Annotated in this window: 54 protein-coding genes and 1 pseudogene (1 of these 55 running past the window's edge); 22 read left to right on the top strand and 33 right to left on the bottom strand. The window is 72.8% G+C overall.

Annotation, left to right across the window (positions count from 1 at the left end; all coding sequences use genetic code 11):
* From ADK65_RS24655 to ADK65_RS24700, 10 genes and pseudogenes are all read right to left on the bottom strand, one after another.
* Window positions 1-201, bottom strand: a pseudogene (locus tag ADK65_RS24655) (lyase family protein); the annotation flags it as partial.
* Between the two features lie 122 nt (window positions 202-323).
* Window positions 324-1,340, bottom strand: a complete 1,017-nt coding sequence (locus ADK65_RS24660) for an asparaginase (protein WP_053672774.1) — start codon at window positions 1,338-1,340, stop codon at window positions 324-326.
* Between the two features lie 32 nt (window positions 1,341-1,372).
* Window positions 1,373-2,815 (bottom strand): amino acid permease, encoded by a 1,443-nt coding sequence (locus ADK65_RS24665; RefSeq protein WP_053672671.1) that lies wholly within the window; start codon window positions 2,813-2,815, stop codon window positions 1,373-1,375.
* Window positions 2,812-3,489 carry a FadR/GntR family transcriptional regulator gene (locus tag ADK65_RS24670; protein ID WP_053672673.1) on the bottom strand — a complete coding sequence of 226 codons (678 nt, stop codon included), beginning with the start codon at window positions 3,487-3,489 and terminating at the stop codon, window positions 2,812-2,814. Before ADK65_RS24670 ends, ADK65_RS24665 begins: the two co-directional genes overlap by 4 nt.
* A gap of 175 nt (window positions 3,490-3,664) precedes the next feature.
* A complete protein-coding gene (locus tag ADK65_RS24675) occupies window positions 3,665-4,501 on the bottom strand; it encodes an undecaprenyl-diphosphate phosphatase (RefSeq protein WP_053672675.1) in 837 nt (278 codons plus the stop codon).
* A gap of 81 nt (window positions 4,502-4,582) precedes the next feature.
* On the bottom strand, window positions 4,583-4,930 hold the full coding sequence (gene crcB / locus ADK65_RS24680) for a fluoride efflux transporter CrcB (RefSeq protein WP_053672677.1): 348 nt from the start codon (window positions 4,928-4,930) through the stop codon (window positions 4,583-4,585).
* Complete coding sequence (locus ADK65_RS24685) at window positions 4,927-5,307, bottom strand: DUF190 domain-containing protein (RefSeq protein WP_053672679.1); 381 nt, start codon at window positions 5,305-5,307, stop codon at window positions 4,927-4,929. The genes crcB (ADK65_RS24680) and ADK65_RS24685 overlap by 4 nt, the downstream gene beginning before the upstream one ends.
* Window positions 5,304-5,759, bottom strand: a complete 456-nt coding sequence (crcB, locus tag ADK65_RS24690) for a fluoride efflux transporter CrcB (protein ID WP_053672681.1) — start codon at window positions 5,757-5,759, stop codon at window positions 5,304-5,306. The genes ADK65_RS24685 and crcB (ADK65_RS24690) overlap by 4 nt, the downstream gene beginning before the upstream one ends.
* 430 nt (window positions 5,760-6,189) lie before the next feature.
* Complete coding sequence (locus ADK65_RS24695) at window positions 6,190-7,149, bottom strand: SMP-30/gluconolactonase/LRE family protein (protein WP_053672683.1); 960 nt, start codon at window positions 7,147-7,149, stop codon at window positions 6,190-6,192.
* Window positions 7,150-7,197: 48 nt separating this feature from the next.
* Window positions 7,198-7,455 carry an ArsR/SmtB family transcription factor gene (locus tag ADK65_RS24700; protein WP_053672685.1) on the bottom strand — a complete coding sequence of 86 codons (258 nt, stop codon included), beginning with the start codon at window positions 7,453-7,455 and terminating at the stop codon, window positions 7,198-7,200.
* Between the two features lie 169 nt (window positions 7,456-7,624).
* On the opposite strand from ADK65_RS24700, the gene ADK65_RS24705 reads away from it, so the two are divergent.
* Together ADK65_RS24705 and ADK65_RS24710 are read left to right on the top strand one after the other, a co-directional pair.
* Window positions 7,625-8,656, top strand: a complete 1,032-nt coding sequence (locus ADK65_RS24705) for a LacI family DNA-binding transcriptional regulator (RefSeq protein WP_053672688.1) — start codon at window positions 7,625-7,627, stop codon at window positions 8,654-8,656.
* A gap of 55 nt (window positions 8,657-8,711) precedes the next feature.
* On the top strand, window positions 8,712-9,101 hold the full coding sequence (locus tag ADK65_RS24710; protein WP_053672689.1) for a MarR family winged helix-turn-helix transcriptional regulator: 390 nt from the start codon (window positions 8,712-8,714) through the stop codon (window positions 9,099-9,101).
* A 319-nt stretch (window positions 9,102-9,420) separates the two neighbouring features.
* On the opposite strand, the gene ADK65_RS24715 is transcribed toward ADK65_RS24710, so the two are convergent.
* Window positions 9,421-9,819 (bottom strand): SseB family protein, encoded by a 399-nt coding sequence (locus ADK65_RS24715; RefSeq protein ID WP_053672692.1) that lies wholly within the window; start codon window positions 9,817-9,819, stop codon window positions 9,421-9,423.
* Between the two features lie 277 nt (window positions 9,820-10,096).
* Here ADK65_RS24715 and ADK65_RS24720 point away from each other — a divergent pair, with 277 nt between their 5' ends.
* The 3 genes from ADK65_RS24720 (at window position 10,097) to ADK65_RS24730 (ending at window position 14,325) form a co-directional block, all read left to right on the top strand.
* Window positions 10,097-11,278 (top strand): MFS transporter, encoded by a 1,182-nt coding sequence (locus tag ADK65_RS24720; protein WP_234352936.1) that lies wholly within the window; start codon window positions 10,097-10,099, stop codon window positions 11,276-11,278.
* 91 nt (window positions 11,279-11,369) lie between these two features.
* Entirely contained in the window at window positions 11,370-13,136 is a 1,767-nt protein-coding gene (locus ADK65_RS24725; protein WP_053672694.1) for a glycoside hydrolase family 35 protein, read from the top strand.
* Between the two features lie 118 nt (window positions 13,137-13,254).
* Complete coding sequence (locus tag ADK65_RS24730) at window positions 13,255-14,325, top strand: LacI family DNA-binding transcriptional regulator (protein WP_053672696.1); 1,071 nt, start codon at window positions 13,255-13,257, stop codon at window positions 14,323-14,325.
* Between the two features lie 10 nt (window positions 14,326-14,335).
* Here the strand turns inward: ADK65_RS24730 and ADK65_RS24735 are convergent, their stop codons facing one another.
* From ADK65_RS24735 to ADK65_RS24750, 4 genes are all read right to left on the bottom strand, one after another.
* Entirely contained in the window at window positions 14,336-16,303 is a 1,968-nt protein-coding gene (locus ADK65_RS24735; protein ID WP_053672698.1) for a heavy metal translocating P-type ATPase, read from the bottom strand.
* A gap of 126 nt (window positions 16,304-16,429) precedes the next feature.
* Window positions 16,430-16,840: a response regulator gene (locus ADK65_RS24740; protein WP_053672699.1), complete on the bottom strand. Its 411-nt coding sequence runs from the start codon at window positions 16,838-16,840 to the stop codon at window positions 16,430-16,432.
* Between the two features lie 66 nt (window positions 16,841-16,906).
* Entirely contained in the window at window positions 16,907-17,602 is a 696-nt protein-coding gene (locus tag ADK65_RS24745) for a LuxR C-terminal-related transcriptional regulator (protein ID WP_053672701.1), read from the bottom strand.
* The gene (locus ADK65_RS24750; protein WP_053672702.1) at window positions 17,599-19,356 is read right to left on the bottom strand and encodes a sensor histidine kinase; all 1,758 of its coding nucleotides are present in this window, start codon (window positions 19,354-19,356) and stop codon (window positions 17,599-17,601) included. The genes ADK65_RS24745 and ADK65_RS24750 overlap by 4 nt, the downstream gene beginning before the upstream one ends.
* Before the next feature lie 195 nt (window positions 19,357-19,551).
* On the opposite strand from ADK65_RS24750, the gene ADK65_RS24755 reads away from it, so the two are divergent.
* From ADK65_RS24755 to ADK65_RS38610, 7 genes are all read left to right on the top strand, one after another.
* The gene (locus tag ADK65_RS24755) at window positions 19,552-20,565 is read left to right on the top strand and encodes a hypothetical protein (protein WP_053672705.1); all 1,014 of its coding nucleotides are present in this window, start codon (window positions 19,552-19,554) and stop codon (window positions 20,563-20,565) included.
* 719 nt (window positions 20,566-21,284) lie between these two features.
* Window positions 21,285-21,497, top strand: a complete 213-nt coding sequence (locus ADK65_RS38600; RefSeq protein ID WP_053672707.1) for a hypothetical protein — start codon at window positions 21,285-21,287, stop codon at window positions 21,495-21,497.
* The gene (locus ADK65_RS38605) at window positions 21,494-22,075 is read left to right on the top strand and encodes a hypothetical protein (protein ID WP_053672709.1); all 582 of its coding nucleotides are present in this window, start codon (window positions 21,494-21,496) and stop codon (window positions 22,073-22,075) included. The genes ADK65_RS38600 and ADK65_RS38605 overlap by 4 nt, the downstream gene beginning before the upstream one ends.
* Complete coding sequence (locus tag ADK65_RS24770) at window positions 22,072-23,838, top strand: ThiF family adenylyltransferase (RefSeq protein ID WP_053672711.1); 1,767 nt, start codon at window positions 22,072-22,074, stop codon at window positions 23,836-23,838. Before ADK65_RS38605 ends, ADK65_RS24770 begins: the two co-directional genes overlap by 4 nt.
* Window positions 23,835-26,036: an ATP-binding protein gene (locus ADK65_RS24775; protein ID WP_053672713.1), complete on the top strand. Its 2,202-nt coding sequence runs from the start codon at window positions 23,835-23,837 to the stop codon at window positions 26,034-26,036. The genes ADK65_RS24770 and ADK65_RS24775 overlap by 4 nt, the downstream gene beginning before the upstream one ends.
* Window positions 26,033-26,212 carry a hypothetical protein gene (locus ADK65_RS24780; protein WP_053672715.1) on the top strand — a complete coding sequence of 60 codons (180 nt, stop codon included), beginning with the start codon at window positions 26,033-26,035 and terminating at the stop codon, window positions 26,210-26,212. Before ADK65_RS24775 ends, ADK65_RS24780 begins: the two co-directional genes overlap by 4 nt.
* 4 nt (window positions 26,213-26,216) lie before the next feature.
* Entirely contained in the window at window positions 26,217-26,897 is a 681-nt protein-coding gene (locus tag ADK65_RS38610) for a hypothetical protein (protein ID WP_053672717.1), read from the top strand.
* A gap of 1 nt (window position 26,898) precedes the next feature.
* On the opposite strand, the gene ADK65_RS24790 is transcribed toward ADK65_RS38610, so the two are convergent.
* The 3 genes from ADK65_RS24790 to ADK65_RS24800 are packed head-to-tail and all read right to left on the bottom strand — an operon-like array spanning window position 26,899 to window position 32,467.
* A complete protein-coding gene (locus ADK65_RS24790) occupies window positions 26,899-28,338 on the bottom strand; it encodes an NAD-dependent succinate-semialdehyde dehydrogenase (RefSeq protein WP_053672719.1) in 1,440 nt (479 codons plus the stop codon).
* Entirely contained in the window at window positions 28,335-31,202 is a 2,868-nt protein-coding gene (locus ADK65_RS24795) for an FAD-binding and (Fe-S)-binding domain-containing protein (protein WP_053672721.1), read from the bottom strand. Before ADK65_RS24795 ends, ADK65_RS24790 begins: the two co-directional genes overlap by 4 nt.
* Complete coding sequence (locus tag ADK65_RS24800) at window positions 31,199-32,467, bottom strand: aspartate aminotransferase family protein (protein WP_053672723.1); 1,269 nt, start codon at window positions 32,465-32,467, stop codon at window positions 31,199-31,201. The genes ADK65_RS24795 and ADK65_RS24800 overlap by 4 nt, the downstream gene beginning before the upstream one ends.
* 212 nt (window positions 32,468-32,679) lie before the next feature.
* Here ADK65_RS24800 and ADK65_RS24805 point away from each other — a divergent pair, with 212 nt between their 5' ends.
* A complete protein-coding gene (locus ADK65_RS24805) occupies window positions 32,680-34,344 on the top strand; it encodes a PucR family transcriptional regulator (RefSeq protein WP_053672725.1) in 1,665 nt (554 codons plus the stop codon).
* 69 nt (window positions 34,345-34,413) lie between these two features.
* Here the strand turns inward: ADK65_RS24805 and paaE are convergent, their stop codons facing one another.
* Genes paaE through paaA form a run of 5 tightly spaced genes read right to left on the bottom strand, consistent with a single transcriptional unit; the run spans window position 34,414 to window position 38,152 of the window.
* Entirely contained in the window at window positions 34,414-35,529 is a 1,116-nt protein-coding gene (gene paaE, locus ADK65_RS24810; protein ID WP_420709072.1) for a 1,2-phenylacetyl-CoA epoxidase subunit PaaE, read from the bottom strand.
* On the bottom strand, window positions 35,529-36,044 hold the full coding sequence (paaD, locus tag ADK65_RS24815; protein WP_053672727.1) for a 1,2-phenylacetyl-CoA epoxidase subunit PaaD: 516 nt from the start codon (window positions 36,042-36,044) through the stop codon (window positions 35,529-35,531). Before paaD ends, paaE begins: the two co-directional genes overlap by 1 nt.
* Entirely contained in the window at window positions 36,038-36,865 is an 828-nt protein-coding gene (gene paaC / locus ADK65_RS24820; RefSeq protein ID WP_053672729.1) for a 1,2-phenylacetyl-CoA epoxidase subunit PaaC, read from the bottom strand. The genes paaD and paaC overlap by 7 nt, the downstream gene beginning before the upstream one ends.
* Before the next feature lie 10 nt (window positions 36,866-36,875).
* Window positions 36,876-37,169 (bottom strand): 1,2-phenylacetyl-CoA epoxidase subunit PaaB, encoded by a 294-nt coding sequence (paaB, locus tag ADK65_RS24825; protein ID WP_053672731.1) that lies wholly within the window; start codon window positions 37,167-37,169, stop codon window positions 36,876-36,878.
* Window positions 37,166-38,152 carry a 1,2-phenylacetyl-CoA epoxidase subunit PaaA gene (gene paaA / locus ADK65_RS24830; protein WP_053672734.1) on the bottom strand — a complete coding sequence of 329 codons (987 nt, stop codon included), beginning with the start codon at window positions 38,150-38,152 and terminating at the stop codon, window positions 37,166-37,168. Before paaA ends, paaB begins: the two co-directional genes overlap by 4 nt.
* Before the next feature lie 210 nt (window positions 38,153-38,362).
* Here paaA and paaI point away from each other — a divergent pair, with 210 nt between their 5' ends.
* On the top strand, window positions 38,363-38,749 hold the full coding sequence (gene paaI / locus ADK65_RS24835; RefSeq protein ID WP_107092381.1) for a hydroxyphenylacetyl-CoA thioesterase PaaI: 387 nt from the start codon (window positions 38,363-38,365) through the stop codon (window positions 38,747-38,749).
* Window positions 38,749-40,104, top strand: a complete 1,356-nt coding sequence (gene paaK / locus ADK65_RS24840; protein WP_053672739.1) for a phenylacetate--CoA ligase PaaK — start codon at window positions 38,749-38,751, stop codon at window positions 40,102-40,104. Before paaI ends, paaK begins: the two co-directional genes overlap by 1 nt.
* A gap of 133 nt (window positions 40,105-40,237) precedes the next feature.
* Here paaK and ADK65_RS24845 read toward each other — a convergent pair whose 3' ends face one another.
* From ADK65_RS24845 to ADK65_RS24855, 3 genes are all read right to left on the bottom strand, one after another.
* Window positions 40,238-41,461: a PP2C family protein-serine/threonine phosphatase gene (locus ADK65_RS24845; protein WP_053672741.1), complete on the bottom strand. Its 1,224-nt coding sequence runs from the start codon at window positions 41,459-41,461 to the stop codon at window positions 40,238-40,240.
* A 101-nt stretch (window positions 41,462-41,562) separates the two neighbouring features.
* Window positions 41,563-42,321 (bottom strand): IclR family transcriptional regulator, encoded by a 759-nt coding sequence (locus ADK65_RS24850; protein WP_053672743.1) that lies wholly within the window; start codon window positions 42,319-42,321, stop codon window positions 41,563-41,565.
* 14 nt (window positions 42,322-42,335) lie between these two features.
* Complete coding sequence (locus tag ADK65_RS24855; protein ID WP_078956120.1) at window positions 42,336-43,421, bottom strand: LacI family DNA-binding transcriptional regulator; 1,086 nt, start codon at window positions 43,419-43,421, stop codon at window positions 42,336-42,338.
* Window positions 43,422-43,690: 269 nt separating this feature from the next.
* On the opposite strand from ADK65_RS24855, the gene ADK65_RS24860 reads away from it, so the two are divergent.
* The 7 genes from ADK65_RS24860 to hypE are packed head-to-tail and all read left to right on the top strand — an operon-like array spanning window position 43,691 to window position 51,641.
* Window positions 43,691-45,436 carry an enoyl-CoA hydratase-related protein gene (locus tag ADK65_RS24860; protein WP_053672744.1) on the top strand — a complete coding sequence of 582 codons (1,746 nt, stop codon included), beginning with the start codon at window positions 43,691-43,693 and terminating at the stop codon, window positions 45,434-45,436.
* Window positions 45,433-46,020, top strand: a complete 588-nt coding sequence (locus ADK65_RS24865) for a hydrogenase maturation protease (RefSeq protein WP_053672746.1) — start codon at window positions 45,433-45,435, stop codon at window positions 46,018-46,020. The genes ADK65_RS24860 and ADK65_RS24865 overlap by 4 nt, the downstream gene beginning before the upstream one ends.
* A gap of 39 nt (window positions 46,021-46,059) precedes the next feature.
* Complete coding sequence (hypB, locus tag ADK65_RS24870) at window positions 46,060-46,803, top strand: hydrogenase nickel incorporation protein HypB (RefSeq protein ID WP_053672748.1); 744 nt, start codon at window positions 46,060-46,062, stop codon at window positions 46,801-46,803.
* The gene (gene hypF, locus ADK65_RS24875; RefSeq protein WP_053672751.1) at window positions 46,800-49,112 is read left to right on the top strand and encodes a carbamoyltransferase HypF; all 2,313 of its coding nucleotides are present in this window, start codon (window positions 46,800-46,802) and stop codon (window positions 49,110-49,112) included. The genes hypB and hypF overlap by 4 nt, the downstream gene beginning before the upstream one ends.
* A gap of 3 nt (window positions 49,113-49,115) precedes the next feature.
* Window positions 49,116-49,436, top strand: a complete 321-nt coding sequence (locus ADK65_RS24880; RefSeq protein ID WP_053672752.1) for a HypC/HybG/HupF family hydrogenase formation chaperone — start codon at window positions 49,116-49,118, stop codon at window positions 49,434-49,436.
* Window positions 49,433-50,578 (top strand): hydrogenase formation protein HypD, encoded by a 1,146-nt coding sequence (gene hypD, locus ADK65_RS24885; RefSeq protein ID WP_053672754.1) that lies wholly within the window; start codon window positions 49,433-49,435, stop codon window positions 50,576-50,578. The genes ADK65_RS24880 and hypD overlap by 4 nt, the downstream gene beginning before the upstream one ends.
* On the top strand, window positions 50,571-51,641 hold the full coding sequence (hypE, locus tag ADK65_RS24890; RefSeq protein WP_053672756.1) for a hydrogenase expression/formation protein HypE: 1,071 nt from the start codon (window positions 50,571-50,573) through the stop codon (window positions 51,639-51,641). Before hypD ends, hypE begins: the two co-directional genes overlap by 8 nt.
* Before the next feature lie 54 nt (window positions 51,642-51,695).
* On the opposite strand, the gene hypA is transcribed toward hypE, so the two are convergent.
* From hypA to ADK65_RS24920, 7 genes are all read right to left on the bottom strand, one after another.
* The gene (hypA, locus tag ADK65_RS24895) at window positions 51,696-52,049 is read right to left on the bottom strand and encodes a hydrogenase maturation nickel metallochaperone HypA (protein ID WP_053672758.1); all 354 of its coding nucleotides are present in this window, start codon (window positions 52,047-52,049) and stop codon (window positions 51,696-51,698) included.
* A gap of 7 nt (window positions 52,050-52,056) precedes the next feature.
* A complete protein-coding gene (locus ADK65_RS38615) occupies window positions 52,057-52,248 on the bottom strand; it encodes a hypothetical protein (protein WP_159038813.1) in 192 nt (63 codons plus the stop codon).
* Between the two features lie 35 nt (window positions 52,249-52,283).
* Entirely contained in the window at window positions 52,284-52,490 is a 207-nt protein-coding gene (locus ADK65_RS24900) for a hypothetical protein (RefSeq protein WP_053672759.1), read from the bottom strand.
* A 42-nt stretch (window positions 52,491-52,532) separates the two neighbouring features.
* Window positions 52,533-53,129: a DUF5947 family protein gene (locus ADK65_RS24905; RefSeq protein ID WP_053672761.1), complete on the bottom strand. Its 597-nt coding sequence runs from the start codon at window positions 53,127-53,129 to the stop codon at window positions 52,533-52,535.
* Window positions 53,126-53,671 carry a NifU family protein gene (locus tag ADK65_RS24910; protein WP_053672764.1) on the bottom strand — a complete coding sequence of 182 codons (546 nt, stop codon included), beginning with the start codon at window positions 53,669-53,671 and terminating at the stop codon, window positions 53,126-53,128. The genes ADK65_RS24905 and ADK65_RS24910 overlap by 4 nt, the downstream gene beginning before the upstream one ends.
* The gene (locus tag ADK65_RS24915; RefSeq protein WP_053672766.1) at window positions 53,664-55,457 is read right to left on the bottom strand and encodes a nickel-dependent hydrogenase large subunit; all 1,794 of its coding nucleotides are present in this window, start codon (window positions 55,455-55,457) and stop codon (window positions 53,664-53,666) included. Before ADK65_RS24915 ends, ADK65_RS24910 begins: the two co-directional genes overlap by 8 nt.
* A 64-nt stretch (window positions 55,458-55,521) precedes the next feature.
* A protein-coding gene (locus tag ADK65_RS24920) for a hydrogenase expression protein HypE (protein WP_053672768.1) crosses the window boundary here: on the bottom strand, window positions 55,522-55,946 show its final stretch. 664 nt of this gene lie beyond the right edge of the window; the window shows 425 of its 1,089 coding nt (coding positions 665-1,089); its start codon lies off the right edge, out of view — the gene reads right to left on this strand; its stop codon occupies window positions 55,522-55,524.

Here is a 55,946-nt window from a genome sequence, read left to right on the forward strand (position 1 = left end):
CAGGCCGAGTTCCTCATTGGCCAGGGCAGCGGCCTCCTTCACCGCGGCAAGGGCATCGATCAGATGCGGGTAGGCGGAGATCGGCATGCCCGTGATGGGGAAGTTCTCCGTGGCCCGCAGGGTGTGCACACCCCAGTAGGCATCGGCGGGAACGTCACGGTCACCGAGCAGATCGTGCTCGGAGCGGGTGGCGGCGGTCATGAGGGTGAGGATCCTCTTTCTCAGGGAAGTGAGGGTGGGTGTGCGCCCCTTCAGGGGCGCGGGAACTGCGCGATCAGCCACAGGGGCGCCGCAGCCGCCGGACGGAAGAACCCGGCACGCGTTCAGGCGCGGGCCGCACCGGCGACCGGCTGCAGCGAACGAACGGGCCGCACACGCCCGACCTCCCGCCCACCACCGAGCAGCGGCTCACCCGCGAACTCGGTGAGCAGCTCCGGGTCGACGCCCGCCCGGGCCAGTGCGGCGGCGGTCACCGGCACGCGCGCCCGGTTCGCGCCGTCCGCGATCTTCACCGCGACGGCTCGCCCGTCGGCCAGAGCGGCGACCTGCACGCCCTCGAAGCCGTCCTTGGTGAGCAGTCCCGGCACGGCCCGCATCAACGCGGCGACGTCCCGGCCGGAGCCGGAGGCCATCTCGGCGTGCTCGCGCATCGCGTCGGCGACCCGGGCCTCGGGCGTGCCCGGCGCGGCGGTGGTGATCCGGGCGGCGGCCCGGGCCAGTCCGTGCAGGGAAAGGGAGAACAAGGGCGCCCCGCAGCCGTCGACGGTGACGCCGGCGATGCGCTGCCCGGTGAGGTCCTCGACAATCTCGGCGATGGCCTGCTGGAGCGGGTGGCCGGGGTCGAGGTAGTCCTCCAGGGGCCAGCCGTTGAGGGCGCAGGTGTAGAGCATGGCCGCGTGCTTTCCGGAACAGTTCTGGGCGAGCCGTGAGGGCAGTCGGCCCTCACGCACCCAGGAATCCCGGACGACCGGGTCGAACGGCAGATCAGGCACGTTGCGCAGGTGGTCCTCGGTGAGCCCGGCGAGTTCGAGGATGCGCCGGGCCCCGGCGAGGTGGCGTTCCTCGCCGGAGTGGCTGGCGGCCGTCAGTGACAGCAGCTCGCCGTCGAGCGGCAGCCCGGCCCGGGCCATGGCCACGGCCTGCACGGGCTTGATCGCGGAGCGGGGGTAGAAGGCGGCCTCGATGTCTCCGATCCGGAGCCGGACCTCTCCGTCGGCGTCGAGGACGACGACGGAGCCGTAGTGGATGCCTTCGACGATTCCGCCGCGTACGAGGTGGGCGACGGGGGCGTGGAGGGGTTCGCGGACAAGGGGTGCGTCCGCGAGAGAACTGCTGAACATCACTGCCTGCTTCTCAGGGAGCGACGCGTTGCTCACGCGTCGGCTCCGGTGGTGGACTTGCTTGCGGTACGGCCGCGGATGGCGAACCATCCGGCGACCAGGGCCCCGACGATCAGCGGCAGGCACAGCACGGTGGTGCGGCCCGCGCCGCCGTCGGCGTACATGAGGACCAGGACGGAGGCGAGGAACGCCAGCGTCACGATCTCGGTCCAGGGGGAGCCCGGGAGCCGGTAGCCCGGGCGGGTCAGCTCACCCCGCTGCGTCTTCTGCCAGAAGAGCAGGTGACAGATCATGATCATGCCCCAGGTGGCGAGGATGCCGATGGCCGCGAAGTTGAGCACGATCTCGAAGGCGTCGGCGGGCACCACGAAGTTGAGTCCGACGCCCAGCACGCAGATGCCGCTGGTGAGCAGGATGCCGCCGTAGGGCACCTGGCTGCGGCTCATCACGGAGGTGAACTTGGGCGCGGACCCGGACATGGCCATGGAGCGCAGGATGCGGCCGGTGGAGTACAAGCCGGAGTTGAGCGAGGACATGGCCGCGGTCAGGACGACCAGGTTCATCACGCCGCCCGCGGCGGGGATGCCGATGTTGGACAGGACGGTGACGAAGGGGCTCTCGCCGGCGGTGTACTTGTTCCAGGGCAGCAGCATCGACAGCAGGACGACCGAGCCGACGTAGAAGAGGCCCACCCGCCACATGATCGAGTTGATCGCCTTCGGCATGATCTTCTCGGGGTTCTCGGTCTCACCCGCGGCGACACCGACCAGCTCGACGGAGGCGTAGGCGAAGACGACGCCCTGGATGATCAGCAGCATGGGCAGCAGGCCGTGCGGGAAGACGCCGCCGTTGTCGCTGATGAGGGACGGGCCCGGGCTGTGGCCGTCGACGGGGTGCTGGGTGACCAGCAGGAAGATGCCGATGCACATGAAGACGACCAGGGCGCTGACCTTGACGATCGCGAACCAGAACTCCAGCTCGCCGAAGATCTTCACCGAGATCAGGTTCACGGTGAGCACCACGGCCAGCGCGATCAGTGCGATGACCCACTGCGGGATGTCGGAGAACATGCCCCAGTAGTGGGTGTAGGTGGCGACGGCGGTGATGTCGGCGATGCCGGTGGTCGCCCAGTTGAGGAAGTACATCCAGCCCGCCGTGTAGGCGCCCTTCTCCCCCATGAACTCACGGGCGTAGGAGACGAAGGCGCCCGAGGAGGGCCGGTACAGCACCAGTTCGCCGAGGGCGCGCACCACGAGGAAGGCGAAGAGGCCGCAGACCGCGTAGGCGACGAAGAGGGACGGGCCGGCGTCGGCGAGACGGCCGCCCGCGCCGAGGAACAGGCCGGTGCCGATGGCACCGCCGATGGCGATCATGTTGACGTGCCGGGACTTCAAGGACTTGCTGTAGCCCGCGTCTCCGGCATCGACATGGATGGAACGTTTCTGCACATCGTCGTGCAGGGACTGCTCGCTCACGCCTCGGTTCCGCCTTCCGTGGGGATGTCCGTGCGCGAGGAGCGCACGATGTCGGTGAGGGTGGTCTCGACGCGGTCGAGGTGGTGGGCCATGGCCTCCACCGCGTCGTTCTCGGAACCGTCGGTCAGCGCCTCGACGATCGCCCGGTGCTCGCGGTTGGACTGCTCGCGCCGGCCGCCCAGCTCGTTGAGGAAGGCGGACTGGCGGGCCAGCGCGTCCCGGATCTCCTCGATGACCCGGCGGAAGACCGGGTTCTGAGCGGCCTCGGCCACGGCGAGATGGAACAGCGTGTCCATGGCGACCCACGCGGTGGTGTCCGTCTCCCGCTCCATCCGGTCCAGGAGGTGGGCCAGGTGGTCGAGGTTCTCCGGGGTGCGGCGCCGGGCCGCGTACCCGGCGACCGGGATCTCGACGTGGCGGCGCACCTCCAGCAGGTCGCTCGCGGAGTAGTCGCCGAAGGTGGGGTCCTCGACGGTACTGGCGACGACGAAGGTGCCCTTTCCGGTCCGGGACACGGTCAGGCCCATGGTCTGCAGCGCCCGCAGCGCCTCGCGCAGCACGGGCCGCGAGACCTCCAGGGTGCGGCACAGCTCCGCCTCGGAGGGGAGCTTGTCGCCGATGGCGTACTCGCCCCGCTCGATGGCGCCGCGCAGGTACGCCAGCACCGCTTCCATGGCACTGACACGACGCACAGGCTGTCCGGCTGTCCGGCTGTCTGACAGGTTCACGGGAGAGATACTCCGGGCCGACGGCTCAAGCTGTCAAGGGGTGTCCCAAAGGGGCGCGGGGAACCGCGCGACCAGCCACGACGGCGCCGCAGGCACACGACGGCGCCCCCCGGCACACGACTCAGCTGTGCAGCACACCCGCCCCCAGCAGCCCGAACAGCAGCACTCCCACCACGATCCGGTAGATCACGAAGGCGTTGAAGGAGTGCTTGGCGACGAACTTCAGCAACCAGGCGATGGAGGCGTAGGCCACGACAAAGGAGACGACCGTGCCGACGGCCAGCGGCGCCGCGCCCACCCCTGCGCCCAGGGCGTCCTTGAGCTCGTACAGGCCGGCACCGGTGAGCGCGGGGATGCCGAGGAAGAAGGAGAGCCGGGTGGCGGCGACGCGGTCCAGATCGAGGATCAGCGCGGTGGACATGGTGGCCCCGGAGCGGGAGAAGCCGGGGAAGAGCAGGGCGAGGATCTGGGAGCTGCCCACCAGCATCGCGTCCTTGAAGGAGGTGTCGTCCTCCCCACGCTTGTGCCGGCCCATCTGGTCCGCCGCCCACATCACGCCGCTGCCGACGATCAGCGAGCCGGCGACCACCCACAGCGAGGCGAGGGGGCCCTCGATGAGCGGCTTGGCGGCGAGTCCGACGGCGACGATCGGGATCGTCGCACAGATCACCCACCAGGCGAACTGGTAGTCGTGGTGGTACCGCTCCTCGCGGTCGCGCAGGCCCCTCCCCCAGGCGGAGACGATCCGCACGATGTCTTTGAAGAAGTACACGAGCACCGCGGCGATCGCGCCGACCTGGATGACGGCCGAGAACCCGACCACCGCGTCGTCGTCGACGGGGATGCCCATCAGGCCCTCGACGATCTTCAGATGGCCGGTGGAGGAGACGGGCAGGAACTCGGTCACCCCCTCGACGGCTCCGAGGACGACGGCCTGACCGACGCTGATGACGCTCATGGGATCCAGTTCTGCTCGGGGGCGGGAGCGGAGGGGACCGTCTTACTACACCCGGACGAGAACGAAGCTCATGGACGCGCCTCACATACGCGCCAGTGCCGCCCCCGCGAAGGCCGCGGCAAGGCCGGCCACCACGGTGACGCCGACGTTGAGGGCCGCCTGGAGACGCGCACCGGTCTCCACCAGCCGCAGCGTCTCGTAGGAGAACGTCGAGTAGGTCGTCAGGGCCCCGCACAGGCCGGTGCCGAGCAGCAGCTGGAGGTGGGTGGCGGCTCCGGTGAGCAGGCCGAGGACCAGGGAGCCGGTGACGTTGACCGTGAAGGTGCCCCAGGGGAAGACCGAGTCGTGGCGCGCCTGGACCGCCCGGTCGGTGAGGTAGCGCAGCGGGGCGCCCACCATCGCGCCGCAGACGACCAGCAGCCAGTTCACAACGACCTCTTACCCTTCTCGCCCGTTGTGCCCGGATCGTCCCCGCGTCCGGCGTACCGGATCACTTCGCAGTCGTCGAGGGTGACGAGTCCCTCGGTGACGATGTCGTCGAGGTGCGGAAGGAAGGCACGCACGCGTGGCTCGGTGTCGACGATCACCACGGCCACCGGCAGGTCCTCGCTCAGGGAGAGCAGCCGCGAGGTGTGGATCAGGGAGGAGGCGCCGAAGCCCTCGATGCCGCGGAAGACGCTCGCACCCGCGAGGCCCGCCGCGTGGGCCCGGTGGACGATCTCCGAGTACAGCGGCTTGTGGTGCCAGGTGTCGCTCTCGCCGATGAAGACGGTCAGACGCAGTGCCCTGCCGGTGAGCCTCGTCATCGTTGCCTCCCTTTCAGGACGCGGCGGGTGGCGCCGGCCGCGAGCCACACCGCCGTGAGGGCCGCGAGCGGGGTCGCGACGAGGTAGGCCAGTCCGGGGCCGGCCTGGCCGGCGTCGAGGAGTCTTCGGATGTCGACGGCGTACGTCGAGAAGGTGGTGAAGCCGCCGAGGACGCCGGTGCCGAAGAAGGGGCGGACGAGGGGGTGGGCGGAGCGGACCTCGGTGATGATCACCATGAACACGCCGATCACGGCGCAGCCGGCGATGTTGACCCAGAGGGTCGTCCAGGGGAAGCCGCCCGCGGGCGTGGGCCACCCGAGGGAGGCGGCGTAGCGGACGGCCGCCCCCGCCGCCCCGCCGAGCGCCACGGCCCCGACGACGGGTGCCTGGGCTCGCCACGAGGGCTGCCGCGGGCTGGAAGCCCGCACGCGGAGGCTCTCGGGGGATGTCATCGGGATGTGTCTCCTACTCGCCGGGAGCCCGGGGTCGTGCGGGCGCGTGCCGTCGCAAGTAGGGACCGTTGGCGGCGTCCTTGCCGCGGTTCGGGTACGGCGGGCCCCACCGCCGCGCCGCGACAGGTCGCGGCCGGGATTCAGATTAACCCCGGGGCTCGGTGTGGTCACTCCGAGGCGGTGGAGATCACTGCGGGGCGGGCGGTGCGGTCACTTCGGCGCGGACGATGCGGGTCTCGCTCAGGGCGGGGGCTCGCGGCCCACCACGCCCCGTACCCGGATGCTGCCGCTTCGGATCACCCGGGACGGGCGGGGTCACGGCCCCCGTTCCCGGATGCTGCCGCTGCGGATCACTCGGAGCGGGTGGCTCTCGGAGCGCGACACCCCCGTACCCGGACGCTGCCGCTGCCGCTGCCGCTGCCGCTGCAGATCACCCGAGGGCGGGTCGCTCGCAGATTGCCACCCCCCGTTCCCAGACGCTCCCGAGGACCAGGTGCCCGCCCGCTTCGCAGACGCTGGTGGGCATGCGGTAGCCGGAGCGGCGGCGGGTGAGGTGATGGACGACGCGGCCCTCGTCGTCGAACGCCTGCAGGGCGACCGTGCCGGTGGGGCGGAACGGGGCGCGTACGGCGACACGCGCGGCGGCGGCCCGGAGGCCCGGCGCGCTGCGGTGAAGCAGGGCGAGAGGCGGGACGCGGGGCCCGGCCAGCGCGACCCAGATCGGTCCGTCGGGCGCGCCGCGCCAGAGGTTGTCGGGCATGCCGGGGAGATTCTCGGCGAACGGTTCGCTCCGCCCGGCCCGCGGCCCGGTGAGCCAATGGCGCAGAAGCCGGCAGGCGCCGGTCTCCGCGACGATCAGGAAGGACTCGTCGGCACCGACGGCGACCCCGTTGGCGAACTGCAGTCCGTCCAGCACGACTTCGGGTGTGTCGGCGCCGGGGGCGAGCCGCAGCAGCCGTCCCGTCCCGGTGTGTTCGACGATGTCGCCGATCCAGTGCTCCAGGGGGTAACGGCGGCTGGAGACGGTGAAGTAGACGCTGCCGTCGGAGAGGGACACGACGTTGCTGCAGAACCGCAGCGGCTCTCCCGCCGCCGAGTCGGCGAGGATCCGCACCGTGCCGTCGCCGGTGCCGACGCGCAGCAGTCCGCGCTCGGCGTCGCACACCAACAGGTCGCCGTCCGGGAGGAGTTCGAGCCCGAGCGGCCTGCCACCGGTCTCGGCGAGCACCTCGACGCGGGCCGCGACCGGATCGGCGAGGGCGTCGAGCCGCAGGATGCGACCGTCCGCGACGCCGGTGAGGACCCGGCCGCGAGGGTCGGCGATCACGTCCTCGGGGCCGGGGCCCACCGCGATGTAGTGGCGGGGGACGAGTGCTGTGGGACGGTCCATGGCGCGCGTATCCTTCATCATCGGGGGCGATGCCGCGGTACGGGTCGCCTACCAGCCCTTCTCGAACATCCGGGCGACCTCGGCGATCCGCATGTCGTCCCGGTGGTAGCGCACACGGCCCGCGGACCTGCTGGTGCGCAGCATGCCGGTGGCCTCCAGCAGCCGGAGATGACTGACGGCGACCGGGCGCGGTATGGAGAACCGCTCGGCGACGGCATCCGCGGTGACACCGTCCGCCGCGGGGCCGGGTTCCTTCATCCAGGCCAGGATGCGCAGCCGCGTCTCGCCCGTGGGAGTCCTCAGCATGTCGTGCCCCTGCCTCGCGGCTTCGCCCTCTCACCGCGCCTTCCCCCACTGTCTCGCAGGCGACGCCGCGCTGTCCGGCAGTCGGCATCGTATGACCGATACCGAACTGCCGTGACACGCCGCGGGGTTCGGATGGACAGGTGGAGGGAGGAAGAGGAGCCGTAAAGTCATGACCATGAAGGCTGCGGGAGGCAGGCGCAGGCCGCCCACGATCCACGACGTGGCGCGCGAGGCGGGTGTCTCACGCGGCACCGTGTCCCGCGTGCTCAACGGTGGCCACTACGTCAGCCCGGCCGCCCAGGAGGCGGTCAACGCGGCCATCCGGAAGACGGGTTACGTCGTCAACCGGCACGCCCGGTCCCTGATCACCGGGCGGTCCGACTCGATCGGCTTCCTACTCACCGAGCCACAGGAGCGGTTCTTCGAGGACCCCAATTTCAACGTCCTGCTGCGTGGCTGCACCCAGGCGCTCGCGGCACACGACATCCCGCTGCTGCTGATGCTGGCGGGCACCGAAGGTGAACGGCGGCGCATCACGCGGTACATCACCGCCGGGCACGTCGACGGGGTGCTGCTGGTCTCCAGCCGCTCCGGTGCCCCCGTGGCGGAGCGGCTGCGCGAGGCGGGGGTGCCGCTGGTCGCGTGCGGAAAGCCGGTCGGGCTGGCCTCCAAGGTCGGTTACGTGGCCGCCGACGACCGCGACGGGGCCCGCGACATGGTGCGCCACCTGTTGTCGCTGGGGCGGCGCAGGGTGGGCACGGTGACCGGGCCGCTGGACACACCCGGCGGCGTCGAGCGCCTCGCCGGTTACCAGGAGGTACTGGCGGAGGCCGGCCTGGAGTTCGACGAGCGGCTGGTCGTCTCCGGTGACTACAGCAGGGCGAGCGGTGAGGAGGGCGCCGAGCGGCTGCTGGCACAGGCCCCGGACGCCGACGCGGTCTTCGTGGCCTCCGACCTCATGGCGCAGGGAGCGCTCACGGCGCTGCGCCGGGCCGGGCGGCGGGTGCCCCAGGACGTGGCGCTCGGCGGCTTCGACGATTCACCGGCTGCCGTGGCCTCCAGTCCCGGGCTGACGACCATCCGACAGCCCTGGGACCGCATCAGCAACGAGATGGTGCGGCTGCTCCTCGCGCAGATCGGGGGCGAGGATCCGGCGGCGGTGATCCTGCCGACGGAGCTGGTGAAGCGGGAATCCGCATAGGAGCCGCGTATCCATGCACGGTCATTGAATCCTGCAACGGTGTTACCGTTCCCTCATGGCGGCGAGAACGGCTGGCGGGCAGCTCGAGGAACGGTGGCGGGACATCCTGTCCGCCCACGCGCGCACGATGTGCGAGATCGACCGGGCGCTGCACCCGCACGGTCTCGGCGCGTCCGACTTCGAGGTCCTGGACATGCTCGCGACCACCGCGCCCGAGGAGGGCGAGCAGTGCCGGGTGCAGAACCTCGTGGGGCGGGTCCATCTCAGCCAGAGCGCGTTGTCCCGGCTGATCGCCCGGCTGGAGAAGGACGGTCTGGTGACGCGGTCCGTGTGCGCGGAGGACCGGCGGGGGGTGTGGGTCGCCCTGACCGCCAGGGGCCGTGACCTGCACGCCGAGGTGCTGCCGCTGCAGCGGGCCGCGCTGGCCCGGACGCTGGGCGGGTAGGCCGCCGGGCGTCACGCCCCGGCTGACGGCCCCCGGGCACAGCCCTCTGCCGCTGGAGCCTCCCGTCGCACGTCGTGCGGTGCGACGGTGCGGCTCGGCGAGGCAGGCGGCGGCCGTCGCCTGGGCTGCCGGAGCCTTTGGTGCTGCCGGAGCCTTTGGTGACGACGGTGTGTCGCACGGAGGCACCGGCCCCGGCAAGACGCCGCCGGCCGCCCGCGCGATGCGGCGGCGGATCAAGGAGGCTCTCGACGGGGCATGTCGAACCCCGGCAAGGCGCTCTGACCTGCCGCGACCGCGCGGACGCCCGGCGTGAGTACTGCTATCGGACCAGTAGGGTGCGGACTCCCTCCGAGGTGAGCGTCAGCCGGTGCTCGGAGCTGCCGTCGATGGTGAGCGACAGGTCGTCGGCCGGCCACTGGGCGGCGAGGGCGCCGAGCGGCACCATGCGGTAGCGGGAGACGAACGGCAGCAGCCCGGCCATCTCCACCTCGGAGGTGAACACGGGCACCACCGGTTCGCCGCCCGGCTGCTCGAGCACCGGCAGGGCCACCGCCGAGGGGTTGGTGGCGTCGGCGTCGGCCGCGTCGTCGGGCACGGGGATGAGCACGTCGCTGTTGGCGAGCGCGTCCAGAGCCGCCGCGTCCTCGGTGTTCTCGGCGAGGACGTCCAAAGCCCGCTGGGCGGGCGTGGGCGTGGGGTCGTTTGCGGGTGTCTCCATGGCACATTCCCTGGTTGCGGCGGTCGTGCGGCCTGCCCGGGGCAAGATCCGCCCCGGGTACGGTCCTGCTCGCGTACCCGAACGGGAACGGGGCAATCCTGGTGGATCTTCAGGGTTCGTGGGAGCGCCGAGGAGATCCCGTGGTGACATTCGGGCCGCCCCCGGGCCCGCCGGGGATGTTGACGCACCGGATGTTACCGGTAACATCACTCCTCTGATCCCGTCCGCAGACCGTGCCCTCCGCCCACCTCCCGGTGGGCCGTCCCTCGGAGTCCGCGTGATCGAAGAGCGCGTCACCCGTCCCTCCCCCGCCCCGCCCGGCCCGCTCTTCAGCAGAGCCGCCGTAGTGGCCTCGTGTGCCGGCTTCGTACTGATCGGGGCGTTGCAGGCGCTGTACGGGCCGGCGATCCCGGCTCTGCGTGCGGAGTTCGGGCTGTCGCCGTCCGCCGCGGGGCTCGGGCTCAGTGCGCACTTCGTCGGTGGTGTCGCCGGTGTGCTGTTGTTCGACCGGCTCTACGGGCGAGCCGGGAACCGGCGCGTCCTCGGCAGTTCGTATCTGCTGATGGCGGTCGGCGCGGCCGGTTTCGCGCTGGCTCCCGACTGGCCGACCGCGCTGGCGGCGGCCCTGCTCGCCGGGCTCGGCTTCGGCGGCATCGACTACGGCCTCAACCAGTTGTTCGCCGTGGGCTTCGGCCACCGCTCGACCGCGATGCTGAACATCCTCAACGCGCACTTCGGTATCGGCGCCATCCTCGGCCCCGCCGTCATCGGCGCGGTCGGATCCGAGCACTACCCGGCCGTCTTCCTCGTCTTCGCCGCCGTCAACCTGCCGTTGCTGCTGTGCCTGAGGGGCGTGCGCAACCAGGCGCCCGTCGCGGCCGCGGAGCGGACCGGCGGCACAGCCGTCCTCGGACGGAGCCTCGGCTCCGTGCTGTCCGTCTTCGTCGTCCTCTACGTGCTGCACGTCGGCATCGAGGCCGGAGTCGGCGGCTGGGAGCCCACCCATCTGGAGACCGTCGGCTACGGCGCCGGTGTCGCCGCCACCGCCACCTCCGTGTACTGGCTCATGATGACCGCCGGCCGCTTCCTGGTCGCCCCGCTCGCCCTGCGCTTCTCCGCCCAGGCCATCATCACCGTCTCCTGCGCGGGCATGACGGTGTGTCTGCTGGCCGCGGCCGTCCCGGCACTGGCGCCCTACGCGTACGCCGGTGTCGGTCTGTTCATCGCGCCGATCTTCCCCACCGGGCTGCCGTGGCTGAACCGCGCCGCCCCGCGGGCCCGGCGGGCCGGTGCACTGGTCATCGCGGCCTCCATGGCCGGGGGCGTGGCCGCGGGGCCGGCTCTGGGCAAGGCCATCGAGTGGTCCGGGGTCCGCGCCGTGCCGCTCCTGCTCTGCGGCGTATCGGCGCTCTGCCTGACCGCCGCGCTCTGGCTGATCCGCGCCACCCGCTCCCGCTGACCTCACTCCCGCCCCAGCAGCCCAACTGCCGCGCTCCCGCCCCTTTGGATCAGCCGACCGCACTCCCGCCCTCCAGAAGGGAAGCCTCCGCATGCCCGCCCTGACGACGACGTCCGACGGATTCCTGCTGCACGGTGAGCCGTTCCGGATCATCTCCGGCGCACTGCACTACTTCCGCGTCCACCCCGGGCTGTGGTCCGACCGGCTGCGCAAGGCGCGGTCGATGGGACTCAACACCGTGGAGACGTACATCCCTTGGAACCACCACCAGCCAGACCCCGAGGGCCCCCTCGTCCTCGACGGCTTCCTCGACCTGCCCCGGTTCCTCCGGCTCGCGCAGGACGAGGGGCTGCGGGTGCTGCTGCGTCCGGGGCCGTTCATCTGCGCCGAGTGGGACGGCGGCGGCCTGCCCGACTGGCTGACGTCCGACCCGGACATCCGGCTGCGCACCAGCGATCCCCGCTTCACCGGGGCCGTCGACCGCTACCTCGACCTGCTGCTGCCCGCGCTCCGCCCGTACCTGGCGGCGGCGGGCGGTCCCGTCATCGCCGTACAGGTCGAGAACGAGTACGGGGCCTACGGCGACGACGGCGCCTATCTGAAGCACCTCGCGGACGCCTTCCGCTCCCGCGGCGTCGAGGAGCTGCTGTTCACCTGCGACCAGGCCGACCCCGGGCACCTGGCCGCGGGGAGCCTCCCGGGTGTGCTGACGGCCAGTACCTTCGGCAGCCGCGTCGAGCGGTCCCTGGCCCGGCTGCGCGAGCACCGGCCCGAAGGCCCGCTGTTCTGCGCCGAGTTCTGGATCGGCTGGTTCGACCACTGGGGCGGCCCCCATCACGTGCGGGACGCGGCCGACGCCGCCGCCGACCTGGACCGGCTGTTGTCCGCCGGGGCGTCGGTGAACATCTACATGTTCCACGGCGGCACCAACTTCGGCTTCAGCAACGGCGCCAACCACAAGCACGCCTACACGCCCACCGTCACCTCCTACGACTACGACGCCGCGCTCAGCGAGTGCGGCGACCCGGGCCCGAAGTACCACGCCTTCCGCGAGGTCATCGCCCGCCACGCCACCGTGCCCGACGAGCCCGCCCCGGCCCCGAGTGCCAAACTCACGCCAACTTGGGTCGAGTTGGACAGCCGGGCGCCCCTCCTGCCGCTCGCCGGATCGCTCGCGACGGCCGTGCCCGCCGACACGCCTGTGACCATGGACGAACTCGGGCAGCGCACCGGCTACGCCCTCTACCGCACCGCCCTCCCCGCCGGCGGCGACGGCCTGCTGCACTTCGCCCACGGGGTCGGGGACCGCGCCCAGATCTTCGTCGACGGTGCGCCCGTGGGCGTGCTGGAGAGCGAACGCCACGACGAGACGCTGCCCGTGCGGGTGCCGCACCCCGGGGCGACGCTGGAGGTGCTCGTCGAGAACATGGGCGGCGTCAACTACGGCCCCCGCATCGGCGCGGCCAAGGGCCTGCTCGGACCCGTCTCCCTCGACGGCACGGAGCTGACGGGCTGGGAGTGCCGTCCGCTGCCCCTGGACGACCTGGGCGCGGTGCCGTTCGCCCCGGCCGGGGAGGCACCGGTCACCGTGCCGGCCTTCCACCGCGGCAGCTTCGACGTCGGCACCCCCGCCGACGCCTTCCTCTCCCTGCCCGGCTGGTCGAAGGGGCAGGCCTGGGTCAACGGCTTCCACCTGGGCCGCTACTGGAACCGCGGCCCGCAGCGCACGCTGTACGTTCCCGCACCGGTGCTGCGCCCGGGCGCCAACGAACTCGTCCTGCTGGAGCTGCACGGCACCACGACCACCCGTGCCCGGCTCATCGACACCCCCGACCTCGGCCCGGAGAACACCTGGTGAGGCATGCTGTGCGCGCCCTGGCCCGCGGGCTGGGACCCGGCGAGCCCTACCCGGCCTATGCTGTGGTCCTGCCGGGCGGCCTCAGGACCGCCGTGCCGACCTCGAGGAATCATCCGCCATGACATCGAGCGCCTCCGACGGCCCCGCGCCCAAGGGCCGCAGCAGGCGCAACTTCGCCGGGGCACGGCCGGTGATGGCCGACGTGGCCCGGATGGCCGGGGTTTCCAAGCAGACGGTCTCGCGGGTGCTCAACGACCATCCGGCCGTCCGGACGGAGACCCGCGAGGCCGTCCTGGAGGCCATGCGGAGCCTCGGCTACCGGCCCAGCCGCAGCGCGCGGTCCCTGGCCAGCGGCAGGACCCGCATGCTCGGGGTCATCTCCTTCGACGCCGCGCGGTACGGGCCCGCCTCGATCCTCACCGCGATCAACACGGCGGCGCAGGAGGCCGGTTACCTCGTCAGCTCCATCGCTCTCGACACCGCCGACCACGACACCGTCGTCGAGGCCCTGAACCGGCTCTCGGCCGAGGGCGCGGACGGCGTGATCGCGATCGCGCCCCAGCTGTGGGTGGGCCGGGCCCTTGCGGAGGCGACCGATCCTGCCACTCCCCTGGTGGTGCTGGAGAACGCGCTCGACGACGAGACGTCCCTGGTCACCGGCGATTCGCGCACCGGTGCCCGCAAGGCCACCGAGCATCTCCTCGGCCTCGGCCACGCCACCGTGTGGCACATCGCGGGCCCCACGGGCTGGACCTCCGCCGACCACCGGATGACGGGCTGGCAGGCGACGCTCCGGGCGGCCGGTGCGGCCGTTCCGGACCCCCTCGTCGGGGACTGGAGCGCCGGCTCCGGCTACGAGCTGGGCCGTCGGCTGGCCCGGCGCCCCGAGGTGACGGCGGTGTTCGCCTCCAACGACCAGATGGCGCTCGGCCTGCTGCACGCGCTGCACGAGTCGGGACGGTCGGTCCCCGGGGACGTCAGCGTGGTCGGTTACGACGACATCCCCGAGGCCGCGCACTTCCTGCCGCCGCTGACCACCGTCCGCACCGACTTCGCGGAGATCGGCACCCGTTCGCTGCGGCTCCTCGTCGACCGCATCGACGGCACGGGCGAGCGGCCCGGCGTCGGCACCCTGGTGCCCGTGGACCTCGTGGTGCGGGCGAGCAGCGCTCCCCCACCGGTGCGCTGACCGGCGTTCGTCAGCCCTCTCCCCCGGCGGCGGCCCGCTGCCAGGCGCCCTCCCTCAGCAGCCGCAGCCCGTTCAGGCCGACCAGGACCGTGGAGCCCTCGTGGCCCGCGACGCCCAGCGGCAGCGGCAGGTCACCGGCGAGGTCCCAGACGACGAGGCCGGTGATGAACACCCCGGCGATCACGAGGTTCTGCACGACGAGGCGGCGGGCGCGACGGGACAGGGCGATCGTGGCGGGAACCGCGGCGAGTTCGTCGCGCACGATGACGGCGTCCGCTGTCTCCAGGGCCAGGTCGGAGCCCGCCCGGCCCATGGCGATGCCGGTGTGCGCGGCGGCCAGCGCGGGAGCGTCGTTGACGCCGTCGCCGACGACCAGCACCTTGCGGCCCGCGCTCTCCATCTCCTCGACGGCGGCCAGCTTGTCCTGCGGCAGCAGCCCGGCGCGTACGTCGCCGATGCCGGCTTCGGCGGCGAGGTGCGCGGCGGCGCGGGGGTTGTCGCCGGTGAGGAGCACCGGGGCCGAGCCGGTGAGCCGGGCGAGGGAGGTGACGGTGGCGGCGGCGTCCGGGCGCAGCCGGTCGGCGATGCCGAGAAGCCCGGCGGGAGTGCCGTCGACGACGACCAGGACGGCGGTACGGCCGGACTCCTCCAGTTCCGCGGCCGCGGCCACGGCGTCGGCCGCCAGCCGGGCCGGTGCGCCGACCTCCACCGTGCGGCCGCCCACGACGGCGGTGACTCCCACGCCGGGCGCGGAGCCGAAGTCCCGTGCGTCGGGCAGGTCGAGACCGCGCTCGCGGGCCGCGTCCACGACCGCCCGGGCCAGCGGATGCTCACTGGGCCGCTCGGCGGCGGCCGCCAGCGTCAGCACCTCCGTCTCGTCCAGGCCGGATCCGGGCAGCGGCCGGACGTCGGTGACACGGGGACCGCCCTCGGTGAGGGTGCCGGTCTTGTCCAGGGCGACGGCGTCCACCTGGCCGAGCCGCTCCATCACGACGGCCGACTTCACCAGCACGCCGTGACGTCCGGCGTTCGCGATGGCCGACAGCAGGGGCGGCATGGTGGCCAGGACGACCGCGCACGGGGACGCCACGATCATGAAGGTCATGGCGCGCAGCAGGGCGTCGGTGAGCTGGGCCCCGAAGGCGAGCGGGACCAGGAAGACGGCCAGGGTCGCGGCCACCATGCCCAGCGAGTAGCGCTGTTCGACCTTCTCGATGAACAGCTGCGTGGGCGCCTTGGTCTCGGACGCCTCCTGCACCATGCGGACGATCCGGGCGATCACCGAGTCGGAGGCGTCGCGTCCGACCCGGACCCGCAGCGCGCCGGTGCCGTTGAGGGTGCCTGCGAAGACCTCGTCGCCGGGCTCCTTCGCCACCGGCAGCGGTTCGCCGGTGATGGTCGCCTGATCCACCTCGCTCGCCCCGTCCAGCACCCGGCCGTCGGCGCCGACCCGCTCCCCGGGGCGTACGAGGACGGTGTCGCCGACCTCCAGCTCCTCTACGGGGACGGCCTGTTCGGCGCCGTCCGGGCCCAGCCGGGTGGCGGTGGCGGGGGCCAGGTCGAGCAGGCCGCGCACGGAGTCGGCGGTACGGGCCGTGGCCAGGGCCTCCAGCGCGCCCGAGGTGGCGAAGATGACGATGAGCAGGGCGCCGTCCATGACCTGCCCGATCGCGGCCGCGCCCAGTGCGGCGACGACCATCAGCAGGTCGACGTCGAGGGTGCGGTCCTTCAGCGCCTTGAGACCCTCCCAGCCAGGCTCCCAGCCCCCCGTGACGTACGACAGGGCGTACAGGGCTCCCCACGTCCAGGCCGGGGCGCCGGTCAGCTGCAGGGGCAGGGCGAGCAGGAAGAAGGCGGTGGCCGCGGCGGCCCAGCGCGCCTCGGGGAGCGCGAGGACACGGGTACGCCGCCGGGCCACCGCCTCAGGGCGCTGGGGCGTCGTCCGTTCGACCGGCTGCGGCGTGAGGGTGGAGGTCATCAGGGGTCCTTCTGGCGGGGGCGCGTCGGCACCTCTCACCATACAGGAACACATGAAGACTGATTCATGTCTTCATTTTGAGGGGCAGCCTGGGCCACACTTGGGGTGGTCCTCGCCTCGTCGGCCTCAGTCACCGAAGGAGTCGATGATCGTCTCGCCTGCGTGCACGCGGCGCAGTATGCCGACGAGACGGTCGGGGTCGCCCAGACGCTCCTTCGGCAGGCATCCGACGCCGCCCGCGGGGCGCGGTCCCGCGAGGTGGTGCACCTGGTCCGTCGCGACACGGGACGACAGCACCAGCAGCCCCGTTTCCGGGTGCCCGGCACGGATCGCCCGGGCCGTCGCCACTCCTTCGTCCGTGTGGCCGGACGGCTGGTGGATGTCGATGACGACGACGTCGGGCGCCGACCGGGCGACCTCGCGCAGCCCGTCGGCATGGCCGGCGGCCGTGCCGACCACCTCGATCCCGCGCTCGGTGAGCACCCGGACCAGGGCGTCCCGCAGGGCCCGGGTTTCTTCGACGACGACGACGCGCATGTCCCCTCCCTCCCCGCACAGGAGAGATGGTCCTCGCCCCGAGGGCGAACGTCAGCAAGGTTTCCCTCACCGATCCCGCTGGTTTTCCGCGCGCAGGAACATCAAGGTGGCCACGACCCGGCGGTTGAGGTGCCGCTGCTCGTTCTCGGAGGCCAGACCGAGCTTGCCGAAGACGGTCGACAGGTTCCTTTCGACGTTCCCCAGCGTGCAGGAGAGTTTCTGGGCGATGGCGAGATTGGTCAGGCCCCTCGCGACGAGGGAGAGGATCTGCCGCTCACGGGGTGTCAGGCCCTGCAGCGGGTCGGGCGCCCGGTCGGCGGGCCGGGATTGCGGCACCAGGAGGTCACGGACCCAACCCGGGTCGATGACGACCTGGCCCTTGGCGACCCGGCTCATCGCGTCGGTGATCAGTTCCATGTCGCCCAGGCTGCTCTTGGCCATGAGTCCGACCGCGCGGGGCGGCTCCAGTTTCATGAGCCGTTTGACGTGCTCCACCGTCGGGTCGGTCGCGATGACCAGCAGAGCGACCTCCGGAAAGAGAGCCCTGACGCGTTCGGCGATGCGCAGTCCCGCGTCGGCGGGCTGGGCCTCCTTCACCAGCCGCAGATCGAGGGTGACCACGTCCGGGGCGTGTTCGTCGACCAGGGCGACGGCGTCGTCGGCCGTTTCGGCACTTCCGGCGACCTCGACGCCGAGGCCGGTCAGGGCGGCGATGAACGTGGTGCGCAGCATCGGGTCGTCCTCGACGACGACAGCTTTCAAGGGGCATCTCCTTCTGCGGGGACGGGGGAACCGGCAGGTGATCCGGCCGGTGAATCGGCGGGTGACGCGCCGGGCAGGCGGGCCTCCAGGCGGGTGCCTCCGCCCGGGGGGCTCTCGACGCGCAGTTCGCCCCCGACGGCCGCGACCCGTTCGGCCAGTCCGCGCAGGCCGGTGCCGCGGGCATCGGCGCCACCCTGCCCGTCGTCGGCGACGGTGACGATCAGGTCGTCCCCGTCCGGTGTGACCGCGACGCGGATGGCCGCCCCGGGCGTCGCGTGCTTGACCGCGTTGGTGACGCCCTCGGCGATGACGAAGTACGCGGTGGACTCCACGTGGCCCGGCCAACGCCGGTCGGGCACCTGGTAGGTGACCCGTCCCCGGTGGTTGCGGGCCAGGTTGCCGACGGTGTTGCCGAGGCCCTTCTGGACGAGCTCGTGAGGGTCCAGTCCCTGGGACAGCTCGCGCAGCGTCTTCATGGAGTCGGTGAGTTGTGACTTCGCCGTGGCCAGCAGTTCGGCGAGATGGCCCCTGCCCTCGGTCGCGGCCCGGCTGTGTGCCATGCCGAGCAGGGTGAGCACGGCGAAGAATCCCTGCTGGGCGCCGTCGTGAAGAGCACGCTCGATCCGTGTCCGTTCGGCGAGTTCGGCTTCGAGCAGTCGTCGCCGCGACTCGCTGACCTGCTCGAAGAGCCGGACGTTCTCCACCACCAGGCCGGCGAGGGCGAATGCGATCGCCGTGGCCCGCTCGGTTTCGGTGAGGGCGGCGTCGTGTTCGATGACACACAGCAGCCCGTCGCCGCGGCTGACCGGCGTGCGGGTGCGCGCCGGGTCCCGGCTGTCCTCGGCACGGCTGCCGGACAGATCAGTGAGGACGCCGCCCTGACGCGGCAGCAGCAGGCGCAGCGTGGGATCGCCCACGGCCTCGGCGAGGGACGATTGCAGTGCGTCCAGCGGCGTGGCGTGCAGTTCCCCGAGCCGGGCGGGCAGTTCCGCGATGTGCATCTCCCTGCGCCACTGAAGGCCGGCCGAGACGATGTACGCCACGATGAGCCCCGCCGCCGAGCCACCGAGCATGAGCACCTCGATGACGAGGCGGAAGTCGAGAGGCACCCCCATCGCGCTGGTCAGAGACGACGCGATGAGCAGCACACCGGCGATCACCAGGATCGCCCAGACCGGCCCGGTACGGCGACGGCGTACGGTGAGCGCGATGAGCAGACGGCGCAGCACGATCACGATGCCCGTGACGCCGAGCACGGCCAGGATGAGGCTGCTCGCGATCGCCCACCGCGTGTTGACCTGCCCGATGTTGTAGTTCCACGTGCCGCTGGGGCGGTCGGCGAAGTACCGGCCCACCTGGGTACCCGTGCAGGCGAGGTAGCAGATCGCGACGTAGACACGGTCGCCCGCCCCGCGCAGCCGCCCGGAGGGCAGGCTGAGGGCCAGGTGGCCGAAGACCCCGACGTACAGGAAGGCCAGGCAGAACCCCATGGCGAACAGGGCCGGGTGGCCGCTGACACGGAGGAACTGCAGGTAGTAGGTGACGCCGAGCGCGATCAGCAGCATGCCCACCCGGGCCCGCGCCGTACGGGTCCACAGCACGCCCCCCGCCAGGACCAGCGGTACTCCGAAGCCCCGGTAGGCGAGGTCGGTCCAGAGCGAGGTCGGCGGCCCGACTCCCCAGGAGGCGATGGCCGCCCACCCCGCCGCGGCGAGCGCGAGCAACGTGACCGGCACGGCGACGATCCCGGGCATCAGCCCGCCACGAACCGTACTCCCCACTGGGTCAAGCCACCCCCCGGCCTGTGGTTAACCAGGCCTAGCACCCCGGGTTTTCCCCGCCTGACGGCCCAGGATGCCAGTCGTGAAGAGCAGGTTTGTCCGATCGTCCCAGAAGGCCGGAGCCGCAACACTTTCGAGTGACTTCAACGCCCGCTGGAGGCTTCCGGCATGTCAGAGACATACGTCCTGCCCACATTGGTGAAGGGGCCCTTCCCCCTGCCCGAGCGGTGGCTCGTGGTGAACGTCGGCTGGCTGGCCGTCATCTTCCGTAACGGTGTGCCCTTCCGGGTGTGCGGCCCCGGCCGGCACAGCACGGTGACGGGCCTGTTCACCGGCCGGAGACTGCCCGCGACCGGAGAGTTGTCCGTGCTGCTCTTCGACAACGCGCCGCAGACCGTGGAGATGTCGGCCGACGCCGTACGGCTGGCGGACGCGCGCAAGGTCGGGGTGAGCGCGATCGCGGTGGTGCAGCCCCGCTGGAGCTCCGACCCCGGGTCCCTGCTGGACGTCGTGGCCCGCTACGGCGTGCTCAGTTCCCGGTACGGCGAGGCGGCCGGCGTCCGGCTCGACGCCGACTTCCGCGCATGGGCGCGCAGGCTGCTGCGTGAGCGCGGCCACGACGACGTCTATCTCGCCGTGGACAGCCGCACCATCCTGGCCGGCCCGCCCGGCGCGTCCACCGGGCCCGGTGGGGGCCTGCTGGTCGTGGAGCAGTTCGTCGACGTGGACGTCACGCCCGACCCGGTGGTCCTCGCCGTCGAGGACGCCCAGGACAAGGTCGCGGTGAAGGTCGCCAAGCTGGAAGCCGGGATCGCACTCGAACCGTTGCGTGCCCTCCTGATCGATCTCAGGAAGCAGTACGCCGACCAGACCGAGCGCGCGCACAGCATGCGCCGGGCCGAGCTGGATGTGGACGTGGCCGCAGTGTACGACGTGATTCCCCTGTTCATGCGGGACCCGGAGGCCGCCGGCGAGGTGGTCAAAGCGCGCTGGGAGACGCTCACCAAGCTGCTGGGCGAGTACGCCGACACGCTGCCGTTCGCGGCCGAGGAGCTCAAGGTCACCCCGACCCAACTGCTCCAGAACCTGGCGCAGGGGCGTGTACCCGCACCCAGCGGGGACAGCAGGGGGCCCTCCCCTGACGAGATCGGAGAACTGGACGAGAGGAGGCGCTCCGCATGAGCCCGGGATCTCGCCGGCAGCAGGAGCGGCATCGGGACGACGAGCACCGCCCGAGCGACGGCAACGCACCGGCTCCGCCGAACGCTCAGGGCAGCGGATCGCGCAGTGGGGACCTGCACGGGGGGAACGGCCGCCCTCCGGCGGGGGACCACCTCGTCGACGCGACCGAACACAAGAAGCATGGCCCTTACTGGGGCCGAGAGCAGCACCACCAGGAGCAGCACAGGCCGGGTCAGCCGCGCACCGGCGAGAGCGCCGGGCAGGCCCAGGAGGGGGTACGGTCCCGGGACCGCAGCCACGGCGAAACCACCCGTCCCGGCCCCGGCAACGAGCCGCACGCCGAACCCAGGGTCCCGCGGACGCAGGGCGACCGCCCGGGCGCCGGCGGTGCCCATCCGGCGCCCACCGAGCACCCCGACCGTCACAGGGAAGGTCATCAGGACGGCGGCGACCGTCATGGTGCCGGTCGCACTGGCGGGGCGTCGCGGGAGGGAGGCGGAGAAGCCCTACGCCCACAGGTGTTCGTCAGGGGCTGGTCCATCTTGCCCCCCACTGAGTGGGCAGAGCGGTACGGGGGAGGACACCGCCCGGAGCAGGGCGAGGGGCACCCCCCTCCGACAGGCGCCCGTCCCCAGCCCGCCGGCGACGCGGGTGGCGCCCCGCCGCAGGGCCACCCGCCCCGTCAGAAGGGGTCGTTGGAGGCGGAAGACGGGCAGCGCGTGTCCGATCCGTACGAGCGTCACGGCTCGTGGGGGCACGACCGCACCGGCGGCCTGAAGCAGACCGACCAGCAGGTCCACAGCGGACAGGGACAGACGTCGGAGCCCCGGACCAACTTCCACAGCCATGTCAGCGACCACGGCAACCCGTCGAGCGGCACTCAGGACAACAAGTCGTCCACGGACCCCGGGATCGGAGGGAACCGTCCATGAGCAGGAACTCCGGCGACCTGAACGAACTGCGCGACCTCATCATGCGGGCGCAGACCAGGCAGGACCCGTACCCGGACGATCCGGCGGCACGGATCACCGTGGGGCGGGACGGCACGATCTACCGCGGGGACCCGGCGGAGGACGAGCCTGTCTCCCGGGTGCACCACGGCACGTTCGCCGCCTCGCGGGCCGATCAGCGGCGGCTTGCGGCGGACCGGCGGTTCGCGCGTACCCACATGCCGGAGGGCACCGCGTACGTCGACGAGCCGGACGTGCGCGGCTGGGCGTACTCGGTCACGACCGAACTCGACGAGCGCTATACGCTGTTCGCCTTCTTCGACGGGCGCGAGTACCGCGTCAAGCTGGTCGAGCCCCCGCTGGAGCAGCTCGTCCAGCGGAACGTGATCGACGCGCACGACGGTCACTTGTACCCGGACGGGACGATCTGCCTGTCACAGACGCGCGGTGCGGGCCAGCCGACGCTGGAGGAGGCGTACTCCAAGTCCGTTCTGTGGGCGTTGGGCATGGGGTTCGTGCGGGGCGGCCACCGGTTCCCGTTCGCGGTGGAAGGGCGGTGAGCGCCGTGATGCGGGTGCGGGTCACCGATCACGCGCTGGCGGCGATCGTCGACCGGATCGGCGGGGTGCCGCCGGAAGCCGGCGGGGCGCTGCTGGGGCCGGCGGGTACCGATCTGGTCACGCATCTGGTGCCGGACGAGGAAGCGGCTGTCACCAGCGTGCGGTACCGCACCAGCACCTGGCTCATCGAGGAGGTCGAGCGGATCCAGCGGAGCGGGGCGGCACGGTTCAAGGGCATCGTTCACTCGCACCCTGCCGAACTCCCGGAACCGTCCGGCCAGGACCACCACGAGTTCGGCCGGTCACTCGCGCTGAACCCGCATCTGGGGCGATACCTGGCGCCCGTGGTCACGCTGGACGACGGGCCGCCGGCCCGTCACGAACTGGTCAGCCGTGGGGTGCGGGTGTCGTGGTTCGGCGCCGTGAGCGCGCCGGGCGGGGTCGAGGTGCTGCCGATGCGTCCGCTCGTGCTGCCCGTGTCGGCCTCGCTGGACCGGGCGGGAGCCCATGAGGTGGGCGAACCCGAGGTGCTGACCGTGGACGGTGTCCCGGTGCTGGCCGTGCGGGCCCGCTTCGACACGCTGCCCTCGGTGTCGGCGGTGCTGTTCGGCGTGGACTTCCCGGCCACTCCTCCGGTGCTCCTCACGCACGGCTCGCCGCTCGCGCTGTCGTGGGACCCGGCGGCCGCGGCCGCCGACCGGCTGGCCCTGGCTGTCGCCGCGGCCCGGCCGCGCCGCCGTTCCGCGGCGGCGGCCGTGACGCGGCTGCGGGAGGCTGCGGCCGGGCCGGTGCGTCTACGGGCACGCCGGGGCGGCCGCCGCACGCCCGGGCTGTTCGCACGCAGCGCGGGGCTTGTCGCCCCCGAACTCGCCGGGCGGCACGTCGTGGTGGCCGGGGCGGGGTCGGTCGGTGCGTACCTCGCCGAGTGCCTGGCGCGCTCGGGTGTCGGCGGGCTGACCCTGATCGACCCGGAGCGGGTGGCCCCCGAGAATCTCGGGCGCAGCCCGTACACGGTCCGGGACATCGGCCGGCCGAAAGTATCGGCACTCGCATCCCGGCTCGTCGCGGTGAACCCGGAGCTGTCGGTGCGCACGCTGGGGCGGACCGTTCACGGGCTCGGCGCCCGTGGCCTGGCCGATGTGCTGCGCGGCAGTGATCTGCTGGTCGCGGCGACCGACGACAGCCGGGCCCAGCGCCGCCTGGACCACCTCGCGTACTGGACCGGCGTTCCAGGGGTCTTCACCGGTCTGTACCGTGGCGCGGCCGGCGGTGAGGTGATCATGACCTACCCGGGAGCGGCGTGCTGGGGCTGTGCCACGGCGGGCGTACGAGAGCTGTCGGCGGGCACCCCGCTCGTGCAGCCGACCGATTACGGCACGGGCCGTCTGGTCGCCGAACCCGGTCTGGTCGTGGACATCCAGCACGTCTCGGCCGCGGCCGCCAAGATTGCCCTCGCCTTGCTGCACCCGGCCGACGGAGGGACCGGGCAGGCGCGCATCGCGCGGTTCCTGACGGCCGCCCGAGAGCGCGGCCAGTCCTATGTGGCGTTCGGCACCGAACCCGGCTACTGGCTGTTCGGGGACGTACTGCGCGAGGCCCCGGGCCAGCACGCCTTCCAGAGTGTCTGGATGACGGTGGAGCGCAGGCCCGACTGCCCGGTGTGCGGTGCCGAGGACTTCAGGACCGACCCCCTGACCGGGCCCGCCCAGGACGTGTCACCCGGCAGGCTGCGCGACCTCATCCGGACGGGGGGACGGTCATGACCGCGGCACGGAACACCGCCGACCGGACCGGCGCCCCGGCGACGGCGGGCGGCGTCAGCCTGCCGGTCCTCCGGCTTCCCGCTCAGGCCGCGGCTCCCTCGCCCGACAGCGCGTCGCGGACGGTGGATGACCTTCTGCGGCTCAGGCTGGCGGAGTTCCTGGCGGGCATACGGCCCGATGACCCCGTCGCCGTACACGCACGGGTCTGGCGTGATCCGGCAACGGGAGCGCGCATGGCCCTGCGGCTGACGGGGCAGCGCGCGTCGGTGGCCGGCCATGAGGCCCGCTGCCTCGATCTGCTCGCCGGGCTAGCCGACTTCGGGTCGGCGGACGGCGGGCGGGGCGGCGCCGAGGGTGCGCGTGCGTGGCGGCTGAGCGCCGGGCCCGTCGGGCGACTGCCGGGCCGGAGCATCGCGTGCTGGCCGCCCGACGGGTTGCAGTGGGCCGCGCTCCTGGACGCCGTCGACCGTTCCGCCGGAACGTGCGGCGTAGAGGTGGCGCTGACACCGCTCGCGCCGCCACGAACGGTCGTACCGGTGCTGCGCCGTGTGGTCCGGCGCGTCGATGGACGGGCGGCGGCCCCGGGACGGGACCAGGCTGCGGACGGCCTGGTGGACGCGGCGGGTCCGCTGGCCGCGCTGGAGGCCCTGGATCACGCTCTGGTGGCCTTCCACGCGACTGTGACGGTCACCGCGGACGAGCCCGCCGTCGCGGCGGAACTCGCGGCAGCGCTCGGCGCGCCCTGCCTGTCCCCCGAGCCCGTTGCCGGGCTGCCCCGCCCGAGCACGCTGGAACTGGTCCGCGACGGCACGATCGTGGCTCCGCGGACCGCAGCCGACCTGCTGCCGCTCACCGCGTTGCCCAGGGAGGCGGTCACCCGCCATGCCCGGCGTCCCGCGGTCGTCTCCCGCTACGCCCCGGAGACGGAAGGGGCCGGGCTCCGGCTGGGCCGTTCGGCCGGCGGCCGGCCGTACCGGCTGCGGGTGCCGGATCTGAATCAGCATCTGCTCGTCACCGGACTGACCGGATTCGGCAAGACGACCACGGTGATGACGCTGCTGCGGCGCATGTGGCGTGAGCAAGCCGTGCCGTACCTGGTGGTCGACCCGGAGAAGACCGACTACCTCGCGATGGGCGCCCACGCCCTGAGGCTCGGTCACGACGGTACGCAGATCAACCCGCTGGCGGTACCCGAGGGCGTGAACAGGGACGGCTTCGCCGACACCGTGGCCGAATGCCTCGACGCGGCCACGGGGTTGTCGGCGTCCTGGCCGCTCGCCGCGGCCGCGCTGCGAAACGCCGTCACCGACCTCTACCAGGACGACGCCCCGCCCACCGTGGCGCAGCTCTACCGGGCGGTCCTCGAACAAGTCTGCGCCTACGGGGGAACCGGGGAACAGGCCGCGAATCTGCGAGCCTCGCTCGGACAGCGGGTGCAGAGCCTGCTGGCGGGCGCGGGCGGTGACGCTCTGGCCGGCGGCGCGGACGCCGGGCTCGACTGGGGACGACTGCTGGCCGAGCCCTCGGTGATCACCCTGGCCGACTTCGGCGACCGCGCGGCCCGGCAGATGGCCTTCGGCCTGCTGCTGGCCGGTCTCGTGGCCTACCGGCGGGCCCATCCGCTCCCCGGCTTCGGACATCTGACCGTCCTGGAGGAAGCGCACCTGCTGCTCGGCGGCGGAGGCGGCCCCGGCACGAACGAGCCGCGGATGCCGGCCGCCGCCGAGGCGACCGCAACGGCGATCGCGACCCAGCGTTCCTACGGGCAGGGGTTCGTCCTGGTGACGCAGGACCCGAAGCAGCTCCCGGACACGGTGACCGGTCTGTTCCCCAATCTGCTCACGCACCGGCTTCTTGAGGCCCCGGGCCCCGGGATGATCGGCCAGGTGGCCGAGCAGGTGCCGATGCTCGCCCGGGGCGAGGCGTTCGTCGTGTCGGCGGGTGGCCATCCGGCTCCGGTGTGGGTGTCGGTGACCCCGGAACCCGCCGCCCCCGTCGACGCGGTGCGGCGGCCCGCGGAGGGGCCCGCGGTGCCCGGGGAGCGCGGGTCGGCCGAGCGGATCTGGTGCCAGGCCTGCCCTCGCCCGTGCGCGGCCCGGCACTGGCTCAGGCTCGTGCCGGACGTCGAGGACGCGTTGGCGGGCGTCCCCCGGAAGCGCAGCCGGCAGTCGCCCTTCAGGCGCTGGGGGACCGGGTGACGCGCGACGGCCTGCGCTGCGGCTCCGAGGAACTGCACGCCGGTTTCTACTGCGTCATCGCCCGGGCGCTGACCCGGGTGCGGGCGGCCGACCGGCGCGGGGCCGCGGCGGCCGTACGGGAAGCGCGTCTGATCGCCGACCGGGTGGCGGCCGACACACGACGAGGGGTGGAGTAAGCGCATGGCGGCCAATGAGGATCTGGAGAGGATCCGCGAAGCGATCACGGGCCGGCCCGGGCCCGCTCCCTTCGCGGGCGGCGCGCAGACGCTCATGGGAACGGGAAAGCCGGGGAAGCCCGCGGGGAAGGGCAAGAAGAAGGGCAGTCCCGCCTCGCTGCCGCCGGGGCCGCCGGCGGCTCCGCCTCCGGCCCCGCCACGCGAGGAGAACGGCGGCGGGAGCGGCATCCTCGGCGGGATCGCGTTCCTGGTGGCCGCCGCGTTCGTGATCAGCGGGTGGATCGGCTCCGGCGGTCTGCCCGACTTCGGCTCCGTCACACCGCCATGGTCGTCGGGATCCTCGGCCGGGTCCGGTGCGTACCCGGAGACGACCCCGGAGGACGACACCTACTCCTCCCCCGCGGAGCTGCGGGTCAGTCCCCAGAGCGGCTCGGCGTACACGACCGTCACCGTCACCGGGTCCGGGTTCATCCGGGACGGCCTGGTGAAGCTGGCGTTCCACGCCACCGCCATGGGGGAGGCCCACACCGACGGCAACGGGGACTTCACGGCACGCATGAGTCTGCCGTCCCCGGACTTCTACGGCCGCTTCCCCGGCCAGACCTTCTCCATCAGCACCACCGAGTACACCCGGGACGGGACCTATCAGGGCAACGGTCCCGGCGCCGGGTTCCACGTCGACTGATCTAGCGCACAGGCACCGCGACGTACTGGTACTCCAGGAACTCGTCGATCCCGACGCGGCCGCCTTCACGCCCGAGCCCGGACTGCTTGACTCCGCCGAAGGGTGCGGCGGGGTTGGAGACGAGGCCGGTGTTCAGGCCCACCATGCCCACCTCCAGGCCCTCGCTGACGCGCAGCCCGCGGTCCAGCCCCTGGGTGAACACGTAGCCGACGAGGCCCCAGGGCGTGTCGTTGGCGCGGCGCAGCACCTCGTCCTCGTCGTCGAAGGTGAGGAGCGCGGCGACCGGGCCGAAGATCTCCGTGTCCATCAGACGGCTGCCGGGATCGACGCCGGCCAGCACGGTCGGCGGGTAGAAGTGGCCGGGCCCCTCCGGCGTGCGGCCGCCGACGAGCACCCGGGCGCCTCGCTCCACCGCGTCGGCGACGAGGTCGGCGACCTTGGTGCGTCCGGCGGCGTCGATCAGCGGGCCGACGTCGACGCCCTCCCGGGTCCCGGGCCCCACCACGAGGGCGCCCATCCGCTCGGCGAGCCGCCGCCCGAACTCGTCGGCCACCGACCGGTGCACGAAGAACCGGTTCGCCGCCGTGCAGGCCTCGCCCATGTTCCGCATCTTGGCGACCATCGCCCCGTCCACGGCCACGTCCAGGTCGGCGTCGTCGAAGACGATGAAGGGCGCGTTCCCGCCCAGCTCCATCGAGGTGCGGACGACCGTGTCCGCGCACTGCGCGAGCAGCAGCCGGCCCACCGCGGTGGAGCCGGTGAAGGACAGCTTGCGGATCCGGCCGCCGCGCAGCAGCGGCTCGCACACCTCGCCGGCCCGGGAGGTGGTGACGACGTTCAGCACCCCGTCCGGCAGGCCCGCCTCCTTCAGGATCCCGGCCAGCGCGAGGCTGGTCAGCGGGGTCTGCGGGGCGGGCTTGAGGATCATCGTGCAGCCCGCCGCGATCGCCGGGCCGATCTTGCGGGTGCCCATGGCCAGCGGGAAGTTCCACGGCGTGATCAGCAGGCAGGGTCCGACCGGGCGACGGGTGAGCAGCATGCGGTTGCGGCCGTCGGGCAGGGTGCCGCAGCCGCCGTCGATGCGGACGGCCTCCTCGGAGAACCAGCGGAAGAACTCGGCGGCGTACGCCACCTCGCCCCGGGCCTCGGCCAGCGGCTTGCCCATCTCGGACGTCATCAGGTGGGCGAGTTCGTCGGTGCGCTCCAGGACGATCTCGTAGGCGCGGCGCAGGATCTCGCTGCGCGCCCGGGGGGCCGTACGGGCCCAGTCCCGCTGGGCCCCTACGGCCGCTTCCTCCGCGAGCCGGGCGTCCTTGGGACCGGCGTCGGCGATGTGGCAGAGGATGTCGCCGGTCGCGGGATCGTCGACGGGCATGGTGGCGCCGTCCGCGGCGTCCACCCAGGCACCGCCGATGAACAGTTGAGTGGGAACCTCGGTCATGTCGTTTCTCCTGGCTGGTCGGCGGCGGGGTCGAGGAGTTCGGCGAGGTGCAGGGCTCGGATGTCCCTGCCGCCCGCGAGGTGGTCGATCTGGGTGGCGCAGCTGAAGCCGTCGGCGATGACGGGCCGTCCGTCGAGCTTGTCGAGGCGGGGCTTCAGCGCGAGGTCGGCGACGGCCATCGAGGTGTCGTAGTGCTCTGCCTCGAAGCCGAAGTTGCCGGCCAGTCCGCAGCAGCCCTCGGCCTCGTCGACTCCGCGTACGCCCAGGCGGCGCAGCAGGTCGGCGGGGCGGCGGCCCTTGAAGGTGGCGTACTCGTGGCAGTGGGTCTGGAGCACGACGTTCTCGGGGAGGGGCGGCGGTGCCCAGCCCGGTTCGGCGAGGTCGGTCAGCGCCCCGGTGAAGGTCCGCACCCGGTCGGCGACCCGCCGGGCGGCCTCGGTGCCGAGGAGTTCGGGCACGTCGCGCTTGAGGGCGGCGGCGCAGCTCGGTTCGGCCACGACGACGGGCCGGTCGTCGCCGTCGTCGAGAGCGGCGACGGTGCGGGCCATGACCTTGCGGGCCGTGTCCAGTTGGCCGGTGCTGACCCAGGTCAGCCCGCAGCACAGGCCGTCCCGGGGGGTGCAGGGGATGCCGGCGTCGGCGAGCACCCGGCTCGCCGCTCCCACGACCTGGGGGCGGAAGGCGCGGGTGAAGCTGTCGACGAAGAGGACCGCCTTGGCGGGTCCTGCGGGCTGTGCCGCGCGCAGGGTCCTGCGCAGGGTGCGGCGGGAGGCGAAGGCGGGGATCCCGCGCTGGGTGGTGACGCCGCCCAGACGGGCCAGGAGCTTGCCCAGGGGGCCGCGCAGCAGGGCGTTGACCGGCCGGGCGGCGTATCCCGCGAGCGCCGAGGTCTTCGGCAGCCAGCCCAGGGAGTAGTGCGACCGGGGGCGCAGGCGGCCCCGGTAGTGCTGGTGGAGGAACTCGGCCTTGTAGGTGGCCATGTCGACACCCACCGGGCAGTCGCTGGAGCAGGCCTTGCAGGACAGGCACAGGTCGAGGGCGTCCTTGACCTCGGTCGAGCGCCAGCCGTCCCGGACGGTCTCGCCGCGGACCATTTCCTGGAGCATGCGGGCCCGTCCGCGGGTGGAGTCGTTCTCCTCGCCCGTGGCACGGTAGCTGGGGCACATCACCCCGCCCGCGTCACTGCGGCAGCGGCCGACGCCGACGCAGCGGCGCACGGCTCCGGTGAAGCCGTCCGCGTCGTGCGGGAAGCCGAACGTCGTTTCCACGAGGGGGAGTTCACGCAGCGCGAGATCGGCGTCCAGCGGGGCCGGGTGGACGATCACACCGGGATTGAGCAGCCCGGAGGGGTCGAAGACCTGCTTGAAGGCGGCGAACGCGGCGATCATGCGGTGGCTGTACATCACCTCCAGCAGTTCGCCGCGGGCACGTCCGTCACCGTGCTCACCCGACAGGGTGCCGCCGTGCTCCACGACCAGCGCGGCGGCCTCGCCGAGGAAGCGGCGCATGACCTCCCGGCCGGTGTCGGTGGTCATGTCGAAGTCGATCCGTACGTGCACGCAGCCCGCGCCGAAGTGCCCGTACAGCACACCGGTGAGCTGGTGGGAGGCGAGCAGCTTGCGGAATCCGCGCAGGTAGGCCGCCAGGTCCTCGGGGGCGACCGCAGCGTCCTCCCAGCCCGGCCAGGACTCGCCGCCGTCGACGAGCCGGGCGGCGAGCCCGGCCCCGTCCTCCCGCACCCGCCACAGCGACCGCCGCTCCGCCGGGCTCCGCACGACCCGGCCCCCGGTCAGCCGCCCCAGGTCCTTCAGTACGCCGAGCAGCTCGGCGGCCCGGGCGTCCACGTCTGCCTGGTCGTCCCCTTCGAGCTCGACGTACAGCCAGGCACGGCCCGCGGGCAGGCCGGTGACGGAACCGGGACCGCGGCGGGCGCGCATGGTGGCGACGATCGCCTCGTCCATGCCCTCCACCGCACTCGGCGAGAAGCGGAGGATCTCGGGCACGTCCTCGGCCGCGTCGACCACGTCGTCGTAGCCGAGCGTGAGGAGCGTGGATGCCTGTGCGGTCGCCACCAGGCGGACCGTCGCGGCGGTGACGACCGCACAGGTGCCCTCGGTGCCCACCAGGGCGCGGGCCAGGTCGAAGCCGTTCTCCGGCAGGAGGTGGTGGAGCTGGTAGCCGGAGACCTGGCGCGGGATGCGGCCCAGCTCGGTCCGGATCGGCGCCAGGTTCTGCTCGACCAGGCGCCTGAGGCCGGACTCGATCCGGGCGACGGCCGCGGCGTCACCCGGGTCCACCGGACGCAGCCCGCTGTGATCGGCGACGGCCCGCACGCCGTCGGCCGTCACGATCTCCAGCGCCTCGACATGCCCGCTGGTCCGCCCGTCGCGCACCGACCGGTTCCCGCAGGCGTCGTTGCCGATCATGCCGCCGAGGGTGCAGCGGCTGTGCGAGGAGGGGTCCGGGCCGAAGTCGAGCCCGTGCAGCGCGGTCGCGCTGCGCAGCGCGTCCAGGACGGCACCCGCCTCGACCCGCGCGGTGCGCGCCTCCACGTCGATGTCCAGGATCCGGTTCATGTACCGGGAGAAGTCCAGGACCACACCCGGCCCGACGGCGTTGCCGGCCATGCTGGTGCCGCCGCCCCGGGCGGTGACGGGCACACCGGCCTCCCGGCAGGCCCGCAGCACCGCGACCACGTCGTCGGCGGTGCGCGGGAAGACCACCGCCCCGGGCGGCACACGGTAGTTGGAGGCGTCGTAGGCGTAGGGGCCGGTGGCCCCCGGGCCGGTCTCCACCCGCAGACCGGGCGCGAACTCGGCGATACGGGCCGTCAGACCCGCCAGGTCGCGGGTGGCGGTGGTCATCGGTCCGACGCTCCCGAGGTTCCGGCCTCGACGGCCTTGGCCCAGGCCCGCAGGCCCTCGTCGACGCCGTGCTCGTCGATCACAAGCGCCGGGATCATACGGACGACCTGGTTCCAGGCGCCGCACAGCAGCAGGAGCAGGCCCTCGTCGATGGCGGCCCGCTGGACGCGGCCGGCGGTCTCCGGGTCGGGGCTGCCGTCCTCGGTGACGAACTCGGTGGCGAGCATGAGACCGAGGCCGCGGACGTCGCCGATGCCCGGGGTGCGGTCGGCCACGGCCTCCAGGCCCTGGCGGAGCCGCTTGCCCATCGCCTCGGCGTTCTCGACGAGCTTCTCGTCACGTACGACGTCCAGCGTCGCGCAGGCGGCGGCGCAGGCGACGGCGTTGGCGCCGTACGTGCCGCCCTGCGAGCCGGGCCAGGCCTTCGTCATCAGCTCCTCGGAGGCGGCGATGCCGGAGAGGGGGAAGCCGCTGGCGAGGCCCTTTGCGGTCACCAGGATGTCGGGGGTGACGCCGAAGTGGTCGTGACCCCAGAAGCGGCCGGTGCGGCCGACACCGGTCTGCACCTCGTCCAGGATCAGCAGGAAGCCGTGCCGGTCCGCCCGCTCCCGCAGCCCTTCGAGGAAGGCGCGGTTGGCGGGGACGTAGCCGCCCTCGCCGAGGACCGGCTCGACGATGATCGCCGCCGTGTCGGCGGGCGACGAGATCGTCTGGAGGGTGTAGTCGAGTTCCCTCAGCGCGAAGCGGGTGGCGGTCTCCTCGTCCCAGCCGTACCGGAAGGCCGTCGGGAACGGGGTGACGACCACGCCGCTCATCAGCGGCGAGAACCCGGAGCGGAAGCGGGTGCCGGAGGTGGTCATGGAGGCGGCGGCGACCGTGCGGCCGTGGAAGCCGCCGTGGCAGACCAGGACGTTGGGCCGGCCGGTGGCCTGGCGGGCCAGCCGCAGGGCCGCCTCGACTGCCTCGCTGCCGGAGTTGGTGAAGAACAGGCTGTCCAGTCCGGCCGGCAGCACCTCGCCCAGCTTGTCGACGAGTCGGCGCAGCGGCTGGTGCATGACGGTCGTGTACTGGCCGTGGATCAGCGTGCCCACCTGCTCCTGCGCCGCCGCCACGACCTGGGGGTGGCAGTGCCCGGTGCTGGTGACGCCGATGCCGGCGGTGAAGTCGAGGTAGCGGCGGCCGTCCTCACCGTAGAGGTGGACGCCCTCGCCCCGGGCGGCCACGACGGGCGTGGCCTGGCGAAGGTGCGGCGACAGTGCGGTCATGGTGTCTCCCGGCCGTACGACGAGGTCTGGTGGCTTGGCTCAGCTCCGGTACCCGAGCATCGAAGCCGTCGCGAAACGGGACAACGCCTGATGTGTCCAGCCGGAACCCGTTGTTCGGACGTTGTGTCAACCGCCGAACCCCCCGCGCACCGCCCGCCCCTCCTGTGGGCAGCTCTTGCGCAGGTCAGCGCCGCTTGTCAGAGTGACCGGGCATGCAGGGAGGCACCGTGAACCAGCACCCCCCGACGGCCGGCCGTGACCCCGCCCCGGCCGGTCGCGCACCCACCCTCGCCGACGTCCTGGCCCTGCCCGTCCTGGCCGCCGGGCAGCCTCAGGTCGTCACGGGGCTGGACCTTCTGGACCGTCCGGTGCGCTGGGTGCACATCACCGAGCTGACGGACCCCGCCTCCTTCCTCAAGGGCGGCGAGCTGGTCCTGACCACGGGTATGCCGCTGCCCGAGGACCCGGCGGGGGTCCGCCGGTACGTCGAGGAACTCACCGAGGTGGGAGCGGCCGCCCTGGTCATCGAACTCGTACGGCGCTACCACCGGCCGCCCGACGCCCTCGTGCAGGCCTGCCGGGCCAGGGGCCTCCCCCTGGTCACCCTCGCCCGTGACGTCAACTTCCTCGAGGTGACCCAGGTCGTGCACGCCCTGATCCTCGGCAACCAGGCCGACGCGATGCGGCGGACCCAGCGGATCCACGAGGCGTTCACGGCCCTGACGCTGCGCGGGGCGGGGCCGGAGGAGGTGGTGCGCGCGGCGGCGGAGATGAGCGGCCGGACGGTCGTGCTGGAGAACCTGGTGCACCAGGCGCTGATCTGTGAGCCCTCGGGGAGCACGGTGGAGGAGGCGCTCGGGGACTGGGAGCGGCGCTCCCGGGCGACCGAGCCCCGGGACCAGACCGAGGTGGGCGGCCCCGAGGGCTGGCTCACCGCGCCCGTCTCCTACCAGGGCGAACGATGGGGGCGGCTGGCGATGCTGCCCGCCGAGGGGCCGGTCTTCGGCCCGGAGCACGTCACCGTCCTGGAGCGGACGGCGATGGCCCTGACCGTGGCCCGGCTCATCCACTCCAGGCCCTGGGAGCGCACGGCCCACCGCAACGCCCTGCGTGAGCTGGCGGAGCAGCGCCACCACTCCCCCGAGGACGTCCGGGCCCGCTGCGCCGCGCTGGGCCTGCCCACGGAGGCCGGGGTGTTCCTGGCGGTCCTCGTGGACCCCGGACCCGGCGGGGCGGGAGCCGAGCCGGAGAGCCTGCTGTACCGGGAGCTGCGGTCGGCCGGCGTTCCGGCCCTGGTCGGCGAACTCTCCCCCGGCCGTCTCGGCGTCCTGCTGGCCCTGCGCCCGGCCCAGCCCTGGCGGCCCGTGGCCGAACGGCTGAGCCGCACGGCCCTGGCCCTGGCTCCCACGGCGATCGTCGGTGTCGGCTCCGAGGTCACGGACCTCGCCGAGACCGCACGCTCGTTCCGGGAGGCCGCCCGGGTCATAGAGGCCACCCCGCCCGGGCAGGCCCTGCCCGCGGACCGCTCCTTCCACGAGCTGCCGGACATCGACCTGCGCCGGCTGCTGTACGCGCTGCGCGAGGACACCAGGATCCAGGGCTACACCGAGCGACGGCTTGGCCGGCTCATCGACCACGACACCCGGCACGGCACCGATCTGCTGACCACCCTGGGCCACTACCTCGACGCCGCCGGCAACAAGACCACGGCGGCCCGTCGCGGCGGCCTGTCCCGCGAGACCATGTACCAGCGCCTGCGCGCCATCGAACGTCTCCTCGACACCGACCTCGAGTCCGGCGACCACCGAACGGAACTGCACGTGGCGCTCACGGCGTTGCGGGTGCTGCGCGCCGGCCGGGCACCGCACCCCCTGTGACGCTTTGCGCGCCCCGATCCTCGCGCCGAGCCATGCCTGGGGCCGCAGGCCGGCCCGCCGCTCGGACGATCAGGTGTCGAAGTCCACCGTCAGCTCGTCCGACACCGGGAACGACTGGCAGGTGAGAACGTAGCCCGCGTCGACCTCGGACGGTTCGAGGGCGAAGTTGCGGCGCATGTCGGCCTTGCCGTCGGTGATCTGGGCCCGGCAGGTGCCGCAGACGCCGCCCTTGCAGGCGAAGGGCAGGTCGGGGCGGGTTTGCTGGGCCCCTTCCAGGATGGTGCGGTCGCGGGGCAGCGGGGACGTGGTGGAGCGGCCGTCGAGGGTGACGGTGACCTGGCTGACCGGGCCGGAGGGGCCGGTCTCGGTGTGCCGGACCTCGCGGACGGGCTCGTCGTCGGCGTAGAACAGTTCCTGGTGGACGCGGTCGGCGGGGACGCCGAGGCCGCTCAGGACCTGCTGGGCGGCGCGGACCATGCCGTGCGGGCCGCACAGCCACCAGTGGTCGGCCGATTCGACGTCCACCAGGGCGTCGACGAGCGCCGAGAGCCGCTCGGCGTCGAGGCGGCCGGAGAGCACCTCGGCCTCGCGGGGCTCGCGGGACAGGACGTGGGCGAGCTGGAACCGCGTCGGGTAGAGGTCCTTCAGGTCGGCGAGATCATCGGCGAACATCACCGTGCCGGTGCGGCGGTTGCCGTACAGCAGGGTGACGCGCGAGCGGGGGTCGGCGGCCAGGACGGACTCGGCGATGGAGACCATGGGCGTGATGCCGGAGCCGGCGGCGATCAGGACGTGGTGGCCGTGGGTGGTGAGGTCGGGTGTGAAGGCACCGGTGGGTGCCATGACCTCGACGGTGTCGCCGGGGCGGACGTCGTGCACCAGCCAGGAGGAGAACAGGCCGCCCGGCACCACCCGGACGCCGATCCGGGGCGCCGTGCCGGCGGGCGCGCAGATCGAGTACGAGCGGCGCTCGTCCCGGCCGTCGATCTCGCGGCGCAGGGTGAGCGACTGTCCGGGCGCGAAGGTGAACTCCTCGGCCAGCTCGGCCGGGATGTCGAAGCCGACGGCCACCGCGTCCTCGCACAGCGGCTGCACGGCGGTGACCCGCAGGGGGTGGAAGACCGGACGTCGGCGGGCACGCGGGCGGGCCGCCGGGGCGGGGGCCGGCTCCATCAGGTCCTCCATCAGATCTCCTTGACGTACTCGAACGGCTCGCGACAGGCGAGGCAGCGCCACAGGGACTTGCAGGACGTGGCGCCGAAGCGGGAGGTCTCCTCGGTGTCGGGGTGACCGCAGCGGGGGCAGGGCACCGAGCGGCGGGTCGGTGACAGCAGCAGCGGCACCGGGCCGGGGGCGTGCCGCGGCGCTGCTCCGGGCGGGGCGATGCCGTGCTCGGCGAGCTTGCGCCGGCCCTGCGCCGTGATCCAGTCGCTGCTCCACGGCGGGTCGAGGACCGTGCGGATCTCCACGCGCTCATAGCCCGCCTCGCGCAGCCGGGCCGCCACGCCCGCGCGCATCTCCGCCATCGCCGGGCAGCCCGAGTAGGTAGGGGTCAGGCTCGCGACGACCGTGCCGTCCGGGTCCAGCGTCACCTCGCGCAGCACGCCGAGGTCGGCCAGGGTCAGCATGGGCAGTTCGGGGTCGGGCACCTGCTCGGCGATGTGCCGGGCCCGTCGCGCGTCCAGGAGTGCCGTCACCATGCCGCCTCCGGGTGGGCACGGGCCACGCCCTGCAACTCGGCCAGCAGCGGGGCGAGATGCTCGGTGTGGTCCCCGGTGCGGCCCGAGCCGGGCAGGGGGCGGTAGACCGGCATGGGCAGTCCGGCCGCCTCGGTGACCTGGCGGAGGACCGCGACGACCTCGTCCCGTACGTCGGACGCCGTGAACAGCTCGCCCAGGTAGGGCGCCACCTGCTCCTGTGCCCTGCGCATCCGGCGGTGGGACTCCTCGGTGCCGTCGCCGAGGCGCACGGCCCACTCGGCCGCGTACTGGCGGTGGTAGGTCAGTTCCTTCACGCCCTTGGCGGCGATCGCCGCGAGCACCGGGTCGCGGTGCGCGGTGAGCCGCTCGAAGTGTGCGAGGCGCCAGCTGGCCAGCACCAGCAGCCGCACGATCGAGAACGCGAAGTCGCCGCACGGCAGTTCGGCCAGACGTACGTTGCGGAAGTCGCCGGCGTCGCGGAAGTAGGCGAAGGCGTCCTCGTCACGGCCGGTTCCGTCGGCCTGGCCCGCGCGGGAGTACAGCAGGCGGGCCTGGCCGAGCAGGTCGAGCCCGATGTTGGCCAGCGCCACCTCCTCCTCCAGCTCGGGGGCGCGGGTGGTCCACTCGGCCAGCCGCTGGGCCGAGACCAGGGCGTCGTCGGCCAGGGTGACGCAGAGGGCGGCCAGTTCACCGGCGTCCACGTCGTCGGGCACGGCGGTGTCGACGCCGTGCAGGGGGTCCTCGAAGCCGGTGCCGTAGGCCCAGCGGGTGTCGTCCTCGTGTCCCTCGGCGAGGGTCAGGTAGACGTGGTCGTCGCTCATGCCCTCTCCTTCAGATGTGCGGGACGTCTTCGGGGATGTCGTAGAAGGTCGGGTGCCGGTAGACCTTGTCGGCGCTGGGCTCGAAGAAGGGGTCCTTCTCGTCGCGGGTGGAGGCGGCGATGTGCTCGGAGCGCACGACCCAGATGCTCACGCCCTCGTTGCGCCGGGTGTACAGGTCGCGGGCGTGGGTGAGCGCCATGCGGTCGTCGGCGGCGTGCAGCGATCCCACGTGGACGTGGTTCAGCCCGCGCTTGCCGCGTACGAACACCTCGTACAGCGGCCAGTCCTGCCTGTCGGCGGTCATGCCACCGCTCCCTTCTCCGCGCGGGCGGCCTGCTTGGCGGCGTGGGCGGTGGCCGCCTCGCGCACCCAGGCGCCCTCCTCGTGGGCCCTGCGGCGCCGTTGCATCCGCTGGTCGTTGCACGGGCCGTCGCCCTTGATGACCCGCATCAGCTCGTCCCAGTCGGGCGTGCCGAAGTCGTGGTGGCCCCGTTCCTCGTTCCAGCGCAGCTCCGGGTCGGGGAGCGTGACGCCGAGCTTCTCGGCCTGGGGGACGGTCATGTCGACGAAGCGCCGGCGCAGTTCGTCGTTGCTGTGCCGCTTGATCTTCCAGGCCATGGACTGCGCCGAGTTGGGCGAGGCGTCGTCGGGCGGGCCGAACATCATCAGCGACGGCCACCACCAGCGGTTCACCGCGTCCTGCACCATCTCGCGCTGCTCCGGGGTGCCGCGCATCATCGTCATCAGCAGCTCGTAGCCCTGCCGCTGGTGGAAGGATTCCTCCTTGCAGATCCGCACCATGGCGCGCGCGTACGGCCCGTAGGAGGAGCGGCACAAGGGCACCTGGTTGCAGATCGCGGCGCCGTCCACGAACCAGCCGATCACGCCGACGTCGGCGAAGCTCAGCGTCGGGTAGTTGAAGATCGACGAGTACTTCTGGCGGCCCTCGATCAGCCGCTCGGTGAGGTCCGCGCGGTCGGCGCCCAGTGTCTCCGCCGCGGAGTAGAGGTACAGCCCGTGCCCGGCCTCGTCCTGGACCTTGGCGAACAGAATGGCCTTGCGGCGCAGCGACGGAGCGCGGGTGATCCACTCGCCCTCCGGCTGCATGCCGATGATCTCCGAGTGCGCGTGCTGCGCGATCTGCCGGATCAGGGTCTTCCGGTACCCCTCCGGCATCCAGTCGCGCGGTTCGATCCGCTGGTCCCGCGCGATCGTCGCGTCGAAGTGCTGCTGGAGATCCGGCTCGGCGCCGTCCGCCCCCGGGGGGCTGGAGTGTGTCGTGTCCATCCGTCCCACTTCCCAACCGACCATTCGTTCGGTCCATCGTAGGACACGTCGGCGCGCCTTGGTAAGACCCTTCGGGCAAGTCCGGGACCCTTGACAGGCGTCCGGCCGCCCGGATTACATGACAGCGCCAGCTAACCGAATGTTCGGTCGGGCCATGAGGTGGTGCGAGAAGTGACCCATACCGCTGACGCGACGCCGCCTGCCGAGGCGATGTTCGCCGCGGACGAGGCCTCCCGCGGGCTCGGGATGGAGCTGCTGGAGCAGGGCGCAGGGACCGCCGTACTGCGGATGACCGTGACCCCGGCGATGGTGAACGGGCACGGGATCGCCCACGGCGGATACGTCTTCCTGCTCGCCGACAGCGCCTTCGCGTGCGCGTGCAACAGCCACGGCCCGGTGACCGTGGCGGCCGGCGCCGACATCACCTTCGTGGCCCCGGCGTACGAGGGCGACGAACTCCTGGCGCGGGCCGAGGAACGCACCAGGTACGGGCGCAGCGGCCTCTACGACGTGACGGTCCGGCGCGGCGACGAGGTGATCGCGGAGTTCCGGGGCCGCAGCCGCGGCATCAGGGACACGAGGCCGAAGGAGTCCTGATGAGCAGCGAGACGCAGGCCTCACAGGCCCCGGGCCATGCGGGACCGCGGCGCGGAGAGCCCCTGCCCCACGACCTGCTCGACGACGGTGAGCGACTGACCCGCGAGCAGCTGCGCGAGCTCCAGCTCGACCGCCTGCGCAGCAGCCTGAGGCACGCCTACGACCATGTGGAGGCGTACCGGAAGAAGTTCGACGCGGCCGGGGTCTCCCCCGACGACTGCCGCTCGCTGGAGGACCTGTCCCGCTTCCCCTTCACCACGAAGGCCGACCTGCGGGACACCTACCCCTTCGGCATGTTCGCCGTCCCCATGGACCGGGTGCGGCGAGTGCACGCCTCCAGCGGGACCACCGGCCGCCCCACGGTGGTGGGTTACACAGAGAACGACCTCTCGATGTGGTCGGACCTCGTCGCTCGCTCGATCCGCGCCGCGGGCGGACGCCCGGGCCACAAGGTGCACGTCTCCTACGGCTACGGGCTGTTCACCGGCGGTCTCGGCGCGCACTACGGGGCGGAGCGCGCGGGCTGTCTGGTGATCCCGGCCTCCGGGGGCATGACCGCGCGCCAGGTGCAGATCATCCAGGACTTCCGGCCCGAGATCATCATGATCACGCCGTCCTACATGCTCACACTGCTCGACGAGTTCGAGCGGCAGGGCGTCGATCCGCGCGCGAGCGGCCTGCGGGTGGGCATCTTCGGTGCCGAGCCCTGGACGGAGGAGATGCGCCGCGAGATCGAGGAGCGTGCGGACATCCACGCCGTCGACATATACGGCCTGTCCGAGGTGATCGGTCCCGGTGTCGCACAGGAGTGCGTGGAGACCAAGGACGGGCTGCACGTGTGGGAGGACCACTTCTATCCCGAGGTCGTCGACCCGGTCACGGGTGAGGTGCTGCCGGAGGGCGAGGAGGGCGAACTGGTCTTCACCTCCCTGACCAAGGAAGCCCTGCCGGTCGTCCGCTACCGCACCCGCGATCTCACGCGGCTGCTGCCCGGCACGGCCCGGCCCGCGTTCCGCCGCATCCAGAAGATCACCGGCCGCTGCGACGACATGATCATCCTGCGCGGGGTGAACGTCTTCCCCAGCCAGATCGAGGAGATCGTGCTGCGCACGCCCGGCGTCGCCCCGCACTTCCAGATCCGGCTGACCCGGCGCGGCCGCCTGGACCACATGACCGTCCGGGTCGAGGCCCGGCCCGGAACCGGCCCCGAGCAGCGCGAGGCCGCGGCCGCGACGATCGCCCAGGGCGTCAAGGACGGCATCGGCGTCACCGCCGAGGTGACCATCGTGGAACCGGAGACCCTGGAGCGTTCCGTCGGCAAGATCCGCCGCGTGAAGGACCTGCGCGAGGCGTGAGCCGCCACGACCGCGGCGGCTCACACGGACAGCCACCCGCCTCGGGCGCCGGGGCACGAGCGGCCGTTCCCGTACGGCCGTCGACCATCACGAGCAGCACCTCGCCGCGGGCACCGGGGCGGGAGCGCGGCCCTCAGGAACAGCACCTCGCCTCGGGCACCGCGGCGGCAGCGTCCGGCCCGGTGCCGCTCGGCACGTCGGCCTCCGCTTCCGCCGCGCGCTCCGCCGGTTTGCGGATGAGGAGCAGGGCCGCGTCGTCGTGCAGCCTGCCGCCCACATGGGCCAGCAGTTCGTCGTGGAGCGCGCCCAGGGTGTGCGCCGGCTCCTGTGAGACATGCCGCTCCAGGCCCTCGGCCAGCGGATAGAAGGCGCGGCCTCCGTCGCGGGCCTCGGTGACCCCGTCGGTGTAGAGCAGCAGCTGGTCGCCGTCGGCGAAGGGGAGCGTGTGGAGTCCCGGGGTGTACCCCGCGAGGTCGCGCAGTCCGAGGGGCGGCGCCGGGAGCACCGGCTCCACCGGGGTGATGGTCCCGGAGGCGCGCACCAGCAGCGGGGGCGCGTGCCCGCAGTTCACCACCTCCAGCTGCCCCTCCCGCGGGTACCCGGCGACCACGGCGGTCACGAAGTCGTCGCGGCCGAGGTTACGGGCGAGGCTCCGCTCGATCCGGTCGACCACGGCGAGGAGGTCGGGCTCGTCGTGGGCGGCCTCGCGGAAGACGCCGAGCACCAGGGCCGCGGTCCCGACGGCGGGCAGCCCCTTGCCGCGCACGTCGCCGACGATCAGCCGCACCCCGTGCGGGGTGGGTATCAGGGCGTAGAGGTCACCGCCGATCCGGGCCTCGGCCGCCGCGGCGCTGTAGCGGACGGCCACCTGGAACGGCCCGACGGTCGACGGCACGGGTTTGAGCAGGGCGTGCTGGGCGGTCTCCGCGACCGACCGGACGGCGGCGAGGACCCGCTCCCGGCGTCCGCGCAGCACGCCGGCCAGGCCACTGGCGAGCGTGACGGCGATCAGGGCCGACAGCACGGCGGCCAGTTCCCGGCCGGGCACTCCGTCGCGGATCCCGAGCGTCGCGCCGACCACCACCGCGAGCCCGCCGACGCAGAGGACCCCGCGCGGTCCGTTGGTCGTGGCCGCCAGAGCCGGCCCGGCTGCGAGCAAGGGCAGCCAGATCATCCCCGCCCCGCCGACGAGGTCGGCGGACACGACCGCGGCGACGACCACGACGGGCAGCACGGGTGCGCCCACGCCCAGCCGCGCGACGGCACGCCTGCGGGCCGAAGCCCCGGTACCGGCCACTCGGTCTCTGAACGGCCGGACCGGCCGGTGGTGGACGCCATGGTTGCGGGCTTGGCTCATGTCGGTGTCCGCAGTCCTCACCTGTGCACGGGGCACGTCCTGGAAATGTCTGACTTATCCAGAAAACGGGGTAGGGGCAGGCACCGGCAAGAAGCGACTTTTCAGATAGTGATTGAGAGGCTCCTGGTCACGCGGCTCGCGGTCGGAAGCAGCCGCTCCCGGATCTCCGGCAGCCGGGAGAGCCGGTTCGCCGGCAGCGACACACCGAGGGACCCGAGCGTGTCCCCGCTGTAGACCGGGACGGCGACGCAGACCGTGCCGAGGGCGTACTCCTCCAGGTCCGTGACGGCCGGGGCCATGGGCGGGGCCTCCAGCCTCCTCAGGAGTTCCGGGAGAGTGGTGATCGTCCGCGGGGTGAGGTCGGCGAGGTGGTGCCGGGAGAGGTAGTCCTGGCGGGCCGCCTCGTCCATCTCCCGCAGGACGGACTTGCCCAGTGCGGTGGCGTGCCCGGCGTCCTCGAAGCCCACCCAGAGGTCGACGCGGGGCGTCCCGGGTCCGTCGACGATCTCGGCGACCCGGATCTCGCCCTCTTCGTAGAAGGTGAGGTAGGCGGCCGTCGCGAGCTCGTCCCGCAGCGCGGCGAGGGTGGGCCGGACGCGGCTGAGCAGGGCCTGCGCACGGCCCGTGGACTGCAGCGTCTGCAGTTTGTCACCGAGGACGAAGCCACCGTCGTCCAGCTTCCGCACGTACCCGTCGTGCACCAGGGTTCGCAGCAGGTGGTAGGCGGTGGCCAGGGGCAGGCCCGTCTCACGCGCCAGCTGCTTGGCCGGCGCGCCGTTCCCGTGCGCGCTCACCGCCTCCAGCAGACGCATGGCGCGCTGGACGGAGTTGATGAGCGTAGGGCCGTCTTGCCCACCCATAAGAACAGCGTGCGTCAGGCCCGGGCGCCGGGCAAGGGGGAGGCCGGTGGATCAGCGGGACCGGCTGTCGTGCCCTCCAGCCGCCCGGCAGCGTTGGAGGCGGGCGGGCGTGCGTCCCGGGGCGGAGCTGCCGTGGACGCGCGGACGACGAGGTCGATCGGCGGGTCGTACGCAGGCGGCAGGTCCGCGTCCGGTTCCTCGATCGCCCGCACCAGGAGCCGGATGCCCTCCTGCGCCACGGCGTCGAACGGCTGCCGGACCGTGGTCAGCGGTGGGGTCATGTAGGCGGCCACGGGGATGTCGTCGAAACCCACCACGCTGATGTCGTCCGGCACGCGCAGCCCGGCCTCCGTCAGGGCACGGACGACGCCGATGGCCATGTCGTCGTTGGCGGCGAAGACGGCGGTGCAGTCACCGCGCGCGGCGAGCTCGCGGCCCACCGCGTATCCGGACGCGGCCGACCAGTCGCCGTGCAGCACGGGCGGCGGCGCGATGCCGCGTGCGGCGAGGGCACCGCGCCAGCCCTCCAGCCGGTCCCGCGCGGCGAACCACCGCTGCGGGCCGGCGAGGTGGTGGACCGTCGCGTGCCCGAGGTCCAGCAGATGCTCGGTGGCCGTGCGGGCGAGGAGTCCGGCGCCGACGCCCCTGGTCATGGTGCGGGCACCGCCGAAGGCCGCCGGTGCGCCGAGCACGAGGACGGGCACGTCGACACTGAGGGAGACCGGCCCCTCGTCGATCGGCTCGGACACGACGATGCCGTCCACGCCCTGTTCCAGCAGCGACTCCACCGCGCCGGCCATCCCGCCCGGGTCGCCTTCGAGTGTGTTGACGACCCGGAGCGCGTAACCGGCGTCCCGCGCGGCCCGCTCGATGCCGATCAGCAGCGACGCGGGGCCGTAGAGGGCGGTTCCCAGGGTGATCACGCCGATGGAACGGGTTCGCCCGGAGGCCAGGGCCCGGGCCGCGCTGTTCAGCCGGTAGCCGAGTTCCCCGGCCGCCGCGAGCACCCTTCGGCGTACGTCCTCGGAGACGTAGCGCTCTCCGTTGAGGACGCGTGACACCGTCTTCTGCGAAACCCCGGCCAGCCGGGCCACGTCCACCCCACGCGGCGCGCCGCCCCCGGCCCGTCCTCCCACTCGCGTCACCCTCACTCCCCCGTGTCCGGCGGTCGCACCACGACCGCTCACGCCCAGCGTTCCACACCCCCGCACGCACCTGCCCGCCCGGTGCGTCACCTCCTCGAACGACCGCAGGCCCGGGGCCCCCGGCGATCGGCCGCGCCGCCCCGTTCGGCCGGAAGCGGATGAGCACCGCGAAACGCCGCCGTGGTCCTTCACGGCCCTCCCGGGAAGGACGACCATGCCGTGTCATGGACATCTTGCTCGTCGCCAGCGCGTTCAACAGCCTGTCCCAGCGTGTGTTCGCCGAACTGTCGGACGAGGGGCACGACGTGGACGTCGTGCTCGCCTCGCACGGCCCCGACGCCGTCCGGGACGCCGTACGCGAGACAGGCCCGGAGCTGATCGTCGCCCCGATGCTGAAGTCGGCCCTGCCGGAGGACGTGTGGCGGGAGCACACCTGCCTGATCGTGCACCCCGGGCCACCCGGCGACCGGGGCCCGTCGGCGCTGGACTGGGCGATCGCCGAGGAGGTCTCCGAGTGGGGCGTCACGGTGCTGCAGGCCGAGGCGGCCATGGACGCCGGGGACGTGTGGGCGGACGGCACCTTCCCGGTGCCCCCGGCGGGCAAGAGCGACGTGTACCGCAACGAGCTGGCGGACGCCGCCACGGCCGCCGTGCTGCTGGCCGTACGGCGCTACGCCGACGGGTCCTACAAACCGCGTGCGCAGAGCGAAGGCGGGATCCACGTGGTGTGGCGGGACTTCTTCCGCCAGGAGCAGCGGCGGATCGACTGGGAGAACGACGACACGGCGACGGTGCTGCGCAAGCTCCGCGGGGCCGACTCGCAGCCCGGCGTCCGGGACGAGATCTGCGGCCGGGAGGTGTTCCTGCACGGCGGTCACCCCGAGGACCGGTTGCGCGGGGAGCCCGGTGAGCTGCTCGCGACCCGGGCCGGCGCGGTCTGCCGGGCCACCCGGGACGGCGCGGTGTGGATCCCGGAACTGCGTCCCCGCAAGAGCTCCGGTGACCCGGCGCCGTTCCGCCGCCCCGCGGCCTCGGTGCTCGCCGGTTTCCCCGCCCCGCCCGGCAGCGGGCCGGGCATGCCGGGTTCGCACGACCGTCCGTACTGGCTGCCCGAGATCGCGGTCCCGCTCGAACTGCCGCCCGACCGCACCACCTGGACCGACATCCGCTACCGGCAGCGCGGCCCCGTCGGCTTTCTGACCTTCTCGTTCCCCGGCGGGGCCATGAGCACCACCCACTGCCGCAGGCTGCTCGCCGCCTGGCGCTACGCCCTCACCCGCCCCACCTCGGTGCTGGTGCTCGGCGGCGCCCCGGACTTCTTCTCCAACGGCATCCACCTCAACGTCATCGAGGCGGCGAGCGACCCGGCGGGCGAGTCCTGGTCCAACCTCAACGCCATGAACGACCTGGTCGAGGCCGTGCTGCGGACCACCGACCGGCTGGTGGTGGCGGCCCTCGGCGGCAACGCCGCGGCCGGGGGGGTCATGCTCGCGCTGGCCGCCGACGAGGTCTGGTGCCGCACGGGCGGCGTCCTCAACCCGCACTACCGGAACATGGGCCTGTACGGGTCGGAGTTCTGGACGTACTCGCTGCCCCGCCGGGCGGGCGCCGAGACCGCAGAGCGACTGACCAGCGAGGCGCTGCCGGTGAGTGCCGCGACCGCCGAGCGGCTCGGACTCGTGGACCGTCTGGTGCCGGTCGCGGCCCGGGACTTCGCCACCGAGGTCGAGCGGCTGGCCGCCGACCTGGCCGGTGATCCCGACCTCCCCGGCCGTATCACCGCCAAGGCCACGGCGCGGCACGCGGACGAGCTCCAGCGGCCCCTCGCCGAATACCGGCGGGACGAACTCGCCCGGATGCGCGCCGTCTTCTTCGACCGCGAGGCGCCGTACCACGCGCTGCGCTCCGCGTTCGTCCGCAAGCTCCCGAGCGGCCCCGCCCGGCCGCTGACCGCGGGAGCGGCGCGGTGAGCGCCCGGCTGCTCGTGGCGGGCGTCGGCAACATCTTCCTCGCGGACGACGCCTTCGGTCCCGAGGTGATCCGCGCCCTGGACGCGCGCCCGCTGCCGCCGGAGGTACGGGTGCGGGACTTCGGCATCCGCGGCATGGACCTGGCGTACGAGCTGCTCGACGGCTACGACACGGCCGTCCTGGTCGACGCGGCCGTACGGGGTCACGAGCCGGGCACGCTGTCGCTGATCGAGCCGGACCCGCCCGGCGGATCCGCCGCGGGCGCCCCGCCCGAGGCACACGGCATGGACCCGGCGAAGGTCCTCGCCCTGGCCGCCCACCTGGGCGACGAGCCGCTCCCCCGCGTCCTGGTGCTGGCCTGCGAACCGGAGCTGCGGGCGCCCGCCGACGAGGACATCGCCCCGGGCGTCAGCGCGACGGTGAAGGAGGCGGTGGGGCGGGCCGTCGAGGCGCTGCACACGATGGTGCCGGTGCTGCTGACCGACCCCGGGGCCATGCCCCCGTTGAGCCGCCCGGACGAATCCGCCGCCCTGTCGTCGGCCGGGCTGCCGGGCGCGGTGAGCGGCGGCGCGGAGGATCGCTAGCGGAACGATTCGACTACCGAACCGCGAGGAGCGGCCCTCATGTGCGATTCCGTGGACGAGGTCACCCAGGCCGTCCTGGCGAAGAACGACTCCCTGGCCGCGGGCCTGCGTGCGGAGCTGGCCCGGCGCGCAGTGAGCGTGGTCAACCTGCTGTCCAGCCCGGGCAGCGGCAAGACGGAGCTGCTCGGCCGGGTGCTGGCCAGGGCGGTGGAGCGGGGCCTTCCGGTGGCCGCGCTCACCGCCGACCTGGCGACCGAGAACGACGCGGAGCGCCTGGCGCGTTCGGGAGCCCCGGTGAAGCAGCTGCTGACGGACGGGCTGTGTCATCTGGAGGCGCGGCAGCTGCGCGGCCACGTCGAGAGCTGGCTGCCCGAGGGGGCCTCGCTGCTCTTCGTGGAGAACGTCGGCAACCTCGTCTGTCCCGCGTCCTACGACCTCGGCGAGCGGCTGCGGATCGTGCTCATGGCGGTGACGGAGGGCGAGGACAAGCCCCTGAAGTACCCCACCGCGTTCGGATCCGCCCACTTGGTCGTGCTGACGAAGACGGACCTGTCCGGGCCGGCCGGGTTCGACGAGGCCGCCTTCGAGACGAACGTCCGGCGGGTCAACCCGGGGGTGGAGGTGGTGCGCTCGTGCGCCCGCACCGGCGCCGGCGTCGACACCCTGCTGGAGCGGGTGCTCGCCGTCCGGGACGGTGCCCCCGTCCACCGGCCGCCCCTGGCTCCCCGGCCGCACACCCACACCCACTCCTCCGAAGGCGCCGAAGCCGGCCTCGTCTCGTGACGGCGCCCGTCACCAGGGCGGTACGCCGTCGCGTCACCGTGCGCGGCACCGTGCAGGGCGTGGGCTTCCGCCCGTTCGTGCACCGCCTCGCCACCGAGCTCACCCTGGCGGGTTTCGTGAGTAACACGGCGAGCGGCGTCCTGATCGAGGTGGAGGGCCCGCCGGAGGGCGTCGCCGGCTTCTGCGACCGGCTGGCGAAGGAACCTCCCCCGCTGGCCACCATCACCGGCGTGGGGTTCGAGGAGCTGCCCGCGACGGGCGCCGACGACACGTTCGGCATCCGCTCCACCGACCGCTCCCCCGGCAGCACCCTCCTCCCACCCGACACGGCGACCTGCCCGGACTGCCTGCGGGAGCTGGGCGATCCGGCCGATCGCCGGCACCGTCACCCGTTCGTCACCTGCACCCACTGCGGCCCCCGCTTCACCATCGCCACGGGCATGCCGTACGACCGGGCGGTCACGACCATGAGCGGTTTCCCGATGTGCGCGGCGTGCTCCCGTGAGTACGGCGATCCCCTCGACCGCCGCTTCCACGCCCAGCCGGTGGCCTGCCCCGACTGCGGCCCCCGGCTCCGCCTGGTGCCCGCCTCCGGGAGCGGGGTCCGCCCGGCTCGGGACGCCGAAGCCCTGGCATCGGCACGCGCGCTGCTGGCGGCCGGGCGGATCGTCGCCGTCAAGGGGCTCGGGGGCTACCACCTGGCCTGCGACGCCGGAGACGCACGCGCCGTCGACACCCTGCGCACCCGCAAGGCACGCGGCGGCAAGCCGTTCGCGGTGATGTGCGCCGACCTCGACGAGGTACGGCACGTCGCCCGGCTCTCCTCGTCCGAACGGGCCGCGCTCACCGGCCCCCACCGCCCCATCGTCCTGCTGCGCCGGCACCGAGAGGCGAACGGCCTCGCGCCCGGCGTCTGCCCCGGCAGCCCGCACCTCGGCGTGATGCTGCCCTACACGCCCGTGCACACCCTGCTGTTCGGCCTGCCCGGTGATCCGCCCGGCCCACGCGTGCTGGTCATGACCAGTGGCAACCGCTCCGGGGAGCCGATCGTCACGGACGACGACGAGGCGCTGGACCGGCTCGCCGGGCTGGCCGACGCCTGGCTCGCCCACGACCGGCCCATCGCCTCCCCCTGCGACGACTCCCTGCTGCGCGTACGCCCCGACGGCACCGAGCAGGTGCTGCGCCGGTCCCGGGGGTTCGTGCCCCGGCCGCTGCGACTGCCGGTGCCGGTGCGGCCCGCTCTCGCCGTGGGCGGTGACCTGAAGAACGCCCTGTGCCTCGGCGCGGGCGACCAGGCCTGGTTCGGCCCGCACATCGGCGACATGGGCGACCTGAGCACCCTGGAGGCGGCCCGGCGGGCGGACGCGCACCTGCGGGTCCTCACCGGCGTGAGCCCCGAGCTGGTCGCCGCCGACCGGCACCCCGGGTACCACTCCACACGGTGGGCCACGCGACTGGCCGGGCGCGCCCCCGTGCTGGTCCAGCACCATCACGCGCACATCGCCTCCGCCATGGCCGGGCACGGCCTCGACGGCACCACCCCCGTGATCGGCGTCGCCTTCGACGGCACGGGCTACGGCGACGACGGCACCGTCTGGGGCGGCGAGATCCTGCTCGCCGACTACACCGGCTTCCGCCGCTACGCCCGCCTCTCCCCCGCCCCGCTGCCCGGCGGTGACGCGGGCGTCGCCAACCCGTGCCGCCTGGCCCTGGCCCGGCTGTGGGCGGCCGGACTGCCGTGGGACGCGGACCTGCCGTGCGTGAGCGCCTGCGCGGCTCAAGAACGGGAGGTTCTTCAGCGGCAGTTGACCGGCGGACTGGCCTGCGTGCCGACCTCCAGCATGGGCCGGCTCTTCGACGCCGTGTCGTCGCTCGTGGACGTCTGCCATCGTGCGGGGTACGAGGCGCAGGCCGCGCTGGAGCTGGAGGCCGCCGCCGCTTCGGCGTGGGACGCCGACCCGTCGGCGTACGCCTTCGCCGGAGATCTCGACCCGGCACCCGTACTCGCCGCACTGATCACCGACCTGCGGCGCGGCACCCCGGCCGCCGTGCTCGCGGCCCGTTTCCACCGTGCCGTGGCGCGGGCGGTGGCGGAGATCTGCCGGCGGGCGCGTCGGGACACCGGCCTGGCCACCGTCGCGCTCAGCGGCGGGGTGTTCGCCAACGCGCTGCTGGAGGAGGAGTGCGCGCGGCTGCTGTCCGACAACGGCTTCGCGGTGCTCCGCCACGGCGAAGTCCCGCCGAACGACGGCGGGCTGGCCCTCGGCCAGCTGGTGGTCGCGGCACACCTACGACAGGAGGAGTGACCCATGTGTTTGGCAGTGCCCGGCAAGGTCGTGTCCATCGACGACAGCGCCGACCCGCTCACCGGACTGATCGACTTCGGCGGCGTGCAGAAACAGGCGTGCCTGGAGTACGTGTCCGACGTGAAGGTGGGTGAGTACGTCATCGTGCACGTCGGTTTCGCGCTGCAGCGTCTGGATGAGGAGTCGGCCCTGGCCTCCCTGAAGCTGTTCGAGGAACTGGGGCTGCTGGAGGAGGAGTTCGGGGACGCCTGGGAGCAGGCGGCCAAGGAGGCGGGCGCCGCCGCGGTGACGGAGCCCCAGGACAGCGGGAGTGAGGCCCGGTGAAGTACATCGACGAGTTCAACGACCCCCAGCTGGCCCGGCGTCTGCTGGACGAGATCCGCGCCACCGCCACCCGGCCCTGGGCCCTGATGGAGGTGTGCGGCGGCCAGACCCACTCGATCATCCGGCACGGAATCGACCAACTGCTGCCCGAACAGGTTGAGTTGATTCACGGTCCCGGTTGCCCGGTGTGTGTCACGCCGCTGGAGGTCATCGACAAGGCGCTGGAGATCGCCGCGCGGCCCGGGGTGATCTTCTGTTCCTTCGGCGACATGCTGCGGGTGCCGGGCACCGACCGCGACCTGTTCCGGGTCAAGGGCGAGGGCGGCGACGTACGCGTGGTGTACTCGCCGCTGGACGCCCTGGAGCTGGCCCGCCGCAACCCGGACCGGGAGGTGGTGTTCTTCGCGATCGGCTTCGAGACCACCGCTCCGGCCAACGCGATGGCCGTGCACCAGGCGCGCCGGCTCGGCCTGTCCAACTTCAGTCTGCTGGTGTCGCATGTACGGGTGCCCCCGGCCGTCGAGGCGATCATGACGGCGCCGGAGTGCCGGGTGCAGGGCTTCCTGGCCGCCGGGCACGTGTGCAGTGTGATGGGGATGGCCGAGTACCCGGAGCTGGCCGAGCGGTTCAAGGTGCCGATGGTGGTGACCGGCTTCGAGCCGCTGGACATCCTGGAAGGCATCCGCCGGGCCGTACGCCAGCTGGAGCGCGGTGAGCACCGGGTGGAGAACGCCTACCCGCGGGCCGTGCGCGAGGAGGGCAACCCGGCCGCGGTGCGCATGATCGAGGAGGTCTTCGAGGTCACCGACCGCAACTGGCGCGGCATCGGGCGGATCCCGGCCAGCGGCTGGCGGCTGACCGACGCCTTCCGCGCGTACGACGCGGAGCACCGCTTCGACGTGAGCGGGATCCGTACCGAGGAGCCCGCCGAGTGCCGGGCGGGCGAGGTGCTCCAGGGCCTGATCAAGCCGACCGAGTGCGCCGCGTTCGGCACGACCTGCACTCCGCGCACCCCGCTCGGCGCCACCATGGTCTCCAGCGAGGGCGCCTGCGCGGCCTACTACCTCTACCGGCGCATGAACGCCCCGGCCCCGCAGTCCGCCGGGGCCGCTCCGCAGGAGGAGGTGACCCCCGTTGCCTGAGCACGTCACCGACGTGGTCGACCCGGCCAACTGGACCTGCCCCGCCCCGCTGCGTGACCAAGGGGTCGTCGTGATGGGGCACGGCGGCGGGGGCGCGCTGTCGGCGGAGCTGATGGAGCAGGTCTTCACCCCCGCCTACGGCAACGCCACCCTGTCCGGTCTCGCCGACTCCGCCGTTCTCGAACTGGGCGGCGCGCGGCTGGCCTTCTCCACCGACTCCTACGTGGTCCGGCCGCTGTTCTTCCCCGGCGGCTGTCTGGGCGACCTCGCGGTCAACGGCACCGTCAACGACCTCGCGATGAGCGGCGCGCGGCCCGCGTACCTCTCCGCCGCCTTCATCCTGGAGGAGGGCGTGGAGCTGACGGTGGTCGAGCGGATCGCGCGCTCGATGGGGGCGGCCGCCGAGGCCGCCGGGGTCACGATCGCCACGGGCGACACCAAGGTGGTGGAGTCGGGGCACGGCGACGGGGTGTACGTCACCACCGCCGGGGTGGGGGTCGTACCCGGCGGAGTGGACATCCGGCCCCAGCGCGCCCGGCCCGGGGACGCGGTCATCGTCAGCGGGCCGATCGGGCTGCACGGCGTGGCGATCATGAGCGTGCGTGAAGGCCTGGAGTTCGGGGTGGAGGTCGCCAGCGACACCGCGCCGCTGGCGGATCTCGTGGCGGCCATGCTGGCCGTCACCCCGGACATCCACGTGCTGCGCGACCCCACCAGGGGCGGCCTGGGCGCGTCCCTCAACGAGATCGCCCGTGCCTCGGGGACCGGGGTCCGGTTGCGGGAACGGGCGATCCCGGTGCCGGACGCGGTGGCGAACGCCTGCGGGTTCCTCGGGCTCGATCCGCTGTACGTCGCCAACGAGGGACGGCTGGTCGCGTTCGTGCCGCCGGCCCGGGTGGAGGAGGTGCTGGCGGCCATGCGGGCCCACCCGCAGGGCGCCGGGGCGACGCTGATCGGCGAGTGCGTCGCCGAGCATCCCGGGATGGTGGTGGTCGCCACCGGGCTCGGCGGGACGCGGGTGGTGGATCTGCCGCTCGGGGAGCAGCTGCCGCGCATCTGCTGAGCGACGGACAGAGCCAGGGGCCCCGCCGAGCCGTCGGCGGGGCCCCTCACCCGTTCACTGTGCCGGTGCCGGCTCGATCCCGGCGATCTCCAGCTCACGGCCGCTGCGCAGGTCGCTGGAGGGCTTCTCGCAGCGCGGGCACCAGAAGAACGGGGGCAGACCCACCGCGAACTCCTCGGCGCACGCGCCGCACCAGGCCTGTGCGGGGATCTGCTCGACGACCAGCCGTGCGCCGGCGAGGGAGGTGCCGTCGCGGGCCACCTCGAAGGCGAAATCCAGGGCGTCGGGGACGACACCCGCCAGCTCGCCGACCCGGACGGTCACCTTCGAGACGGCGTCCGTCCCGTCCGCCCGGGCCAGCTCGCCGGCCCGCTCGACGATCGCCGTCGCGATCGACAGTTCGTGCACGGCCCGCTCACGGGTAGCGGTGGCCGGCGCGGAATCCGCCCGCCATCCGCCAGATCCGCGCCTCGCGCCTCAGGCTGGGCCACTCCCAGCACAGCAGGGCCAGGACCGCGCCGCCCACCAGGACGGCCTCGGTCTTCAGCACCCGCTGCCCGCTCATCCCGCCCCGCCTGCGCATGACGGTTCTGCGTACTCGTTTCATTGCGGCGACTCCCTGCTCGTTCGCGTCACGGTGTGTCATCCCGGCGAGATGTTCGGCATGGTCTCGGCGAGCGCGTCATGCCGCTTCCAGTGGATCCCGGTGGAGCGGCGCGCGTCGGCGGTGCCGTCCGCGTGGTGCCCCTTCTGCTCGGCGCGCGGTCCCTTGTTGCCCTGGTGCATCCCGGCGACGTGCCGGGGGGTGTCGGGCTTGGCCTGGGGCCGGCCCACTCTGATGCTGCCCATGGGGTGCTCTCCTTCCTCGCCTCCGACCTGCGGAGTGCGTGGCTATGGCCGCTCGGTGAGGTCCTCGAAGAACTGCCGGACGGCCGGCCAGACCCGGCCGCCGCCGGACAGGCCGCGCCACTCCCGGCGTACGACGGCGACCATCCGGTAGCAGTCGTCGATCGGCACGATCCAGTGGTGGTCGAGGCCGTGGACGGTGTTCACCAGCAGGGCCTCCACATCGGGTTCCACGGTCGCGAGCGGTGGACACGTCCCGGCCACCTTCTGCCAGGCCGCGGCGTCCACCTCCCAGCGCATGGCTCCCGCCGGGCTCGGGCCCTCGGCGGTGACGGTGCCGTCGGCCCGGGGCACGAAGAAGACCAGGCCGACGGGTACGCCCAGCGCGGCCGTGTCCACCTCGGGCAGCCGGACCCGGCGCCGGGGCACGAGCCGGTACTGGCTCTCCCCCGCCGCCGCGTCGGCGAACAGCACGGAGCAGGGGCCGCAGGCGCAGCGCACCTCCTCCTGCCCGGTGTCGTACAGGTGGGCGTGCTCGCCGGCGACCGGCGCGGCGCACAGGTCGCACACTTCCTTCTCGGCGGCCGCGGTGCGGTCGGCCGAGGAGCGGATGAGGCGGGCCAGTGCGCCGTCGGTGGTCACGGTGCGCCCCGGTGCGTCAGCGTGGTCAGGGGGACGAAGGCGGGGGGCGTCTCGGTCAAGGACTCCACCGCCGTCAGCTCGGGGGCCGCGGCGAGGACCGCCGCGCGGACCACGTCGGTGACCTCCGATCCCCCGCTGCCGCAGCCGGATCCGCATCCGCCCTTCGTCAGACGGACCCGGGCGACCTGCCCTTCGACCCCGGCCCACTCCACGTCGCCGCCGCGTTCCTGCACGGCGGGCCGCAGCCGTTCGACCGCGCGGGCCGCCCGGCGTTCGGCGGGCTCGGGGTGGATGTCGTGCAGCACCATGAGGTGCCCGAGCAGCTCGTCGTCGGCGAGCCGCTCGGCCAGTGCCTCGTCGGCCTGGTCCAGGACGCGGGCCAGGGCCTCGCCGTAGACCTCGGTCAGCAGGGCCACCGCCTCGGTCGCGGAGCGGGTCGTCGGGCCGGCGACGGCCTCGAGGCTTTCCAGCGCCTGGTCGAGCCGGGCGAGCCGGGCCTCGACGTCCGGGTCGGCCAGCCGTGCGCCGGCGGCCTCAGCCATGGTTCGCCCCGTACGTCGGCGAGTGCAGGGTCGTCAGTGTCTTGCCCTTGCCGACGTACATGTGCACACCGCAGGGCAGACACGGGTCGAAGCTGCGGACCGTGCGCATGATGTCGACGCCCTTGAAGTCGTCCGGCCCGTTCTCCTCGAAGATGGGCTGGCCCTGGACGGCGTCCTCGTAGGGGCCGGGGGTGCCGAACTTGTCGCGCGGGCTGGCGTTCCACGGGGTGGGCGGGTACGGGTGGTAGTTGGCGATCTTCTTGTCCTTGATCACCAGGTGGTGGGAGAGGACGCCGCGCACCGCCTCGTGGAAGCCGCAGCCGATCGCCTCGTCGGGCACCTCGTAGTTCTCGAACACCTTGGTCTCGCCCGCGCGCACCATGCCCATGGCCTCTTCGAGGAACTGCAGGGCCATGGCGGCCGCGTAGGCGATGAAGTAGGGCCGGGCGCGGTCGCGTTCGATGGTGTTGCTCCACTGCGGGATGCGCCACTCCAGGGTGGTCTCCGGCAGCGACTCGCCCTTGGGCAGGGAGATGCGCACACTGTGGCCGGTGGCCTTGACGTACGGGGTGTCGACCAGGCCGCTCAGCGCCGTCGACCACAGGCGGGCGAGGGGGCCGCCGCCGGTGTCGAGGGCGAGGTGGTCGCCGGTGCGCTGGTCGAACCAGCGGGGGCTCATCACCCAGCTGTACTTGTCGTCGAAATTACGCTTCTGCGGCACCGGGACGGTGGTCTGGTTCCACGGGTGGCGCATGTCGACGGGGTTGCCGAGCGGGTCGTGGGTGACGAACGGCTCCTCGTTGACCCAGTCCTCGTAGTAGGAGCTGCCGAGCATGATGCGCAGGCCGAGGTTGATGTCGACGAGGTTGTTGGTGACCAGCTCGCCGTCGACGATGATCCCGGGGGTGACGTACATGTCCTTGCCCCAGGAGTTCATGTTCTCGTAGCGGTAGTCGACGGTCTGGGGGTTCTGGAAGGCGCCCCAGCAGCCGAGCAGCGTGCGGCGGCGGCCGACCTCCTCGTAGCCGGGCAGCGCCTCGTAGAAGAAGTCGAAGACGTCGTCGTTCATGGCGACGGCCTTCTTCACGAAGTCGATGACCCGCATGAGGCGCGCGAGGTAGTCGGTGAAGACGGTGGGCTGCGGCATCGTGCCGACGCCGCCCGGGTACAGCGTGGAGGGGTGGACGTGCCGTCCCTCCATCAGGCAGAACATCTCGCGGGTGACCCGGCTGACCTTCAGGGCCTCCTTGTAGACCTCGCCCTCGAAGGGGTTGAAGGCCTTCATGATGTCGGCGATCGTCCGGTAGCCGTGGATCTCTCCGCGGGGTGCCTCGGTGCGTTCGGCGCGGGCCAGGACACCGGGGTTGGTGGCCTTGACCATCGCCTCGCAGAAGTCCACAAAGACCAGGTTGTCCTGGAAGATCGTGTGGTCGAACATGTACTCGGCGGCCTCGCCGAGGTTGACGATGTGCTCGGCCAGCGGGGGCGGCTTGACGCCGTAGGCCATCTGCTGGGCGTAGTCGGAGCAGGTGGTGTGGTTGTCGCCGCAGATGCCGCAGATCCGGGACGTGATGAAGCCCGCGTCGCGCGGGTCCTTGCCCTTCATGAACACCGAGTAGCCGCGGAACAGCGACGAGGTGCTGTGGCATTCGACGACTTCCCGGTTGGCGAAGTCGATCTTCGTGTAGATGCCCAGGTTCCCGATGATCCGTGTGATCGGATCCCAGGACATGTCCACGAGCTGTGGTGGCTTGCGGTCCGTGGGCCTGGCCTCGGTGGTGGTCATCTGCGGTACTGCCCCTCGCTGTCGGTGGTGTGTGGGGTGGTGGGCTTGCTGCGGGGAAGCCTCATCAGGCGCGCCAGTGGGGGTCGTAACCGCTGGTCAGCTTGCGCTGGTTGTGGCGCCACCTGGGCTCGTGGTTGACGAGCTCGTTGGTCATGCCGCGCAGTCGGCGCACGACGGCCCCGTAGGGCTTGATGACCAGGGACGACAGGGTGCTGCCCGGGGGCTCGTCCATGAACGGCATGAACGCGTCCGGGAAGCCGGGCATCGTGCAGCCGATGCAGATGCCACCGACGTTGGGGCAGCCGCCGATGCCGCCCATCCAGCCGCGCTTGGGCACGTTGCAGTTGACGACCGGACCCCAGCAGCCCGTCTTCACGAGGCACTTGGGCGAGTTGTAGTCCGCGGCGAAGTTGGCCTGCTCGTAGTACGAGCCGCGGTCGCAGCCCTCGTGGACCGTCTTCCCGAACAGCCACTGCGGGCGCAGCATGT

Origin of the sequence: Streptomyces sp. NRRL B-1140 (assembly GCF_001280065.1) — a bacterium.
GTDB lineage: Bacteria > Actinomycetota > Actinomycetes > Streptomycetales > Streptomycetaceae > Streptomyces.

Coding starts and splice junctions, on each gene's coding strand:
- ADK65_RS24910 (WP_053672764.1), bottom strand. CDS start 53,671: ATGGCTGAGGCCGCCGGCGCACGGCTGGCCGACCCGGACGTCGAGGCC.
- ADK65_RS24695 (WP_053672683.1), bottom strand. CDS start 7,149: ATGGACCGTCCCACAGCACTCGTCCCCCGCCACTACATCGCGGTGGGC.
- paaK (WP_053672739.1), top strand. CDS start 38,749: ATGAGCAGCGAGACGCAGGCCTCACAGGCCCCGGGCCATGCGGGACCG.
- paaE (WP_420709072.1), bottom strand. CDS start 35,529: ATGGAGGACCTGATGGAGCCGGCCCCCGCCCCGGCGGCCCGCCCGCGT.
- ADK65_RS24730 (WP_053672696.1), top strand. CDS start 13,255: ATGACATCGAGCGCCTCCGACGGCCCCGCGCCCAAGGGCCGCAGCAGG.
- ADK65_RS24860 (WP_053672744.1), top strand. CDS start 43,691: ATGGACATCTTGCTCGTCGCCAGCGCGTTCAACAGCCTGTCCCAGCGT.
- ADK65_RS24845 (WP_053672741.1), bottom strand. CDS start 41,461: ATGAGCCAAGCCCGCAACCATGGCGTCCACCACCGGCCGGTCCGGCCG.
- ADK65_RS38615 (WP_159038813.1), bottom strand. CDS start 52,248: ATGAAACGAGTACGCAGAACCGTCATGCGCAGGCGGGGCGGGATGAGC.
- ADK65_RS24705 (WP_053672688.1), top strand. CDS start 7,625: ATGACCATGAAGGCTGCGGGAGGCAGGCGCAGGCCGCCCACGATCCAC.
- ADK65_RS24800 (WP_053672723.1), bottom strand. CDS start 32,467: ATGACCGCACTGTCGCCGCACCTTCGCCAGGCCACGCCCGTCGTGGCC.
- ADK65_RS24710 (WP_053672689.1), top strand. CDS start 8,712: ATGGCGGCGAGAACGGCTGGCGGGCAGCTCGAGGAACGGTGGCGGGAC.
- ADK65_RS24700 (WP_053672685.1), bottom strand. CDS start 7,455: ATGCTGAGGACTCCCACGGGCGAGACGCGGCTGCGCATCCTGGCCTGG.
- ADK65_RS38610 (WP_053672717.1), top strand. CDS start 26,217: ATGGCGGCCAATGAGGATCTGGAGAGGATCCGCGAAGCGATCACGGGC.
- ADK65_RS24740 (WP_053672699.1), bottom strand. CDS start 16,840: ATGCGCGTCGTCGTCGTCGAAGAAACCCGGGCCCTGCGGGACGCCCTG.
- ADK65_RS24670 (WP_053672673.1), bottom strand. CDS start 3,489: ATGGAAGCGGTGCTGGCGTACCTGCGCGGCGCCATCGAGCGGGGCGAG.
- ADK65_RS24880 (WP_053672752.1), top strand. CDS start 49,116: ATGTGTTTGGCAGTGCCCGGCAAGGTCGTGTCCATCGACGACAGCGCC.
- ADK65_RS24685 (WP_053672679.1), bottom strand. CDS start 5,307: ATGACGAGGCTCACCGGCAGGGCACTGCGTCTGACCGTCTTCATCGGC.
- paaB (WP_053672731.1), bottom strand. CDS start 37,169: ATGACCGCCGACAGGCAGGACTGGCCGCTGTACGAGGTGTTCGTACGC.
- ADK65_RS24750 (WP_053672702.1), bottom strand. CDS start 19,356: ATGCCCGGGATCGTCGCCGTGCCGGTCACGTTGCTCGCGCTCGCCGCG.
- ADK65_RS24790 (WP_053672719.1), bottom strand. CDS start 28,338: ATGACCGAGGTTCCCACTCAACTGTTCATCGGCGGTGCCTGGGTGGAC.
- hypB (WP_053672748.1), top strand. CDS start 46,060: ATGTGCGATTCCGTGGACGAGGTCACCCAGGCCGTCCTGGCGAAGAAC.
- paaI (WP_107092381.1), top strand. CDS start 38,363: ATGTTCGCCGCGGACGAGGCCTCCCGCGGGCTCGGGATGGAGCTGCTG.
- ADK65_RS24735 (WP_053672698.1), bottom strand. CDS start 16,303: ATGACCTCCACCCTCACGCCGCAGCCGGTCGAACGGACGACGCCCCAG.
- ADK65_RS24755 (WP_053672705.1), top strand. CDS start 19,552: ATGTCAGAGACATACGTCCTGCCCACATTGGTGAAGGGGCCCTTCCCC.
- paaD (WP_053672727.1), bottom strand. CDS start 36,044: ATGGTGACGGCACTCCTGGACGCGCGACGGGCCCGGCACATCGCCGAG.
- ADK65_RS24915 (WP_053672766.1), bottom strand. CDS start 55,457: ATGACCACCACCGAGGCCAGGCCCACGGACCGCAAGCCACCACAGCTC.
- ADK65_RS38605 (WP_053672709.1), top strand. CDS start 21,494: ATGAGCAGGAACTCCGGCGACCTGAACGAACTGCGCGACCTCATCATG.
- paaA (WP_053672734.1), bottom strand. CDS start 38,152: ATGGACACGACACACTCCAGCCCCCCGGGGGCGGACGGCGCCGAGCCG.
- ADK65_RS24775 (WP_053672713.1), top strand. CDS start 23,835: ATGACCGCGGCACGGAACACCGCCGACCGGACCGGCGCCCCGGCGACG.
- ADK65_RS24715 (WP_053672692.1), bottom strand. CDS start 9,819: ATGGAGACACCCGCAAACGACCCCACGCCCACGCCCGCCCAGCGGGCT.
- ADK65_RS24850 (WP_053672743.1), bottom strand. CDS start 42,321: ATGGGTGGGCAAGACGGCCCTACGCTCATCAACTCCGTCCAGCGCGCC.
- paaC (WP_053672729.1), bottom strand. CDS start 36,865: ATGAGCGACGACCACGTCTACCTGACCCTCGCCGAGGGACACGAGGAC.
- ADK65_RS24725 (WP_053672694.1), top strand. CDS start 11,370: ATGCCCGCCCTGACGACGACGTCCGACGGATTCCTGCTGCACGGTGAG.
- ADK65_RS24660 (WP_053672774.1), bottom strand. CDS start 1,340: ATGTTCAGCAGTTCTCTCGCGGACGCACCCCTTGTCCGCGAACCCCTC.
- ADK65_RS24795 (WP_053672721.1), bottom strand. CDS start 31,202: ATGACCACCGCCACCCGCGACCTGGCGGGTCTGACGGCCCGTATCGCC.
- crcB (WP_053672681.1), bottom strand. CDS start 5,759: ATGACATCCCCCGAGAGCCTCCGCGTGCGGGCTTCCAGCCCGCGGCAG.
- ADK65_RS24900 (WP_053672759.1), bottom strand. CDS start 52,490: ATGGGCAGCATCAGAGTGGGCCGGCCCCAGGCCAAGCCCGACACCCCC.
- ADK65_RS24675 (WP_053672675.1), bottom strand. CDS start 4,501: ATGAGCGTCATCAGCGTCGGTCAGGCCGTCGTCCTCGGAGCCGTCGAG.
- ADK65_RS24805 (WP_053672725.1), top strand. CDS start 32,680: ATGCAGGGAGGCACCGTGAACCAGCACCCCCCGACGGCCGGCCGTGAC.